Source organism: Acidobacteriota bacterium (assembly GCA_038040445.1).
Lineage (GTDB): Bacteria > Acidobacteriota > Blastocatellia > UBA7656 > UBA7656 > Onstottus_A > Onstottus_A frigus.
Genome location: JBBPIG010000030.1, coordinates 1 through 45,051, shown reverse-complemented (window position 1 = coordinate 45,051; position 45,051 = coordinate 1). Strand labels below are relative to the sequence as shown.

The window sequence follows — 45,051 nt, the reverse complement described above, 5'->3', positions numbered from 1 at the left end:
GATCGAGGATAGAAGATCGAGGATAGAAGATCGAGGATAGAAGATCGAGGATAGAAGATCGAGGATAGAGGATCGAGGATAGAAGATCGAGGATAGAGGATAGAAGATCGAGGATAGAAGATCGAGGATAGAAGTTCGAGGATAGAAGTTCGAGGATAGAAGATCGATCGTGATAAGCAAAAGCAGTTGCTTGAATCCGTCCGCCGCTACTGACAAGGAACTGATGAATCCACACCAGGCGTTTCGATCCTCGATTCTCAGTCGGCGATCCTCGATCCTGGATCCTTTGTCCTCGATCTTCGATCCTCGATCCTCAATCCTCGATCCTCGATCTTCGATCCTCGATCCTCGATCCTCGACCTTTTCCCGCGTTCGCCATTCCGAAGAAGCCGTTCCTCCCGTCTACGCACGCGAGGACCTGCTCGCCGCGCGCTATCGAGTTGCAAAGGTACTTCCCTACCAGCAATCAGCTCCTTTCATCAGCAACCTGTCGCTAGCAATCTTCTCGGGACTGCTCCTGGTATTGGCATTTCCGGATTGGAACCTGTGGTCGCTGGGCTGGGTGGGGACCGCACCGCTGATCATGGCAGTCGTGCGCGAGCGAAGGTTCTGGCGTTCGCTGCTTCTCGGCTCGGTGACCGGAACGATCTTCTACGCCGGCTCGTCGCACTGGGTGACCTACTCGATGCACAACTACGGGGAAATACCGCTGTGGCTGTGCTACCTGATTCTGATTCTCTTCTCGGCGACGGTGGGTTTGTTCACCGGCGTGTTTGCGGCAACGCTGGCGCTCACGATCAAGCGTTTCGGCGGCTGGTCGTTATTGGCCGCCCCCGTGTTGTGGGCGGCGAGTGAATGGCTGCGGCTTCAGGTGACAGGTATGGGTTGGAACCCGCTCGGTTACTCGCAGGCGTTCCAACCGGCAGTGATCCAGGTGGCTCGACTGGGCGGCGTCTACCTGGTGAGCGCGATCATGGCGGCTGCAAGCACCGCGTTGGTGTACGCGGTGGTTTACCTCGAGCGCAGGCGTGGGATCATCGTGCTCACCGCCGGGGGCGTGATCGCGATAGCGGCAGTGTTGTACGGCGAATCGTTGCGGCCGGCGGTCGAGGAAACGGGGTCGGTTTCAGTTGCGGTCGTACAGCCGAACGTTCCAGTCGATGGCCCATGGGACGATCCGAAGTTTGTGGAGCAGATGTTACTGCGCCACATCTCCCTCTCCGAACAAGCGATTCAGGCAAACACCAAAGACGCGGCTTCGAACGGCGCTCCCGGTTCTGCAACCGAGAAAGCCACCAGCATCGATCTGGTAATCTGGCCCGAGTCGACTATGAGCTTCGAGTACGACCGCGACCTGGCTCTTCAGCACAGGCTCGCGGAGTTCACCCGGCGCAACCGAGTCTATCTGCTGATGAACGCGTGGGGCTTCTCCGAAACCGCGGGGCCGAATGAAGCCCAATACAACAGCGCGCTGCTCATATCACCAACGGGAGAAAAGATCACCGAGTACCACAAGAACGCGCTGGTTCCGTTCGGCGAGTACATACCCGCGCGAAAGTGGATTCCGTTCATGCGTCACGTCAAGGCTCTGGTTGGCGATCTAACTCCGGGCAATAGCGTGACCCTGGCCGAAGCCGCGGGCGCGAAGCTGGGAACGTTGATTTGCTTCGAGACTACCAGGCCGGACCTGGCGCGGAGGATGCGAAGCGGCGGCGCGGCGGCGCTTGTGCAGATGTCCAACGAGGCGTGGTTTGGTCCTACGTCGGCTCCGAAGCAGATGCTGACGACAGCGATATTTCGCGCGGTCGAGAACAACGTCGAGTTGATTCGCGCAACGAACTCCGGGGTTTCGGCGCGAGTGGATCGCTACGGCATCGTGCACGGTGAGACCCCGATGTTCGAGACTGCGACTCGAACCTGGAAGATCAAAACCGAGAATGAAGCGCGCGGCGACGGTTCAACTTTCTACACTCGTCATGGTGACGTGTTCGTGATCGCTTGCGCTGTGCTGAGCGCGTTGCTGTTGGTCGCAGCGATTGGGGACGCGTGGCGGAAGAGAAAGAGCAAGCTCAGGATTGACTCCTAGCAGGCTGCTGAAAGACTAAACGCGCATGCTGTTGCGAGCGTATTGGAGCCTTCGAGTGGCCGGCCATTTCGATTCGCTTTTTCACTAGCCCAGCGCGTTTACGCCTGGGATGATCTCCGAAGCGCGTTTATTTGGGCTGCGCCGCCCTCAGTGCGTCGGCGGCGCTTTCTGTCGTCCGATCAAACAGCAAAAGCGGCGGCAAAGAAAAGACGCCGCCGCAGTCCAAATATGCGCCCGTCCTGAAAAGAGACTTTTTCAGCAGCCTGCTAGACAACGCCGCCGGTGCGGCATCGGGTTTCACTCACAGAGTCTCAAACGTGGCTGAGGCTTCGGTCGCATGATACAATTCGGCCCATCGAGTAATCATCTCTTGTAAAAGGACGAGTGGCAGGCGAGGCCCGCAACTGTTCCCCTGAGGCTTAAAACATGATTGAAGAACTGCGACAAAAGTTCGACGACCTCGCGGCTCGCGTGGCGGAGCTGCGGAGGTTTCTTTGACCCGCAACGGAAAGCGTCCGAGCTCCAAAAGTCAGAAGCAGAGATTGGTAAACCAGACTTCTGGAACGATCAGGACCGCGCCCAAAAGGTCCTCAAGCAACGTAGCCGCTTGCAGGCGGCAATCGACAAAGCAGATCAATTCCAACGCAACGTTGATGACGCCGTCGTCCTCTTAGAATTCGCGGCCCAGGATGAAGCCTCGCTTAACGAACTGCAAACCGTCATCGAACGGCTCGAGCGCGAAGTCGAAGAAGCCGAGACCGAGATGCTGCTGTCCGGATTCAACGACGCGCGCGACGCAATAGTAACCATCAACGCGGGGGCCGGCGGAACCGACGCTCAGGATTGGGCCGGGATGCTGCTGAGGATGTATCTGCGCTGGGCCGAGCGCCACGGATTCAAGACTGACCTAATCGACGAGCAGCCTGGCAAAGAGGCCGGCATAAAGGGCGCGACGTTCACCGTAGCCGGCGAGTACGCTTACGGGTTGCTTTCGGCGGAGGCCGGCGTCCATCGGCTTGTGAGGCTCAGCCCGTTCAACGCCGGATCGAGCCGCGAGACAAGCTTTGCATCGGTTTTCGTTTATCCGGAGATCGAAGAGGACGTCGAGATCGAAGTGAATGAGAAGGACCTGCGCGTGGACACCTATCGCTCATCAGGCGCGGGAGGCCAGCACGTCAACGTCACCGACTCGGCCGTTCGAATCACTCACCTTCCAACTGGGATCGTGGTGACGTGTCAGAATCAGCGTTCCCAACATCAGAACCGCGAAGTCGCGATGCACATTTTGAAGTCCCGGCTGTACGAGCTCGAGTTGGAGAAGAAGCGTGCGGAGACGGCGCAGCTCGAAGAGACAAAGCGCGACATCTCGTTCGGCTCGCAGATTCGAAACTACGTGCTCCACCCGTATCGACTGGCCAAAGACGTGCGCACCAAGCACGAGACTGCGGATGTTGACGCGGTGCTTGACGGCGACATTGACGAGTTCATCAAACAGTATCTAGTGTTAAAGTCTCAGGCGGCGCGAGAGGCGACTTCGCCGGACGCTGCCAATACACCGGCCCAGTAAGTCGTGAGAAAAGGAGAAAACATGTCAACAAACTTTGCAAGGTTTCGTTCTCTGCTTCTTGTTGTTGTGCTGGCCGCATGCGTGTCGGGCGCATCGCCAGCGTTCACAGTAGCAGCGCGCGGTGTCGCCGGTGTTCAACAAACCGCGTCGCCCGCGCTACCAAAAGGCGTGGAGCGGGTCACCTCCGTCGAAGGCATCACCGAGTACCGGTTGGCCAACGGACTGCGAGTGCTGCTGTTTCCAGACCAGTCGAAGCAGACCGCAACCGTGAACGTCACCTACCTGGTCGGCTCGCGGCATGAGAACTACGGCGAGACTGGCATGGCCCACCTGCTCGAGCACATGCTGTTCAAGGGTTCCCCCGGACACACCAACATTCCCCAGGAGCTTACCGAACACGGCTCGCGTCCGAACGGTTCGACGAGCTGGGACCGCACGAACTATTTCGAAACCTTCTCGGCAACCGACGTCAACCTGGAATGGGCGATCAAGCTTGAATCGGACCGCATGGTCAACTCGTTCGTCGCCAAGAAAGACCTCGACAGCGAGATGACCGTGGTGCGCAATGAGTTCGAATCGGGCGAAAACTCCCCGTTCGGCGCCGTCGTCAAACGCCTGATGGGCGCTGCGTACGATTGGCACAACTATGCCAAGCTACCCATTGGAAACCGCAGCGACATCGAGAACGTTCCCATCGATCGCCTGCAGGCGTTCTACCGCAAGTACTATCAGCCTGACAACGCGGTGCTGCTGGTCGCAGGCAAATTCGAACCGGCCAAGACGCTACAGCTTATCGCCGACAACTTCGGCCCGATACCACGGCCGACGCGAGTGCTTCAACCGATCTACACGCTCGAACCAACTCAGGACGGCGAGCGCACAGTCACCGTGAGGCGAACCGGCGACACACAGTTGGTGATGGCCGGCTATCATATTCCCAGCGGCTCCCATCCGGACTTCGCGGCCATTGACATACTCTCGCAGGTGCTCGGGGACACGCCTTCGGGGCGGTTGCACAAGTCGCTGGTCGAGGCGAAAAAAGCCGCGTCGATAGGCGCCTTCGATCTTCAACTGCACGACCCCGGCGAGGCGCTGTTTTTTGCCGAAGTGCGCAAAGAGAATTCACTGGACGTTGCGCGCGACACACTGGTCCAGACAATCGAAGAGCTGGCCAGCAAGGCGCCAACCGCGGAAGAGGTGGACCGCGCGCGCACTGCGCTGCTGAAGAACATCGACCTGACGCTGAATTCAACGGATCGTGTTGGCCTCGAGATGAGCGAATGGATCGCGATAGGAGATTGGCGGTTGCTCTTCATCAATCGGGATCGGCTCAAGAAAGTCACCCCGGCCGATGTTCAGCGAGTGGCCGCCGCCTATTTGAAAACAAGTAATCGCACGGTCGCATTGTTCGTGCCTACCGAAAAACCCGATCGGTCCGAGATTCCGCCGCCGCTCGATGTGGCTGCGATCGTCAAAGACTATAAGGGCGAGGCTGCGGTGTCCGAGGGCGAAGCGTTTGACCCGTCGCCGGCGAACGTCGAGTCGCGCACCACCCGCATCGACATAGGCGGTCTCAAGCTGGCTCTGGTGCCCAAGAAGACGCGTGGCAAAACCGTTGTCGCTACGATGACGCTTCGCTTCGGCGACGAGAAAAGCTTGATGAACAGGCAGACCGCCGGGTCGCTCGCCGGCGATATGTTAATGCGCGGAACATCGAAGCACACTCGTCAGCAGATTCAGGATGAGTTCGATAGACTGAAGGCGCGCGCTTCTGTTGGAGGCAGTCCCACGTCCGCATTCGTCTCTATCGAAACAATTCGCGAGAATCTTCCGGCCGTCTTGAAGCTGGCAGCGGAGATCTTGCGCGAGCCGTCGTTCCCGCCAACGGAGTTTGAGCAACTCAAACAAGAGGAGCTGGCCTCCATCGAATCACAGCGAAGCGAGCCGCAGGCCGCCGCCTTTGTAGTCTTTAGCCGGCATATGAATCCTTACCCCAAGGGAGATGTGCGATATGTCTCGACACCTGACGAAGACATAGCTGAAGTCAAAGCCGCGACGCTGGATGATGTGAAGAAGTTCTACTCGGACGTCTACGGCGCGTCTGCCGGGGAGCTTGCCGTCGTGGGGGACTTCGACGCGAAGGAGATAGAAAAACTCGTCGCTGATTCATTCGCCGGATGGAAGAACCCGCATCCCTACTCTCGATTGGTCTCGACTTATCGGGAGATTCCCCAAATCAACCAACAGGTCGAAACGCCCGACAAAGCCAACGCTTTCTTCATTGGTGGCGCGCGGCTGAACCTGCGCGATGACGATGCGGACTATCCGGCGTTAGTGTTGGGGAACTACATGCTCGGCGGCGGGTTCTTGAATTCAAGGCTGGCAGTGCGCATACGGCAAAAAGAGGGCCTCAGTTATGGAGTGGGCTCGTCGTTGAACGCGAGCTCGCTGGACAAGAACGGGCAGTTCACCGCATCGGCAATCTACGCGCCGCAGAATGTGACCAAGCTCGAAGCGGCGATCAAGGAGGAGATCGCCCGCGCGCTGAAGGACGGCTTCACTGCTGATGAAGTCGAAGCAGCGAAGAAGGGCTATCTGCAATCCCGGCAGCTAAGCCGCGCACAAGACGCGGAGCTGGCTCGGAGGCTCGCGTCGTTTCGCTTCTTGAACCGCACGCTGGCGTGGGACGCGGACTTCGAAAAGAGAGTCGCGGCTCTGACGCCGGACGAGATCGCAGCGGCGATGCGCCGCCACATCGATGTATCCAAGCTGACGATCGTCAAAGCGGGAGATTTTAAAGCAGGGGCGAAGGCAGCGTCTAAATAGATTTGGTTGCCACGCTCTACTTGAGCGTAAGCTATGGACTTCGAGACACTGAATATCAATGCAAACGGTCCAATCGGGCATCTCACTTTGAATCGTCCTGAACGATTGAATGCGATGAACTCCGCAATGCTCCGGGAACTTGCCGAAGCCGCCCGGTGGTTCGATACACAGCCCGAGGTGCGCGTCGTCATCGTGCGCGGCGCCGGCCGAGCCTTCTCCGCAGGCGCCGATCTGAAGGACCCTTCGAGAACGGACGCCGACGGTGCTTGGCTTACTCGACGCGCCGCTGCGCAAGCCGGATCGCGGATGATGGACGCCATCGAACAAATGAGCGCGACCACCATCGCGAGCATCCACGGCTATGCAGTAGGAGGCGCTGTATTGCTGGCGGCCGCTTGCGATTTGCGAGTGGCGGCGGAAAACGCCCGCTTCTCAATTCCGGAAGTCGAACTTGGGATTCCATTAGCCTGGGGCGGCATTCCCCGCCTCGTCCGCGAGATCGGCCCGGCAATGACCAAAGAACTCGTGATGACCTGTCGCCAGTTCACACCTCAAGAAGCGAAAGCGATGGGGTTTGTTAATCGAGTGGTGACGCCGGACGAACTCGAGCAGGAGACTGCCAAGCTGGCCCAAGAAATCGCCGCGATGCCCGCAGTCCCGGTTGCGATCACTAAGGAACACGTCAACGCCGTTACCCGCGCGATGGCTAGTCACACTTCCTACGCCGACGGCGAGGTGCTGCTTAGTGCGTTGTCGTCACCGGAATCCCTGCAGGCTCGGAAAGCTTATGTGAAGCGGCGTCTGGAGCAGAAGAAGAAGTAACGTCAAAGGATCTTCATCGGGCTACGGGGTTCGCTGCCTTGGGAGAACATTTGCGAGAAGTAAAACGTTAGAAAGCTGTCGAGGCACTCAGCATGGGACCCGAAAAGCTTCGTAAGACCTGCCTTCTGATCGGCGGAATTGCTTCTTGCGCGATGTCCGCCTTTCATTTTGTGCTTCCACACGTCTTTGGCTGGGCACGATTCGTTGACGATATCCCCCCACCAATTAGATGGGGATTATTTTCGATCAACGTTTTCTTCAGTTCTCTGCTCCTTTGGGGCGGACTTATCACCATCATCACAACGCTCAAGGATAAGGATAGCGGTTTGCTCAGCTACTTTATCTTTTCTGGCATGGGAATCTTCTGGATCATAAACGCGTCATATCAAGTCCTCTATCCATTCCCAGTAGCGACGATTAGATGGGTTTTGCTGGGGTTTGGTATCAGTGTCGCGCTTCTTTACATAGTCGGCGTTCTCTTGTCTTTTGGTCAAAGGTCACCAAAACGACGCGTCATGGTTTGAGCAAATTCGCCGGACGCTAAACTCTCTTTTGCGAGTCCGGAAATTTTCGCCGGCATGATTCCCCTACCCGGCACAAAGAAGCGCTGCAAGCTCGAAAGGTTGTGGAAACCGCATCGTTATTCTGGTAATGTTCTGCCGAGCAACCGGAATGAGCACCAAATCCCGGACAAAGCCTTCAGCTAAAAAGTCGCTGGCCAATGAAGTGCTGGCTGTCGTCCTAATAGTCGCCGCCATCCTCCTGGTTCTCAGCCTCTTCACTTACGATCCTCGAGACCCGAGCTTCAACTCGGTGGGTCCTCAGCGCGAACCGCAAAACCTCATCGGTGTTGTGGGGGCATTCATCAGTGATGTGTTCCTTCAGTGGTTCGGCCTTGCTTCGCTGCTGATACCCGTATTGCTGGTTCTGGTGGCTATGCGCGCTTTCTCAACCACTAATCCCGGGTTTCCTGCTCGTAAGGCCGGCGGAGCTGCCTTATTGCTGGTTGCATTCTCCGGGTTCCTGGCTTTGTTCCCCGACATCAAGATCGGTCTGCTCATCCGCTCGTACAACGGCGGCGCAATCGGACATATGATCGAAGACGGGCTCGCCGGTCTGATGAGCACCACCGGCGCGGCGATCGTGCTGGCAGCAGCATCGGTGTTGACGCTGATGCTGACGATGGAGATTTCGCTTGCCCGTGTCGCCGGGTGGGTGAAATCCATTCGCGAAGCGCGCGCTGAAATCAGCCAGACCAAGCCGACGGTGTTCAGCCGCTTCATGGCGTGGTGGGAGGCGCGGAACGAACAGCGCCGGTTGCTGGCCACTCAGCGACAAGCCGAGAAGGCAGAAGAGCAAAAGCGTAACGAAGCGGAGAGAGCCGAGCGCGAACGTGTCAAACAGCTCCAGCAGGAGCGAGAACGCGAAGAGCGCAAGCGGCGAATGGAAGAGGCTCGACAGTTCAGGGAGGATCAACGACCCACGGCCGCCGGTCGTGTTGTAGAAACAATAACCGCGTCAGCGCCGGCGCCTGAGATTGCCATCGCCGGCGCCAGCATGTCGAGCGGCGCTGCCGCCCGGCGCGCTCCCGAAACAGTCGAGGCTGTTCCAGCGGTGCCGCCGACCCGTCTAAAAATGCGCGGGATTGTGCAGGAGCACGCGGCGAGGGTTGAACAGATAAAGGCCGGGCTTTCGCCGCTCGCAGCAGAGATCACGATGGATCCCACGGTGGCTGAGATGATCTCCACTGCCTCGATCGTCCGCACACCAGAAACCGAAAAAGCGGAAACGGAAGCAAAGGGCTCGAAGCAGCAGACTCGGCGCAAATCCGCGATCGAAACACTCGCGGGTTACGTCTACAAGTTGCCAACCATCGATTTGATTGAACCGCCCGTCGGCCACTTCGAGCAGGCCGAAGAGGAGTTGCGCGAGCGCGCTACGATTCTCGCCGAGAAGTGCAAGGAGTTTACCGTCACCGGTCACATTCACCGCATCAACCCGGGGCCGGTCGTCACGACGTTTGAGTTCAAACCCGACCCCGGCATCAAGTACAGCCGCGTAGTCGGGCTTGCCGATGATCTTTGTCTCGCGCTCAAGGCCGAATCGATTCGCATCGATCGAATACCCGGCAAATCGACCGTCGGCATCGAGGCGCCAAACGCGCAACGCGAGAAGATATTTCTTCGCGATGTGATCGAGTCGGCGAAGTTCCAACAGTCCGCCTCGAAACTCACCATTGCGCTCGGCAAGACGATCAACGGCGAAGAGTACATCGCCGACTTGGCAAAGATGCCGCACCTGTTGATCGCCGGCGCGACTGGCGCGGGCAAATCGGTCACTCTCAACGCGATCATCTGCTCGATTCTGTACAAGGCGTCGCCCGAAGAAGTGAAGTTCATAATGGTGGATCCAAAACGGGTCGAGCTGGGACTCTACGAAGGGATCCCGCACTTGCTGACGCCGATTGTTACCGATCCCAAGCGGGCGGCGAACGCGCTCAAGTGGGCGGTAAATGAAATGGAAGCGCGTTACCGCAAGCTTGCCGCGCTTGGTGTGCGCAACATCGAGCAGTACAATCGCCAGGTTTGCGAGATGACTTCGCCGTCGCTGTTCGATGATCCCGCCGAGCCGCTCAGGCCGCTGCCCTATATCCTGATCGCGATCGACGAGCTTGCCGATCTGATGATGATAGCTCGCGCCGACGTCGAGACCTCGATCGCGCGGCTTGCGCAGATGGCTCGCGCGGTCGGCATCCACCTGGTGCTCGCCACTCAGCGGCCATCGGTCGACATCATCACCGGCGTGATCAAGGCGAACATTCCCTGCCGCATGGCTTTCCGGGTGTCATCGAAGGTTGACTCGCGAACGATCATCGATTCCAACGGCGCTGAAGCGCTGCTGGGCCAGGGCGACATGTTGTTCCTGCCGCCGGCCTCGTCTCGCCTGGTCCGGGTCCACGGCTCATACGCCAGCGAAGCTGAGATCAAGCGCATCACCGACTTCATCAAAAAACAGGCGGAGCCGGACTACAACGAGGAAGTCACGCTGAGCGATCAGGAGACAATGGAAACCGATGGATTCGAGGGTGAGCAGGACGAACTGTTCGACGAAGCCCTGGCAATTGTCACCGACATGGGCCGAGCCTCAACGTCGGTCTTGCAGCGAAGACTGTCGATCGGCTATGGCCGCGCGGCCAAGATTCTGGATTCGATGGAGCGCCAGGGATTCATCGGGCCGGCCGAGGGCTCGAAGCCTAGAAAAGTCTTGCAGGCGGCGCACGAGTTTCGCGAGCGAATCGCGCAAAGGCTCGAAGAAGCGTTTGATTGAAGCCAGGCGAGTTGGGCTGACAGTCCGCACTTGCCGGAAAATCCCGCTAAGTTTTGCACAGCTTTTCAGCAATTCTCCAGTGCAGATTGAAAACACATCAAGAAATCCCAACGAATTGAAGGCCTATCGCGGCAATTGAATAAATAAAAGGACTTCAAGGTGCGTAACAAGTTTGAACAAAATGTGTGCAATGTGCTAAAAGTCCGCGAATCTCAGAACTTTGCGTTCGCCAAGGTAGGGTTTTCAACAGGGTTTTCCACAGATTGTGTTGAAAACCCTCCGCGCGATTTGAGGCGCTAGGTTCTATCAATATCGATCAAGCCAAGAATGACCCAAGAATGACCCCAAGTAACCAATGACCAATGACAAGCCCTACATCGCAGCATCGAGTTACCTCAACGCTGCCCCTCTCTGTTATAGCTTTGTCTATGGAGGGCAACAGGACCGCTGTGAGTTTCTGTCCGACGCAGCGCCCGCCCGATGCGCGGAGTTGCTGGCGGAAGGGCGCGCCGATGCGGCCTTGATACCAGTCATCGAGTATCAGCGCATTCCGGGACTCAAGGTCGCTCCCGGGGCCTGTGTGGCCTCCAAGAGGAGCGTGAGAAGCGTGCTCTTGGCATCGCGAGTGCCAATAACTCAGATACGGTCCGTTGCGCTCGACACCTCGTCGCGCACTTCCGCTGCGCTGATCCAAATAATTCTCAAACACTTCTACAACGTCATTGCTTCTTATTCCGCGTCCCCGCCTAAGCTCGAGGACATGCTCGAGTCAAACGATGCTGCGCTAATGATCGGCGACCCGGCAATGTTGATTGATCGGTCGACTCTTCACGTTTACGACCTTGCCGAAGAATGGCAAAAGCACACCGGGCTGCCGTTCGTGTTCGCGTTCTGGGCAATCCGCGCCGATTCAACAGCGTGGTTTGGCGGCGATCTGCCGCCTGACAGAAGGGTCAACTTCGTGACTGCAAAGGTTGAAGGGATGGCGCACGCAAATGAGCTGGCGGATATCTACGCCGAGCGCCTCGGCTTGCCTCGCGGCGATCTGTTCAGCTACTTGACCGAAGCCATCAGCTACGATCTTGATGAGAAGAGCCTGCAAGGCTTGAGACTCTACTATGAGCTTGCTGGTAAGTGTGGCCTGATCCAGGAAGCACGCGACATTGCGTTCCTGCACTAAGTGGAGAGCTGTCGGCCGCGAGCGCCTCGCCAGATGGAATACGAATCATCGCGAGGCATCGGCGCGCGATCACGAGCTAGGCTGAGGCTCACCTGGCTGTGCGGATTGACCGGCAGCTTCGGCGTGAGCATGCTCGGCGCCTTCATCTATGGTATACGAGCCGAGGATGCGTCGTCCTTCCTCGCTGCGCGGATCAATCGTCCGCAGGTGTTTTCTCCCCTGCATTTCCCAAATCGCCGTAACCACGCCGTCCTTCTCGACCGCGTGATATTTAGTTTCATTCTCAGCCATCAAATCCTCCCAAGAATAGGTTCCATCAAAGGTGTGGTTGATTCTAACGGTCGCGATTTGGCTCTGTCAAAGTGAGTAGCCTGTCCCGCTTCTAGGAAACCACCAGCTTGCCGCACATTATTCCTGCAGCGTCCTCCTTTTGTTTTGGCGTCATGTATTTGTGGGCGCGGGGCGCTTTTGGTTCCCTCAGGGTTGCATATCGACCGTGTTTGGCGTAGCCTGCGGCACACAGGTAAAGCACCGCCGCCGGCCAACAGACTCTGGAGAGTCTGTTGGCGAGAACTCAGGTAGCAACGAGCGAAAGGAGAAATCATGTCCACAGCGAAACCACTTACTCCTCAGGAGCGACGGCTCCGATGGCTGCTGAGGATCCTTGCTTTGCTATTCGGACTCGCCGTCTTTGCTTACCTGCTGCCCGCGCTCGCCGGCCCGAACAAAGCTGCTTTCATTCAGCTTCCGTTCGTTACCAACTCGGTTGTCAAGGTCGGCGTTCTGGGCCTGCTCGCCTTCTTTGCTTCCGGCGACGTGCGCCGGTATCGCCTGCTGACTGTCCTTGTCATAGTGGGGCACGTCCTATCCGAGATCGCGGTGGCCGCCGTGCTTTTGTGGGGCGACACCCGTGGCTCGCTCATACTCTTTCTTACGTTCGAGTCGTCGGCGACCCGGATGCCCATCGAAACGTTGCTCTTCGGATCAATGGTTCTCGACGGGGTCATAATTATTCTTCTAGTTTGGTTTTACCTGGCGGCCGACCGTTCGTACTACGGCCTGGCTTATCTGTCACCGACGCAGTATCGCGCTCTGTCGGCACTCGCGGACGTCGTGGTCACGGGGAAGACCCGAGTCATCACCCCCGATGAAGTGGCGAGCAACGTCGATAACTACCTGTCTCGCTTCAAAGCCCAGTCGAAATGGATCACCAAGCTTGTGCTGCTTGGTATTGAAGCGTATCCCTTGCTTTCGCTGAAGCCACCGTTGTCGCACCTTGCACCTCAGGACCGGCTCGAGTTCCTTAGAAAGCGGTTCTATCAAGACGTCACCCGCAGGCTGGTGCCCGAGTTCTGGCGACAAATCGTTCAGGGCATGATCCGAATGGGCAAACAGCTTTCTTATCTCGGTTACTACAACGACCAACGCACCTTCGAATCGGTAGGCTACGTCCGATTCACAGAGCGCGAGGACACGCCCAAGAAGCTGGCTTACCAAGAACCCCCGAAGCGAATACCCCTCTACGTCCAAAGCCCATCCGAGATTACTACGGAAAGGTTGACGGCCGATGTAGCAATAATAGGCTCCGGCGCGGCTGCGTCGATTCTGGCTCACCAACTGACGCGCGCCGGCAGACAGGTCTTGATGTTGGAGCGAGGAGACCACGAAGTCCCGGAGACGTTTACCGAAGATGAAGCCGATATGTTGACCAGGCTCTACGGCGACGGGGCGTTGCAACTCAGCCGCGACTTTCGGTTTCAGGTGCTGCAAGGCAGTTGCGTTGGCGGCTCGACTGTCGTCAACAACGCGGTGTGTTTTTGTATGCCGAAGGAAGTTCTCGCCAGGTGGAACGATCCCGGCTCGCTCAATGCCGGCCTGGACGAAAAGCGAATATGGGATTCGTTCGAAGCCGTCAGAAAACTGATTGGAGTGGAATTTCAGAACAAGAACCTGAACGAGGGGGCGGAATTCTTTAACAGGGGAGTTGTCGCGCTTGGGCTCGACAAGCTGCCCAATAAGCACTCGGTTGTCGAAGCCAACATTCACGATTGCCTCGGGTGCGGATACTGCAATATCGGATGCAAATACGGCAAGAAACTCTCGATGCTGGACACGATTTTGCCGATGACCCAGAGAGATGTCGGCAAAGAGGCTCTTCGAATTCTAGCTGGTTGCGAAGCGCAGAAGTTCAGCGCGCGTGGGAAACAAATCACCGGCGTCACCTGCACCCTAAAGGATGGCAGACGAATTGAAGTGCGGGCGAATACTTTCGTCCTCTCGGCAGGCGCAGTTTCATCGAGCATAGTCCTGCTCCGTTCGGGCATCGGGGGGAGCCGAACCGGAAAACATCTCTCGTTTAACATGGGGTCACCGATGACCGCGGTGTTCAACAGGGAGATCAACGCGTATCGTGGGTTGCAGATTTCTCATTACCTGAAGCCTTCTCCAAGTCGTGGCTACGTAATCGAGACGTGGTTCAATCCACCGGTTTCTCAAGCGCTCACCATGCCGGGCTGGTTTGATGATCACTTCAACAACATGCTCCGATACAACCGCATGACCTGTACTGGGGTGCTGGTCGGCACTGAATCCAACGGCGAGGTTCGCCGGGCAGGACTGATAGGCCGCGAGATCAACTACGTTCCGACTGATGCCGACTTGAGGAAGCTTCTCGACGGGCTCGTGCTTTGCGGGCAGGCCTTTTTTAAAGACCATGCCGAATGCGTCATTCCGAACACATTCGCTTATCACGAGTTTCGAAGCGCCGATCAACTCCTGGAACTGTACGATAAGGTCAAAGACTCGAGCGATATCACAATCGGTACCGGGCACCCGCAGGGCGGGAACGTGCTTAGCGCAAATCCCGACCTGGGGGTTGTCGATTCGCAGTTCAAGGCCTACGGCTATGACAATCTGTTCGTCTGTGATGCGAGCGTGTTCCCCAGCAGCCTGGGCGTCAACCCTCAGCTTACGGTGATGGCGCTGGCGGATTACGCTGCGCCTTTCGTCGCCGAGTCGAAGTAGCCCCCGGCGATTCTTGCTGAGCGCGCGCGCGATCATCCTGAAAGGAGTTCACGTGGAGTCATTCACAAATGAATTATTAGGCCCGCGGAATAGCGTCGTGGATTATGTGGCTGTGCTTGCCGTATACGGCGCGATGTTCATCCTGATGCGGCACGCGAACGCAACGGTCGAGCTCAACTTCCGAAGGTCATTTTGGATACTCTTCTTCGGCTGGTCCGTCGGCGTGTTTGTTGGCAACTACGTCTTCTTTCGTGCCGGCATTATGAGCTTCCTGCCTTGGCTGAATAACTTTCTTCATACCTTCGTGTGGATAGGATTATGCTTGGGCTTTCTGTACGCAGGAACCTACCGAAAGCCTTTCTGGGAGCAGTTCGCGTTATTCGCGATCTTCAGCTTCCTGGTGAAGTGGGCCGAGCACGAAATACTGGGCACCTGGGAGATGGACCACTTCTTCTTCATTCAGGGCAATCTTGCTTATATCATTGGCTGGAGTCTGATGGATGGGCTCTATCCGTTGCTCTCGGCAATCGGGCTCGGGATCGTTTCAAAGTACGTCAAGGGAGTCGTATCACCCTGAGTGAAATCGTTAAGATCGATGACTGAACAACGCTGAGTAGTAACAGAGCGGCTTTTCGGGCAGTCTTCGCAGGTCAGGTTCCGATCTTTCCTTCAGAAAACAGAAACAAGAGGTCGAGTTCTTCCCGCTCCGGAGCATTGTTTACCCCCTGCGGGCCCATCTCCTTTTCCTGGTCCCTTTGTTGTTCTTTCATCCCGCGACGCATCTCGCGTTGAAGCTGATGGAAGCGCTGAACCTGATCGGGAGTGAGAACGCCGCGCACCTGGGCTCGAACACTTGCGTCCAGTCTGATCTTATCCGCCTGCGCCGACGCCAAGGCCTCTGTGGCCCCGCGCACTTCCGCTTCGCTAAACGGCTCGCTCATGATCGCGCGGTCGAGCGCCTGACGAGCCTGCCTTAGACGACGGCCGGCGCCGATGAGTTCGTCGTCATGGCTGCGACGGATCTCCTGCATTCGCAGTCGCTGTTCGGGCCTGAGACCAATCGCCTGCATTACCCGCTGTTGCAATTGCTGCTTCTTTAGCTGATTGGGATTGCCCGGGCGATTGCGGCCTAGCTGCGGAATACCGAAAGGCGGCCGATTGATTCCGCGCTGACCAGGAGGCAGGCGATTATTTCGGCGCACCTGGCCCTGCGCTGAAACTTCAAATGAGGTCATCACCAGTGCAAGCGCAAGCAAGAACGGGGCTGTTTGAAGCTTCTTCATATGTGCATCACTCACGGATACTCTTTGCCAAGGTTTTAGACCACCCAGAAAGCGCTAAAGTCTGGATTATTCTAGCATGAGCCGTCTTGTGCAAGCCGCAGATTCAAAGGCCTCCCCGTGCGGATCTTAGCGGTCACCTTACCTCTTATCCGAAAGCACTCTGTCAATTCCGTTCTTGGTCATAAACAGCAGCACGAAGTCAGTCGATTGCGCGACAATTCTGCAAAGCAAAGCCGTGCCCCCCTCAGCCGCGGGTTGATCGATCCGCTCGAACAGCTCTGCTGCAAGCTTGGCAGCGTTCAGCGCGTTCGGCTAAATCGAAGCTCGCGGCCGACTGTCGAACAACTCCAACCCTTACTTTAAGCCTACTTCTGCGGGACCATCACAATGCGTAAGCCGATGAAGCTGAGCTTCACATCGGGAGCGTAGCTGTTGCGGAAAGCAGAGCGGCAGTTATCGCCGCCGTCATACCACGAGCCGCCTCGAAACACCCGCAGGCTCTGATTGCCTCCGTCTTCCCAACTTATGCCGTCTGTCGGTGCTCCGATATAATTGTCGTGCCAGGGGTCGAGGCACCACTCGGCCATGTTCCCATGCATGTTGTTCAACCCGAATGCATTCGGCGCTCCGGTGTTGCCGGCTGGGACGGGTTGTTTCCGGGTCACTCCTTTGGGCCCGGCGCCAAACGGATAGTTGGCATCGTAGTTGACGATCTCCGCGGTTATCGTGTCGCCAAAATGGAAAGGCGTTGTGGTACCGGCCCGGCAGGCGTATTCCCATTCCGCCTCCGTAGGCAAACGGTATGTTCGCCCCGTCGCCTTCGATAACCGCTCGCAGAATTCAACTCCTTCCCACCACGACACGTTTTGCACGGGAAGCTTCGCATCGCCCTTGAACCCCGACGGATTTAGATCAATCTCTCGGCTCACCTTCGGAAGTTTACTCACCGCTAGCCACTGCGCTTGTGTTACTTCCGTCCGGCTCATATAAAACATCGGCAGGGTCACCGTATGCTGTGGGCGCTCATTTGGGTGGCGGTCCTTTTGCGTTTCTGCCGGCGCACCGATCAGGTAAGTGCCTTCTGGTATTTCAACCATCTCGATCGTCAACGGACTGCCGAGATCCTCATTAAAATATCGAGCCTCTCGCCTGTGCGGTTCTGCAAGCTGTCCAGTTGGGCTGACGTTCAGCACGGTGTAATTGAATGTCTCAATCACGGGCATAGGGCTGGGCCGAATCGAAGGCGCGGAGGTTGCTGTCTCTGACTTGACCGGCTCCGTTCCCGGAATGAAGACAAATCGCACAAGCCCCGCCACGACAAGCACAACAACAACAAGCGCGGCAATCGTGTTTCTCCGTGTCCAGAAGGTTTTGGGAACAGCTACTGCAGCCGCTGCCACCGGCTCGGCTTCGGTTGAGGGTGTAACTGCATCGCGAATCGTCGCACTTGGGGCAGTCGGGCTCCCAGTAGGAGCGAAAGGCAAGCCCTCGGTGAGAACCGTCGGGCCATAAGCCAGGGTCACTGCGTCCGGATTAGCGACTCTCGCACGATTGTAGGCCTTTTCCAACTCAGTCGCGAATTCGGTGACGGATGAGTGTCGATTCTCGCGGTCCTTCTCGAGCGATTTCAGCAATACGCGTTCAACTTCTTCAAACGAGGCGAGCTCCGGTCTCAATTGGCTAGGGGCCAGTGGCTCCTCGTGTATGTGTTTGTACATCACGCGCATCCACGAATCAGATTCGAAAGCCACCCGGCCTGTGAGCATCTGATAGACCACCATGCCGAGCGAATAAATGTCGGAACGGGCGTCAATCTTATCACCGGTGTTCCCCAACGCCTGCTCCGGAGACATATAGAAAGGAGTGCCCATGATGACGCCGGTCTTCGTTTGGGCACCGCCCTCTCCCGGTTCCAGGAGTCTCGCTATTCCGAAGTCCAGCACTTTCACGAACAACGCACCTTCTTCATCTCGGGCTAGCATGAGGTTGTCTGGCTTTATGTCGCGGTGAACGATTCCCAGTTTATGTGCGGTGCTCAGCCCTGCACAGACCTGCTTCGCAATCTCAACAATCTCTGCCAGGGGCAGCGCTCCACGTTCGGCGATCTCATGCCCCAGGCTGTTGCCTTCTACGTACTCCATCACCACATAGATCTGGCCGTCATCGGTCACGCGGCTCTCGTAAATCATCACGACGTTGCGGTGATGAATGCGCCCCGCAGAAGCCGCTTCATTCTCGAACCGCTTAATAATCTCGGGATCTTCCGAACAGGCGCGACTGAGCACCTTCAGAGCTACACGCCGGCGTCCGACGCGCAGTTGCTCTGCCAAATAGACCTCGCCCATTCCGCCTTTGCCGAGCAACTGAATGATCCTGTAGTCGCGGGTGATCTGATTGCTTAGTGGAAAACCGGAGCCAGCGTTACTTGTGCCCATACTCGATAACCTTTGAATAGATTGCGGTTCTGTCCTGAGGGCGTTTCACCTTTGATGACCGGATTATAACATCGCTGAGATTTGCTACAAGTCAGTTTTTTTCGAGTCTCAATACCCACGAAGTACCGATTCTTCCGGTGTTTCAGACCACCCATTGACTCAAGCTCGATCTGATCGGTAGAGATCTGATCGGCGCAGTTCTGATCGGCGCAGTTGACCGGGTTAGATGCGAAGGGCTAGAATCAGCGCGTTAATCGGCCAAGGTTCATGGATGCCGAACCCGACTGACGCCCAAAGTCGGAGGACTAGAAAGCGAGAATCACACACAACAATGAGAGAACGTGACCGCGAGATAAAACGCCGCCGCCAGCGCTATCAGAAGCGCAAGAGACTTCGTCAACAGCTTGCAGCAACCACCGCAGAGTCTGAGCGACAGAAGATCGAAGGCAAGATCCGAAAGACGTATCCGTCTTACACGCCAGTGATCTGAAGCTCGCGCGTCCGCGCGAGCCGCTTCAAAAAATCAGGCGAGCCTGCAAAGCAACCTTGCGGCTCGCCTTTCTCTAACTGAGAGAAGCACCCGTTCTAAATCAGCACTCGGAGTAACCACAAGCGTAGCAAGTCTGGCACCCTTCGACTCGCGCGAATGTAGAGTCGCCACAAGTCGGGCAGAGGTCCATAGAGCCAGAGGTCACGGCGGAAGCCTTGTGAACCGAGGATGCCGCAATGACCGAACCATCGACCCCCATTTCCGCGCCCTGACCGTCGCCCTCGGTTCCGTGGCTTATGTTCAGATAGTTCTCGGCAAGCGCCTGTCCTACTGCGTCAGGCAACGAAAGCACTCGCCGCTTGCCAAATCCGTAGGAGCGCGCGCCTCCGATGCCGGAAATCTGTTTCACAATTTCGCGAACGCGCTCGAGTGGCGAAACCGGCGATGCCATTCTCAGGATCAGCGACATCAATCTCCCCATAGCCTCAGCCATCGCCTTGATGTCCGAACCCGCTTTGCCGATTTCGAGAAAGACTTCGAACGGATGACCTTCCTCGTCCTCGTTCATAGTGATATGTGCGGTGCCCGACGGAGTGGCCTTGCTGACTGTGTAGCCGCGGCGCTTGTAAGGGCGCGGACGAACTTTTGGCTGCCAGCCCCCGTCGCTCTGAACGAGCTCGCTCGAGGAAGAAGCCTCAGATTCGCCTTCAACCGGTGTAGCCACCGATGCAGCTTGAGGCCGCTGCTCGCCGGCAAGCGCAACCATAGCGCCCTTCGACGTGTCCGGCGCCGGCTCGCTCACCCGCTTGTCTTCTTCTTTCAAATTGAGCACCTGCACATCGCGAGAGCCGTCGCGATATACCGTCCCGCCCTTGCACCCGGACCGGTAGAGCAGTTCGTATATCTCGCGCGTCTGCTGAGGAGTGTAGGAAGCCGGGAGGTTGCAGGTCTTCGAAATCGACGAGTCGACCCAACGCTGAATCGCGGCTTGCACCTTGACGTGCTCTTCGGGGGCGAGGTCCATCGCAGTCACGAAGTAACCGGGCAGTGGTTCTCCAGGGTGAGCTTGCTGCCATTCTTCCAGGACCTTCACTCGCTCCTCGTGCTTGCCAAGCCGCGACTTGCGGAAGTAGTTCCAGAAGTAGAACGGCTCGATGCCGGTCGAAGTACCGACCATGGTGCCTATTGTGCCGTTCGGCGCCTGAGTCAACAACGTCACATTGCGCACACCCTTCTCGCGTACTTCTTCGCGAACGTCGTCGGGCATCTTCTGCATATAGCCTGACTCCAGGAACTTCTCTGCGTCAAACATCGGGAAGGGTCCCTTCTCCGACGCTATCTCCGCCGAAGCATGATAAGCCTCCCCGGAGATAAAGCGATACAGCCGGTCTATGAACTGCACCGATTCTTCTGAGCCGTAACGAATGCCCAGCCGGATCAGCATCTCGGCCAGACCCATCGTGTTCAAGCCCACGCGCCGCTCCGCTTTTTGTTGAGCATAATTCTCGTCGAAGAAGTAGGGGGTTGCGTCGATTACATTGTCGAGAAAACGGACCGCATAGCGCACCGCCTTGCCCAAATCATCCCACGCGACGTCGCCTTCGCTTACAAACCTCGACAGGCTGATCGCGCCCAGATTGCATACGCCAAAGCCCGGCAGAGGCTGCTCGCCGCAAGGATTGGTGCAACCAAGATAACCCGCATCGTAGTACCACGAGTTAGACATTTTGTTCGAGCGTTCGATAAAGAACACGCCTGGTTCTGCCGAAGCCCATGCCGACTCGATGATCGAATCCCAGATGGCGCGCGCCTTAACCGTCTTGTGCACGATCACGCGCTTACCGGCGGCAAGCCACTTGTCGATGTTGCCATCCCACATCTGGCCATAGTCGGGATCGGATGTATCAGGAAACACCAGGTCCCAATCGGCGTTTGCGTGGACGGCATCCATGAACTTGTCGGTGATCCCTATCGAGATGTTTGCATTGGTGATCTTTCCCATCTCGCGTTTGGACGTGATGAACTCGACCACATCGGGATGCCAGCAGTTCAGTATCAGCATCAACGCGCCGCGCCGCGATCCGCCCTGCTCTATCAAGCCGGTTACAAACGAATACAGCGCGCCCCACGACACGGACCCCGACGAGCGCCCATTCACGCCTTTTACGTAGGAATGGCGAGGCCGCAAGCTGCTGACGTTGATTCCAACACCGCCTCCCCGGGACATGATCTCCATCATTTGCGAAAGCGTGTCGACGATGCCCCGTCGCGAGTCTTTCGGAGAGGGTACGACGTAGCAATTGTAAAAAGTCAGCTGTTGATCGGTGCCCGCGGCTGTGAGGATTCGCCCGGCGGGCACGAACTTCCATCCGTTCAGAAGCCATCGAAAATTCTGGTACCACTCGTCGGCCCGCTCGCCTTCCACGGCCGCAATCCCGCGGGCGACTCGTTCCATCATTTGCTCGGGATCAGTCTCGATCGGCTTCGATACGTGCTCAGATAAGCATTCAATCTTCGTCCCATCCTGGAGTTCGACCGTAACCCGCCCGCCGCCGCCGGCCGCCGTTTCATCCATTTCGGTAACGACGCCGATCTCGCGCTGGCCGGTCTTTGCGTCGACACAGACGATCACCATATCGTCTGGCGTGAGCGTTCTCTTGCTCATGTCTTTCATCGCATACCGATCGAGGAAAATCTTTTGTCCAAGTTGACTGAGCTGGTTGCTTTCGGCGACTGCCCCGGACTTGCGCACATCCGCGTGAGGGACAATAGGCGTAATCGAGTCGTCGACTGAGGTCTGCCCATTTGACTTCTGTATATCGCCGACAGATCGGGTGGACATTTCTAGTGTCTCCTTAGTGTGCCATCCATGGTTTCAACGTAACTGCCGATCTTGCTCGCTGAAGAGAGATCAACCGATACCCAGCAAGTCGCGGGGTCAAGTTGGGGACTTTCTGATTTGCTGCCTAACTGGTTTGTCTTTTACAACTCAGCCAGTCGACTTCCTGCCTGGCCGGGCTGCTCCGAGGCGTGAGTGCTCAAATCGTCACGTGATGCTCGCTGCCTGCTCCTATCCCGGCCCTAACTGAAGTCCCATGATAACGCCCAGGACCGGCTAACTACAACGTGTAGCCCTATCTTTTGATCTATTGTCTCTTCCGTAGCGGTTTCGGAGTGTACTCTATACCTAGGCACGTGTCAATCGAAAAGTACAATATATTGTGGTTCAAGAGGATAGCGACCCGAAGGCTTTGCCCAAAAAGCCAACCAAAAAGTATCCTGCCCAAAAAGTAGGCGACTTGCCCAAAAAGTCGGCGAGTCCTGCTCTATCCAGATAAGGACTTTGCACAAAAAGTCGGCGGTCTGCACAAAAAGGCGGTGTCTTAATTTCAGGGCTCAAGACAGCTTTACCTTAGAAACTGCGTCTGCCTCAAAAAGACGGCTCCTGCCTCATAAATCGGTTTTCTCTCGAAAAAGGAATCAGGACAGTCTACAATATCCGAAACGTAGGAAGAAAGAGCCGACGCCGCCTTGGGAAACCGACATGACTCTTTGCATTGCCGCTGCCTGTCGAGAAAAAGACACTAAGGAACCTCGGATAGTCGCTTGCACGGACGCCAGAGCCGAAACGGGTACGGCTGGCGGCGACGTTGCTCTCAAGTTTGACTGGTTAGTCCGGCCCGGCTGGCAAGCTTTGATGTCCGGTCAGCTATCCAAAGCCGAAGAAATGGTAGCGACGTTTCGGACACTTTTGCGGTCGTCCGATCTTAACGTGGACAGCATTTTTGACAAGCTAAACGAAGCCTCAAATGCTCATAAGACGCTTCTCTGTGATCAGACGGTCAACCGCCGCCTTGGTATTTCGTTCAAGAGGTTTTTAGAGAATGGCGAGCACGAGCTAACGCTGGAAGTCAGAAACCGAATGCTCTATGAGCTAGAGGAAATTGACTTCGGCTGCACGATTCTGACTTATGGCTTTCTAAAAGAGATGCACTTCCCCTACATCTTCACTATTGACGGTTCTGGCGAAGTAACTCACCGTCAGAATTTCGCCGCTATCGGCTCAGGCGGCACGGTAGCCGAATCGGTCCTTTATCAGCGCCATCAAGACAGCATTCTTGATGTGAACACGACCCTGTACCACGTCTATGAAGCGAGCAGGGTGGCCTATCTGAGCGGCGCTCCGGGTGTGGGGAAAATCAACAGGTTTCTGGTACTGGAACCGACTGCGGATCGCACCAATATCAGAGCCCGCGCCGTGAAATCAGAGTTTGTCGAGCAACTTGAATTGTTTTTCGGCCAGTACGGGCCAAAGCCTCTAACCAGGGTGCCCGTTTTGAGTGAGGATTTTTACTGGTATCTAGAGGACTCCGCAGAGACTAAGCCTTAGTTCTTCCCGGCCATCTTCTCTCTATAGCGTTTCCACCGAGCCACTACAGCCTGTCTCGCGCTCTCGCTGCGCTCTTTTGCCGTCATACTCGCTGCGCGAGCAAGGCCGCCTTTCCTAGCGCCTTTACGCCCCAAAGCGACCGCCGCTGCATTCTTTTTCTTTTGTCTTGGCATGGCTGAGAGTATACGTGCCCGGCCTCGTATAGTCAACCCTATTTGCTTGACTTCTACGTACCCGCGCACGTATAATTCACGCATAGCAACAAGGCCCTAACGGCGCGAACCGCTAGAGCCTCTTTTGAAAACCAAACGCGATTGCTCACGTTGATTCCAAGCAAAGTCATTGTGAGCCGGTCGCCAAAGAAAGGCAAGGTTCACAATGAGTGAAAGAGAACAGAGAGCATTAGTCATCGCAGCGAGAAGTAACCTCGCGAAGAAGGGCGACATTTGGCTCGTTCCTTCTCAGACCAATCGTGGCCACTACGGAGTTGATTCGGATTTGCAGCATTGCACCTGCCCCGATTACGTTAAGCGCCAGCTTCCCTGCAAGCATATTCTTGCAACTGTGATCGTTGTCGAGCGAGAAAGAAGTGTCACGGCAACGAATGACGGCCAAACGATTACTACAATCGTCACTGAGACAGTCAAGCTAAGATACAAACAGGTATGGCCGGCTTACAACAGCGCTCAGACGAACGAAAAGGCTAGACTCCTGTCGCTGCTCTATGAGCTTTGCTCTGGCATAGACGAACCGATTCAAACGATGGGCAGACCGCGATTGTCGATGGCCGACATGATCTTTGCTTCGACGTACAAGGTCTACTCTACGGTGTCCTCGCGGCGCTTCATAACCGATCTCAAGGACGCTTACGCGAGGCACTATCTCGCCAGGCTTCCTCACTACAACTCGATCATCGGCTATCTTGAGAAGCCGGAATTGACTTCATATCTAAAGCGGCTCATCGAAGAAAGCAGCCTTCCGCTAAAGACAATTGAAACCGACTTCGCCGTTGATGCGTCCGGCTTCTCAACAGCAACTTATTCACGCTGGTTTTCTGCGAAGTACGGAAAGGAAATGGATCAGCACGACTGGATCAAAGTTCATCTGATGTGCGGCGTGAAGACTAACATCGTAACTTCGGTTGAGATCACTGGCGCGAACGTTCACGACACGAATATGTTTGCGCCCCTCGTCAACACAACCGCTAAACATTTCGATGTTGAGGAAGTCTCAGCGGACAAAGCGTATTCAAGCAGGGCAAATCTCACGGTGGCGGAAAACAAAGGGATCAAGCCTTACATCGACTTTAAGAAAAACACGAAGCCAACGGGCAAAGTTGATATATGGCATAGAATGTTTCACTACTATCAAATGAATCAGGGCGAGTTCTATCAGCACTATCACAAACGCTCAAACGTGGAATCTACGTTCAGCATGATCAAGGCGAAGTTTGGCGGGTATCTCAGAAGCAAGACGTTCACGGCGCAGGCGAACGAAGCGCTTTGCAAAATCCTCTGTCACAATCTCTGCTGCCTCATACAGTCAGCCTATGAGCTAGGAACTGAAGCGACATTTTGGAACGAGTTGGACTGAGCAGGAGCAGTCTGGGGTGAAACACAGCCAAATGGAGCCTGGCTCTACCAAAACTCCACTGTCACTTCCGTCCGACAAACTTTGCACACGGCAGCGCCTTAGCGCCGCGTTTGACTAGAGATTCAATGTCCAATTCGTCAGCCTTAGTATCTATCACCCATTTGCCATTGTTCATTTCCAACCATTCAACAATAAGGAGAATGCGCGCAATGCTCTTATCTGCCGTAGCAATGGTCATAGGATCGGTAAGGTGATCTCCTACCATTGGGTCGATAATTTTGATCACTCCGTCCTTGTCGACCAAAACTGCGATAATGCTTGCGCGGCTTGCATTTTTGGGCACTATCCTCTTGATGACATACTTTACGATCTTAGGTGTTCGTTGATCGCGCTGCACATCCATTTTGATAGGCATCCCTTGAGGGATTAGGACCTCAACGCTCGGACTAAATTCCAGTGCAACTGTCGCCTGCGCCCAAGGTTGTACAAGCGGAAATAAACAGAGGACCAAAACTCTTGCGATCATGGTATGTCTCGTCACCATCCGCCCCTCACGAGGTTTCCCGCACCGTGCAGATAGACCACCAAATCATCAACGCCGGTCGCCACAAAAGCAACCCGCCAGAACACTCCCCAGTTGGGGATGACGCCCTTCAAGGGGATCTAAGATAAGGCGTGATTGCCGCGCCGCTCCATTAAACACTCAATCTTCTCGCATGTCAACTGTAGTCTTCCTAACGTGCTGACAAACTCACGTCTCTTATACAGCACAGAACGCCGTCCAATAAAGCACGGGGACAAACTATTATTTCTCTTTAGCCCGCTCGCCTGCCACGGCGTTCAAAAATAGGCCAACAACAATTATGCCGGCTACTGCTTCTGCGGTAATGAGTCCGCGGGCTGTATTGGTTAAGGGTGCAATGTCACCGTAACCAAGTGTCGTGATTGTTACAGCGCTCAAATACACCATTCTCGGCCAATGGCCGCTGAGTTCTGACGGATCACCCTTGATGCCTTTTGCCAAGCTAAGAATATGTCTATGTAGCGACGGTGAGATGCGCAAATAAGTCCCCGAAGCGGCCGCATCATCTGCCGGAAATAACTCTCTTACAAAACTAATACTCCATTGCTCATTCGAGCGAAGTGGGAAATCTGGGATGCTAACCGTCACCGGTTTGAAGAGTGGCATCTCCGGTTCACCTATTGACCTACTTCCAGCCACCCCTTTAACGGGCATTGTAACTGTGAGAGCGATAGAATGTTTTAGTGGCTGATGCGGGTTTGTGAGTTTCAGATCTAGAAGAAAACTCACCTCCTCACCGGTCGTCGTCAGTGAGCGTACTGAAAAGGAGTTGGAGTTTATGCTCCAATCGCCCACGGTGACTGTACTATTATCATGACGAGCGTTGAGGGCCTGTACAATCTCCTGCTCTAACTGCTTGCCGATGCGCCGTTGATCTTCAAGCACCGAGGGCTCGCGAGCGACGTTCGCGTGATAGAACTCACCCGGGAGCAGCCAATAGAAGAAGGCGAAGAGGGGGATGAGTACAAAATAAGCTATCGCATACCACTTGATAGGCAGCCTGAACAATGGGCTAAGCACGCTGGCGATAGAGCGGTTGATTCCAAGCTTCATTGTCGTATCCTTTCTGTGTAGCTCATTACTCTCGAAGTTCAATGTGACGTACCTGGGCTATGGCATCCTGACAAGAGATGGACGTTGACCGCGGCTTGGGAACCGCGCAGAAAGAACAGCCCTGTTGATAGTGGGGTATTATACCCCACTACTCCTTCAAAACTCCTTTGACATTAGTCCCTTCTGTTATACAATGTGCCCTCTGTTACGGAATTAGATCCTAGAAGCATCGCTTGCGGAGCCGTAAGGCTCGCCATTGCAATGTTTAGTTCTTGTCGGCCCAAAGCCAGTTCAATGCTGCAAAAAAAGTTTGTCAATCAGCATTATAGCGATAAGCGAATCCGTCATCTATATCGAGGGAGTAAAGCCCAACCGACTCCCTGCCTTGCAGTAGAAGCACCGCTGTAGAGTAATGTTTTTCATAAGGAAGTACTTCGCCATTTTCTGAAGTCGCGACACTTAGATTACCGCAGAAGGAGCGTCTTTCAAAGCAGAAGTGAGTTCCTGCTTGGCTCTTGAAAGCCCTCAGATCTCCCTTTGCGGATTGCAAACCTTGGCCGAACAGGAGGAATCCGATGGAACAACGTTACGTGCGGGCAATTGTAGTTTTTATCGTTGCGCTATGTTTGCCTCTAACGATTATCGCGAAGAGCGATCCCAAACCGCAATGTGTTGGATGCGGCGTGCAGGACGACTGTAAGGCCTGCGTGGGAGGTGACTCATCCTATTGCCGGACCTTCAATTGTGGTGCGTGCGCGGAGAGCGGAACCTGTGATCTCCTTTTAAGCGTAAGCTCGTTGGCCCCACGCAATAGGCGACCTCTAAAACTCCCTAATGAATTAATCAGGGAGATAAGTCTCAAGCATCCCCGATTCGCTATAACTCTGGCTGAAATGAACGTCTACGGGATCTCTCCTGGCGAACATCGGATCTTTTGGACGCCGGTTGCGCTAGCGTCGCCCGACGTAGAGGCCTTCTTGAACAAAGGAGATCACAGTCGCTTCTTTAAGCGTTACGATAACGAAGCCCGAAGGCTGAATCGACTTGTTAAGACGGGCGAGCTCTCCGATATTGTTTACGCTGTTTCAGTCAACCGTACCGACGAGGATGCCTGGTTAATAAAAATGCAGGTTCGAGGCCAAACGATTACCTCTTTATCTGGCGATTCGGCATACTCCTTGTTGGAAATACAAGTCGGACCGCAAGCGACTACCTCTGCACAGAAGCAGTCACGAAAGACCATAACTTGGCAAATACAATAAGGAGCACTGACGGCGCACTGTTGCCCAAACACACGTGATCTCGCGCATGATGTTGTCTTGATAATACCTGTCTCGCCGGTTCGCTTCCCGCGTGGAGGTGGCCGCTGCCCGGCCCTTTAGTGTGTGTTCTAGTACAATAGCGCCCTACCTGTTTTGAGTCGCTAATCAAAAGGAGAAAGACCCCATGAAAAAAAGAATGAGCATAGGGGCGCTGTTGGTATTGTTAGCGCTCGTCTCTCTGCCGATCTCGCCGACCACCTACGCCCAGAAAAAACCTCCGTGCAAGCCTAATCTTGCAGCTTGTCCAGACGAAGGATGCGGTACCAGCTTCGACGGGAATCTGAACCGGCGCAAGAATATCCGTTCCGATAGTCAAACCGCTACCGTGCGCAGTCTAGCTTCTATAAAGAAGCTTGATGACCCGGAGAGTTTTTCTCTAGGCGACACCCGCGAGGAGTTGACCGCCCTAGGAGAAGGGCAAAAGGTCACCGTTACCGCTTTCTTGCTTGTAGCAAAGGCGGAAGGTGCCGAGTCCTGCAATTGTGGGCTTACGAGTAAAGCGGACACGGATAACCACTTAGTCTTGGTCTCGAAAGCCACAGTTGACAAATTCCCAGTGTCTAACAACGCGACCACGAACAAAACGGTTTTCCACTCTCGCGAATTGGAATCAATAACGGCAGAATTTACGCCGCGCGTAAGACTTGATCATCCCAACTTCACGCGGGAGCAATTACAGCCATTGATAGAGAAAAGGCCGAAAAAGGCGCTTCGAGTTCGGGTCACCGGCCTTCTTATGTTTGACTCAGAGCATTTCATCAGGCACCACCTTGTTCGCGTGAATAACTGGGAGATTCACCCGGTTCTCAAACTAGAGTTTTGTGAGACTGGCGATAAGTGCAGCGTCAACAGTGATGCTGGATGGAAATCACTGGACGCTCTGCCTTGAAGATAAGGAGGATGATCTCAGATGAACAGAAAGCACGTTCTAGCATCGCTCATCATTGCTGCTTGTGCTCGGCCTTGCCTCGATCACGGTGCCCGTAAGCGCGGCTGGCGTGACGGTCAAGAACCCGGTCGTCAATAGTGACAAGAGCAAGGCAAAGAAGCCGCCTGCGGAATCAAAGACGGGCCAAGCGCCGGCGGGCGCAACCGCCGAATGCAGTGATGGGTCGTACGGCTATAGCCAAAACCGACGAGGAAACATGTTCACATCACGACGGGGTCCGCTGGCTCAGATAGCGGGTGCTTTAGGGGAAAGTTTACGTTACTTCGACCACTCGCACGCCAACGATGTTTCCACATCTGTCGCGGCCAAAAATACATACGTCCCACTCTGGCTCTTCGCCGAAGTAGGCAACCTGAAGGTTCGCAAGGTTCGCTCGCATGTAGTCGAGCAGAGACTTGAGGCGCCTCGCTTGGGGTCTGTTATCAGGGTCCGTAGAGGCGTCGATCATGTACGCGGCCTTTTGCTCGAACGTTATTGAAGGCTGACACTCTCGGTCATCAAGAGCCCGAACGCGCCGCATGAATCTCTCCGCTGCTTTGCCGCGCAGCATAAATGGGCGCACGTGCTTTTCAAGCATCGTCGCGAACGTGAGGCCGCGCGTAAGTCGATTAAGCGCTGCGTCCGTGCAAAGCGGCTTCGCGCTGGTCGGTAAGGTGAAGAGCAAAAACAGGCTCACGGTCAGAAGTCGTTTCATTCCACCCTCCTATTTTCAGGGAGTCCCATTCAAAGCCTAGCAGCGCGAAAGAATTTCAACTGACTTCTCGGGCAAAAACGCGACTGACTGCTACCGAAGAGAATTCCTGTACAACCGTCTCACCATAGACGGTGCATATCCGCGCGACTTCTTCATCCGTGATTCTTTCTTGCAGTTACGGTCTTGACGACAACTTCAAGGAGTCTCCGTCTGGTTGAGGGCGACTTCACCCCGCTCTACTAGCTTGAGCATTGGCCTACGCGTAAACTGAATATTCCCCAGGTGGGCCGTACTATATTCAATCGTCAGGCAGCGTGTCAAGGCTGCCTGGATTCGTAGGAGCCCATTTCGAGCCAGGGGGAAATAGCTCGCCCGACCGACAAGGAATTATCCATTTCAAGCACAGTCCGAAAGAGAAAGCTACCAAGTGAGCAGGGGTTAGGGTTTCGAGGCTCAATCGGGACATAACCTACCTATTAGCCAAATCGCATACATGCCTTCCGCTTGAGTCTTCTGTGTCCTGTGATACACTGCCCCGGGCAGACAAATAGTTAGCCGCCACAAGAGCGGCCCGATGTAACGGATTGTTTATTTGCTCAAGCCTTGTATCTGAGTGCCAGAAGCAGCACCGCAAATACCAAGAGAACCTCTGGGCCTAGATCGCGAGGCTCGGACTCTTTCGGTGCAGTGGCCCGGTTCTCATCGGGTTCGCAAATACAACCCGGTGTGCTGCATTCGCACCAGCCGCCGATTACATTGTGTCCTGCGAAGACTGGTAAGCACAGACACGACATGAGCAAACAGACAGAGAGCAGTCTTTTCATCGTCTCTCCTTTTGAGCGAACCAAATTCTATCAGCAGCTACTCAGTGGAATTACTACCTACCAAGAACTAGGAAACCGGATTCACGAAAAGATAAGGACGGCTCACGCTTTCAACCAAACGGAGCGCGTCAGAGAACTAGCGCGAATGCTAGTCAATATTCCCGTCAGAGAATACCAACTAATCGGGCAATATTATCTCGTTTGGTGTAAGTGCAGAGAGCGGGAGTATCAATCTGAACTTTTAGAGCGGATTGCTGAACAATCCCAGACGTATAAGGCTAAGGCGCTCATATCAAGGGGAGCGTTCGAGGTTTATCAAGGCAGCCCTGAGCGTGCCCTGTACTTCTACACTGAAGCCTTAAAGCCTAATCCTACAGTCTCAGACTTCATCAAAGCGTCAACGGGCATTGCCACCGTGAAAGCGATAGAAGGCTATCATGCGTCAGCCTTGAGTGATATTGAAAACTTGCTTCCTCTGGCGCGTTACGCTGAGCCATTAACTTATTTCCAGACGATGAATTCCTATGCAACGGAACTGATCGAGGCTAATAGACTGTCGGAAGCTGAAAACGCGGTGCTCGTAGCGGTATCGTCTCCGCTTGGCCCGTTCGATCCTGAATGGCGAAATACGCTGGCGGATGTCAGATCGAGGCAAAAGCGACGCTCCGCTGTTACGATCACTCGGCCCCGGACTGTACAAGAATATGAGATTGAATCAGAGGTGCCAGATAACCCGCTTCACGAGGCGAGAGCCCAAGCTGCGATTGACTTCATGAGAACAAATCTTCATCGGAGCATTACGTTGCTTGAGTTATCGGAGTTGGTCAACTTGTCACCTTCACATTTTTCGAGCGTGTTCAAAACGCAAATCGGCGTCTCGCCAATTGAATATTTGATAAGACTCAGAATAGAAAAAGCCAGTCACCTTTTAGCAACGACTTTTCTAAGCATCAAGCAAGTTATGGCAACAGTGGGGTACTCGGACAGGCAAACCTTTCTACAGCACTTCAAGAGGCGCTTTGACCTCACACCCTCGGCATATAGAAAACGTGCTCTCGGCAGGTCGCGCCGCTACTGACTTTTTGGGCAGAATGGGCGTTTGCCCAAAATGTCGATTTGAAGTGACACCAAATGAAACTTGTGGCATACTTTTTGGGCAACGCCCGACCCGAAGGCGTAGCCGCGACGGACCGGGGGTTTTCACGCGCGGAGAACCCTAGATTTAAGAAGAAGATAAATTGAAGAGGCCATCCATGGGCGGTCCGGGCCGCTTGAAAAAAGCCGAGAACGGCGGCTACGCGACCGCCTTACTATCGGGCGCATCGCGACGCCGGTTCTTCTTGATCACGAAATCGATGGTGACGTTGCTCGCAGCCGGCATCTTGGAATACTCGAGAGTCAGGACTGACCCGCCCGACACCCTCCACCCCGCTTGCTGAAACCGCTCCTGCGAGCGGTTTAGCTCGACCGGGTCCCCAAAAGCCGCGGTAACTTTTCGAACTATTGTTTCAAAGGATTCGCTTCGGGTTGATAGCCCCGCGCTACAACTGAACTCGATAAGCACCTCCGGCCGGCGGGCGGGTGTGTCAAGAGTATCGAACTTGAAAGTAGCGCTCCACGTGGCCTGCCCCCGTATGTCGACGCCCAACAAGAACGCCTCCTCGCTGGGCACGTAGGCGAGTGCGTCCTGCTCGGCGGACTTGGGCAGCAGCGCTTGAACCTCAACGTAGCTCATGCCTATTCGAAAACACTTGATGAATGCGACCGGATCAAAAGGCTCGGTCTGCCTGACATCTTTGTTCTGCCCGAAACCATTTGAACACGGGATCACCAAAACAAGCATCAACGTCACGATGCTTGCCGCCACCTTATTCGCTTGTAACATTGCTCCCACCTCTAGCAAGGCGCACAGCGGCTTGGGTAATGGACCAACTGGGCGCGCAACAATGAACCTATCAAGCTTGTCGGTTAGTTTCTTTAGGGGCCGACTGTTCTGCTGATGGCGTCCAATATAGCAGCAAACCAACCGAAGTCAAGATTGTGAATTTGTTGCGAACTAGCGGCCAGTTCTCCGGCGGCATCGCGTTGCTCCGTAGGGTCCTGAAGCGTGTTAACCGAACTCCTGGCTTCCTTCTGTCGCTCTCACGCGATCCGCCGGCCCGATCGAGCTCGAATGAGGTCGTTAAGCTCACATGGACGGTAAATGCCCGGCTTGAGACCTTCTTCGAACATGCCACTGACGATCTTTAACAACGTCGAGTTGTAAGGGGTAGGAATGGCGAGCTTCTCGCCTAGGGCCACGATCTCGCCATTCAGGAATTCGGCTTCGCCTGTCTTCCGGCCCACGTAGAGATCCTGCCACATCGACGAATAGGTGCGACGTTCTTCTGGAAGGTTGGCCGAATCGTTGGAATGGCGAGGAGGGTGTCTCAGTTTCTCAGTCATCTCGCGTATTCTTATCGGCGAGGGCACGTCGGCGGGCGGCTCTACAGCAATCCCTGCTGCGTCCAGCACCCCCAAGCCTTCCTCGCGTACTTCAAGCATCAGCTTACGCATGTCCGCGTCCAACATCGCTTGTTCCAGCCAATAGCCGGTTATGGCGGTGGTCGCATTGTTAAGGTTCGCGACGAGCTTGCCCCACTTCATTGCCATTACGTAAGCCGACGCGCTTGCTTCAAGCCCTGCGCGGCATAGGTCAACACACAGTTCTCGACACACATCATCGAGCCCTAAGGGATAACAGCCGATTGAAACCGTGCCGCCTTGCGGTAGCGCTATCACCGAGGGCTCAAGCTGGACTGCGCTTAGAAAAACCAACCCGGCATAAACCTTGTCGAAGCGGCGCGCGGCGATATTTTCGTTGCGAATGCCGTTCTGCAGACAAACGATCGGCAGAGCTGCGCCATATTGCTCGAAGAGTTCTTTGACCGCTGATTCGGTACCTTGAGACTTGGTTGTGAGGATCGCGATGTCGCCGTCTTCGGGCGAAAGATCGGTTGCCGCAGTCACGGCATCGGCTCTCACCATCAGGTCTTCGCCGTCTTCTTTCTTGATGACGATTCCTCGCCTCAGCGCCTCAGCATGGGCAGGTCTCGCTACGCAGACGACGCGAGATCCTGCACGGGTCAGCAACCCTCCGATTGCGCTACCGATCGCCCCGGCGCCGTAGACCACATATCTCCTCGACTTTTCAATGCTCATAGGCTCAGATAATATCGCATTGCTTACGCGGCCAAAGCAAAGGAGACGAGGGCGCCCAGGATGATCATAGAAAAAGCAACCGAGCAACGTATTAATCTTCACTATGACCTGTACGTGCCGGACGCCGGCGCGGCCACACCCAGGCCGATGCTCATCGCGTTTCACGGCTACGAAGGTAACAAGGAGTCGATGATGGCCCTGGCCCGGAAGATCAACTCCAGCGATTTGATCATCGCCTCCGTGCAGAGTCCCAATGCGTTCTTTGTGCGATCGGAAAGTGAACCGGCCAGGCCGAAGATCGGGTTCGGATGGATGATGCAGTACAAAGCCGAGGAAACCATCAAGCTTCATCATCAGACGCTACTGTCGGTCATCGAAGACGCTGCCGCCGAGCACGCAATCGACCGTCGGGCCGTCTTCTTGCTCGGATTTTCGCAGTCAGTCTCGCTGATCTACCGCTTCGCGTTCACTCATCCGGGGTTCATTCGAGGTGTGATTGCCGTATGCGGCGGCATTCCCGGCGACTGGGACCAGGATAAGTATCGCAAGAGCGGCACCGACGTGTTGATAATCGCGGGCGAGACCGATGAGTTCTATCCCCTTGAACGCACGCGTACGTTCAAGGATGCGATGGCGAGGCGGGCTCATTCAGTAGAGTATCGAAGTTTTCAGGTAGGACACGTCTTCCCTCGCGAGTCACTGCCAGTTATCGACGAGTGGATCAACGAAAGACTGAACAGCACGACCAATTCTTAGATTTGAAATCTGAGATCTTAAACTCGGTTCTCCCACGCCTAGATTCCCAATCAGGTTCGAGGGCTCCGGGCAGGCAGCGATCTTTTTCCTAGCTCCGTCCTTCCACGTCCTCATCCTTTTCCCCATCGTCGTTGAGTTCCAACACCCGAAACGGGCGCGAAGCATCAGGCCCGGCGCTTCCTTGATCGCGATAATTCTTCTCGATGAACTCAACCAGCTCAGCGTGAGGTAGCGCCTTGAAGCCGCCTTCAACATCGAGTATCAAACGCGGCCTGTTGCGGCGAAGGTCCTCGAGCAGATTAGCTGCCGCCTCGCGTCTAAACTCCTGGCCCGATGCCGGCACTGTGGCTTCGGCGTCAGCGAAGCGGCCGTCTATGTAGTACGGCGTCAGGTAGCGCGATGCAGGCCGGCAGCCCGTGCGCCAGAAAACGTCGTGTGCGTAACCCCAGATGTACAGCGGTTCGCCAGCCGGGATTCCGGCGCGCACAAAATCGGAGACGACCTCGGCTTCTTGCTCACGCTTGGTCATTCCCCAGTTTCCGCTCCAGCGTGTGCGTGTTCCCGTAACGGTTTCGTAAGCCAGCACGGCGGTGCGGTGATGACACCGGAACAAGCCGGGTAAGAAGAGCAGAGCCAACGCAGCGACTCCCGCCTGCGTCTTTCGTCTATGGGCTGGCCTGATCAGCGCTTCAGCGAGGAGATTCGATCCACGCGCTGCGAGCAACGAAAGCGCAGGCAGCGCCGGTATGAAGTAGTGACCGTAAAACCGCCCGCTCATTACAACCCCGACCAGCGACACCAAAGCCCAGACAGCTACCGTAACATCGCACCGCTCAAGCCCCGCTTCATAGCCCGCATCTTTTCCACGCCTGGTTAGTTGCCTGGCTGAGCGCCACACCGCCCAGGCTGCAAGCAGCCAAAGCGTCGCGTTGAAGAACACGTAGCCCAAGCCGCGGCCGAGCATGAACTTCATCCACAAACCAAACGGTTCGGAGTCTATGTAAAACATGTTCAGAACGATGCCGTTCCGCCAGAAATCGCCGAGGGCTCCACTTGACTTGAGCCACACGACCAACGCCGCCAGCACCAGCGCGAATCCAACACCGACTAACGAAAGACGAAGAAACACACGCCCGAAGAAAGCTCCCAACGAGGTAGTACCCTCGTTAGTTCGCACCGTTCTCCAAGCAGCGACACCCTGATAAAGCGCGAAGAACCCAAGATTGAGTACTCCAATCTGCTTGAACATTGCCGCGAGCCCACTCAACAATCCCGCGGCGACCAAAGCAGCAGCAGTAGAAGGCGCCAGGCTCGCGCTTTCTCCCTTCTCGACGTACCTGGCATTGCCGAGAATGAAAAAGTAGAACGCGGCTGCATATGGGAGCGCCATCAGAAGCTCGGTATTCGCGGCCATCATGTCCTGCGTGAAATAGTTCGTGCTGAAGTAGACAAAAAACAGCATTGCCCAAAGGCCTATTCGCTTATTGTAGAAACGCGCGGCTATCAGGTAGACAACGAAGGAAGTCGCGAAGTTCCAAACGATCGCTGCCGCGTGCACGGCCTTCATGCTGCGGCCAAACACCGCGAAGACCGCCGCGTAGAACAAGGATGCGCCGGGTGGCTTATCGGTCACCACGTCGGCGTACAGCCGCGCGCCTTCGAGCATTCGAGTCGCCGTCAATGCGCGCACTCCTTCGTCGCCATTCACGAAGTCGTACCGGATGTAGAACACCCGCAGCAGGAGGTTCAATACGAAGAGCGCGCCAAACGCCAGCATCAACTGACTCGCGGTGATCGTCATGCCGGCCTTGGGCACTGGATGCGTCTTTGTTACCACACGTCTCCTCGTTGAACTGTGAATCGTAACATTAACCCGCTCGCGCTCACAGACACTCAGCATAGCTTGTCGGGTGCGTTCTCTTGACGCTAACCTTGCGTGTTTGCTCTAATCGAAACGGAACAAGGACAATGGATAAGAGCGAGTTGATTTACGATTGGAACCACGTTGGCTGCGCGGAAACCGCTCCGCGAGCGCTTGAGTTAAACGACGAAACGCTCCGAGACGGGCTGCAGTCGCCTTCGGTCATCGACCCGCCAATTGACAAGAAAATCGAGATCCTTCACCTGATGGACTCGCTGGGCATCGACGCCGCCGACATTGGGCTGCCAGGCGCGGGGCCGCGAGCTGCTGCCGACGTCACCCGGCTGGCGAAAGAGATCGCCGATTGCAAGCTCGATATCCGCCCGAACTGCGCTGCGCGAACCGTTCGCGCCGACATCGAGCCAATCATAGACATCTCGGAGAGGGTCGGCATACCGATCGAAGTGTGCACTTTCATCGGGTCGAGTCCGATTCGTCAATACGCCGAAGGCTGGTCGTTGGAGATGATGCTCACGGCGACTGAGGACGCAGTAAAGTTCGCCGCATCGCACGGACTCCCGGTCATGTACGTGACCGAAGATACGACCCGCGCGCGGCCGGCCACCATACGCGCGCTCTACCGCGCTGCGATCGAAGCCGGAGCAAAGCGCATCTGCGTATGCGACACCGTTGGCCACGCGACGCCCGACGGAGTGCGGGCCCTGATCAGCTACATTCGGGAAGTCATTCAGGAAATGGGATTGACCGAAGACATCAAGATTGATTGGCATGGCCATCAGGATCGCGGACTAGGTGTTATTAACTCGATTGCCGCCTACGAAGCGGGCGCCGACCGATTACACGCGACCGGTCTCGGCATCGGCGAGCGGGTCGGCAACACGCCAATGGACCAACTCATGGTGAACCTTCAACTGATGGGGTACATCGACCGGGATCTGTCAAACCTGACCAGCTACTGCGAGACGGTCAGCCAGTCTACGGGCGTGCCCATACCGGTATCGTATCCTATCGTGGGCCGCGACGCTTTTCGGACGGCGACAGGCGTCCACGCGGCGGCGGTGATAAAAGCTTTTCGCAAGGGCGATGATTGGCTTGCAGATATGGTCTACTCCGGCGTGCCGGCACAAATGCTCAACCGCAAACAGACGATCGAGATCGGACCTATGAGCGGCAAATCCAACGTCATATTCTGGCTCGAGCGTAAGGGCATCGAAGCTACAAACGAGCGCGTCGAGCGAATATTCAATAGCGCGAAGCAACGCGACTCGATTCTCACCGACGAAGAGGTAATGCTGCTGGTCTAGCTGAAAAGCGCCGGAGTCCCGGGTCTGGATTCGAGAACCAACTTCCCATGCAAAACTACGCGCCGCGCACAGACGAACGCCTCTCGATCGCAAGCTTGCTCAGCTCGTCCCGGATTCAGCGGGCGTTTCAATTCATAAACGAGATGCGCGGCGAGCTTGACGAAGACCTGGTGCGCATCTGCGAAATACCCGCGCCTCCGTTCAAGGAAGAAGCTCGCGCCCGCGAGATTGCGCGGCGGTTCGAAGAGGTCGGTCTGCAGCGCGTCCGATCCGACGAGGTAGGGAATGTCATCGCGGAACGTCCGGGCCTTTCGCCTGAGCCGCGCGTAATCGTCTCCGCCCATCTCGACACAGTTTTTCCCGAAGGCACGAACGTACGCGTGAGGCGCGACGGAGCAAGGTTCCATGCGCCCGGGATCAGCGATAACACATGTGGCATCGTGAGCCTTATTGCTCTGGCCCGGGCGCTCGACGCGGGGGGCCTCAAGAGCGAGGGCACAGTCCATTTCGTCGCGACGGTCGGCGAGGAAGGGGAAGGAAACCTTCGGGGCGTGCGGCAGCTTTTCGCTGGAGGCGAATTTCGATCGGGCGTTGACGCGTTCATTTCACTCGACGGTCCGGGGCTCGAGCGCATTACTCAGCGAGCGCTCGGGTCGCGTCGATATCGCGTGACGGTGATCGGTCCAGGCGGTCACTCGTGGGGCGACTTTGGAATCGTCAACCCGGTGCACGCGCTGGGGCGGGCCATAGCGCGCTTCGCATCTTATCCGGCTCCGCTTGCGCCTCGAACGTCTTACAGCGTCGGGATAATCGAAGGCGGCAGTTCGGTCAACGCGATTCCGGAACGCGCAAGCATGGCCGTCGACATACGTTCGGTCTCGAGCGATGAGATCGAAAAACTCGAAGCATATCTCAGACGCGTAGTTGAAATCGCCGCGCGCGAAGAGAATTCGCAGCGAGCGATGAGTGGTACGCATCTTACCTACGAATTTGAACAGGTTGGAGATCGCCCGTCGGGCGAGACGCCGGTGGATTCGAGAATCGTAAGAGCCGCTATCGAGTGCTCGCGCGCGTTAGGGATCGAACCGCGGCTTGATTGCTCCTCGACTGATTCAAACATACCGATCTCCCTTGGCATTCCCGCAATAACGCTGGGAGTGGGCGGCATATCGAGCAACTGTCACAGCCTTACAGAATGGTACGAACCCGCCGGCCGGGAACTCGGATTGAAGCGATTGCTTCTCCTGATCGCTGCGCTTGCGGGAGTCGTTGATTGATACTCCCTCGCGATCATCTGCCCTCATCCACCCATCTCGTTAGAGTGACCTCTTCATGTCACCGTTCTGCGTCGGGCGAACAATGAAGTAGCAGGTGGGCTGAAACCCCTATCGCGGCTGGGGCTCGGGTGGCTTCACCGGTTGCGGGGGCTTTTGCGGCGGTGTGCCCTCGGGCTTTGGGGTATGCGAAGCGCTGACGCAAGCCTGGATCTCGCGCCGGACCTCCTCGTAGGGTTTATCAACCGGCTTGTTCGCCTTGTCTCGCCATCCTTTGACGATCTCACCGACGATAGGAAACTGCCCATACTGATAGTTCACCGTATGGAACAAGCTATCCTCGGGCTCGAGGAAAACCAGCATCTCTTCGTCGCGTGTGTAGTTGTCCTCGGCGCATCGGACGCTCGATCGTGCCAGTACATTGATTTCCTTCAGCGTGAAATCGCCGTCGATTACGTCGATTGGATGCAGCACCGCCAATTGACTGAACTCGCCCCGATATCTCGCCTTATCCACCCGGTGAACTTTCACACGCGCGATCAGAATCGCCTGCCTCGTCAACTCTGCAATCGGATTGACTCGTAGACAGTTGCGCGACTGCGCGAGACCCGGCAGAACCAGCAGGGGCAGCGCGATTATCAAGGCAAGCTTACCCATGTAACGCAGATTTGTTCCTCCGAAACATGCTAAATGCTACCACACGCCCGCTGAGGTGGAAAAGTTCCATTTCCCGCAGGCTCTGCCCGACATCGGTGCGTAGTCGGATCATCCTGCTTATGGCGCGATAGCCAGATCCCGGTCGCTTCCTCCCGTTCCTTGCGACCGCTAGAACCTCCATCAACATTCACCTCGGGCCCGCCGGCTTGTGCTCGTGTGACATCGAATCGACGGACAACTCACGAGAGCGGCGTACGCGCGCGCGGAAAAACCGTAATGCGAGCCCGGCTGTCGCCGCCACGGCAACCGCGATTAAGACCTTCCATCCATGCTGTCTTATGATGCGGAGGGCGTCCTCACCAAATCGGATTGCCAGCCATCCTTCGATCAGGAATCGCAGCGCGCGGCCGATGAAGATCGCGGCGATGAACCGCCACGTCTTCAGTTTGAACACACCGGCGCAAAGCACGAAGGGCTTGAACGGAAATGGAGGCGGCAACACGGCCGGCACCATCACGGCGATCAAGTCATAGCGTCCCAGCAGATTCTCAATGCGATTGCGCCTTTCGGGTGTCAGGCGCTTGAGCGCGACTACACCAGCGCGGCGCCCGATGAGATACAACAGCGTACACCCGATCACCGAACCTGCTGTCGCCGCCAGCGCGTACACCGGCATCAGCGCCGGAGTGTTCGCGCTCAGCCAAATCATAACGGCGTCTGGCCCTCCGGGCAGTGGGACGCCCAACGAGTCGACCAGTGATATTCCAAACAATCCCAGGCTGCCAAAAGCTTTGAGCCATTCGAGCAAACTCTGAAGGCCGCTCTTTATTCCGAAGAGTATGAAAGTCGCCTCATTCATGCGCAGGCCGCTCACTAATGTCAGCACCCGGATAATAGAAGCTCAGAATCTCGTGGTAGCTGCGCCCGGCGGCCGCCTGAGCTACCGCGCCTGCTTCGCATAGTCCGACCTGACTGCCGAAGCCTCGGCCCCGAAAGATGAACCTCGACGCTCGACGCTCAACGGTGAACGTCGGACTCAACACTGTATTCCATCCGAGCCTGAGTCCGATTGCGCGGCGAAACGCGTCGGTGCTCAACACAGTCCGCTTGCTTCCATCACGCACTGTGATCGATCGGACGAATCCGCTCGGTTGATCACAGTCGGCGATCAATTCTGCTGCCGAGGACACCCTGGACGCGAGGAACGATGAAAGCGCGTTAAGGACGGCCGCCGCGGTTGCCGAACGCTCCCATCTCTCGAATCGCGAGGCACGGCACCAGCGGCATACGATTCGGCCGTACGGGTAGCTGCTGCTGCCGCCCCAGACCATCGCCGGCGTCGCCGACAAGCCTCCGCAAGCCGCGGTGTAGTAGCCCTCGACCGGGCGGCCTTCGAAGGTCATCACTTGCCCCGCCGTCAGAGCGATCGCATTTGTCACCGCCGGCGAAGCAGCTCGATCGGAGAGATCCTGTTCGCCCCGGTAGAGCTGGCAGTGCGTCGTATCGCAGAAGTCAAAACCCTGGCTCGAGTGGCGGCCGGAGTGCGAGAGCATATAGGTTCGCACAACTACTCCAAGCGCCTTGAGCGCTTCTGTCTCGCGACGGCTAGTCTCCGCGGCAACCACAGAGGCAACCGCGGACTCGCGGTCAGTCACCAGCACTATTCGAAGAGGCCCGCGCCCGCCCTCTCCGGCGTCAACCGATACCTGGCCGCGTACTTCTCGCTTGATCCTCCCGGGCAGGACCAGTTCGAGCGTTGCGCCAGCCGCTGGCACGATTCGCGCTTCGGTTGCGGCCGCCGGTCGCTTAACTCCCGTGCGCGGACCGGTCACAACAATGTGAAGGCGATCGCCGGAGAGTCGAATTCGAATCAGCTCGCCGCGGGCTATAGATCCGCTACTCGCAATTCCGGTGGCGTCGAGACTGGCGGCCTCGCCCGCGGCAAGCCGCACGTGGAGCGTTTCCGGCTTGAACAGAGTGAACAGGCCTATGCGAACGGTATCCGGCGCGGCGTGCGGCAAGGCGGTAAGAGAAAGCAGCGCTAAGGTTGCGAGGACGTTCATCGCTTCGATAGACAAGCAAGCCCGGCGGAGATTATCTCGCCGGGCTTGCTGGTTGCGAAATAGTATCTGAACTCGTGTTACTTCTCAATCGCTTTGAGCGGAGCAGTAGTCATTCCGCCTTCGCTGGCTTCGGCCGCCACCGCTCGCTCTTCGTGGTCGTCATCGAACATCTCTCCGTATTCTTCGCGATACGGATCGATCAGCGCGCCGCCTTCCGACTTGGTGAACGTGAGTTTTTTGGTCTGCGAATCATAGTCAATGATTACGAGGTCGCCCGTAGCCACCTGCTGGGTCGCTACGAGGTTCGAGATCGCGTACACAAGGAAGCGTTCGATCGCCCGCTTCAGGTGTCGCGCCCCGTACTTGAAGTCGATGCCCTCTTCCAGGAGGAACTGTTTGGCTTCCTCAGTGCACTTGAAGACAAACTTCTCCCCGGTGCCTCTCATGATGCGGTTCTGAACCTGGCCGAGCTCGAGCTCGAGTATCTGCTTGAGGTGATACTCCTTGAGGCTGCGGAACACGACCACCTTGTCGATTCGATTCATGAATTCAGGCGAGAACTTCCGCTTCGCCGCTTCGGAAGCCGTGCGATAGATCTTCTGATCGACGTCGTCCTCCAGCATTCGCTTCCCGCGCGCTGGCGCAAAGCCGATTGAGCCGGTGATCAGCTCGCTCATTTCCTTCGCGCCGAGATTGGAGGTCAGGAATATCATGCATCGCGAGAAATCGACCTTGCGGTTGTCTCCAAGCGTCAGCGTAGCCTTGTCGAGGATGCCCAGCAGCAACTGCCACAGCGCATCGGACGCCTTCTCGATCTCATCGAACAGAACAAAGGTCAGCTTGTCCGGCTCGGTATGATATTTGTCGAGATTCTCCTGGGTCAGCATCGGTGCTGTTTCGCGATGACCAAGATACCCCGGCGGCGAGCCAATAAGTTTGGCGATCTCGTGCGAGTGCTGAAACTCGGCGCAGTCTATTTTGACTACGGCGTTGGTTTCAGCGAACAGTACCTCGGCCGCAGCCTCCACCACCCGAGTCTTGCCCGAACCGGTAGGCCCCAGAAACAGCATCGTCCCGATGGGCCGCCCCGGGTTCTGCATGCCCGCCAGGTATATTTGATAGAGCCCCGATATTCGGCGGACCGCACGCTCTTGCCCGACGATCAGCGAACCAAGCCTGCTCTCGAACTCCTGAGCACGCGGGCTCTTCATATCCGGGTTTAGCGGCACTCGATTGTGCGATTGTTCTCGAATCTCGTCCACTTTGCTTTACTCCAAACTAACAACAGGATGGACGAAGCCACACGGACGCAAGGCAAGCAGCGCCTTCGGCTTTAGCGGCCGACCTTCCTGTCTTACAAACAACCTTTCCTTGGCTGCGGATGAAGCTTCGGAATGGAGAAATCTCTCGGTTAAATTATAACCCTGACGCAGCGCGACCTGCCACGCCGCTACCCTTTCTCGCAAAACGGGGCCAACTCTTACTGCCCCTTTTATTCCAATGCTATTTGTTTGTCAAGCAGAGATTTGTTTGGGAGAACTGATTCGCGGAAATGAGTCGTTGGGATCCTTGACAGTCTTAGTGGCCGAGTTGCTCGGATGCGAGCCAAAACTCACCGAGTAAGCCAGGCCCGTCTTCACAGCTTGAACTCCGAATCGAACGCAACAAACCTGCCGCGCAAGGATCAGGAGTCTATCCTCAAGCCTTCCGATACAAGTATCGGAGAAATCAGTGGCGCTTAGCAGGAGTCTCGTTGCCGCATTAAAGGTCGCGACCTGGGTCATACGCCCGAGAACATCGTAGGGCGTCACGGTCGTCAGATCGCGTTTAGCATAGACGTTTCCCGATGACGATGTGGTTGCTGGATTATAGTAGCTGTTTGTGGCCGTGCGAAGTAGCGTCGCGCGTTATCGTACGCCCCGATATTCTCCTCGCGCTTGCGGCGGAAACTACACCGCCGCCGCGCGCTCCGGTCTCCCACCCCCCTTGCGCGCCACTCCGGTCGCCCCCCTCGAAGGGGGGCTCGCGCGGAAGGTTGTCGCAGCCCGGCGCTCTTCGCTCCAGACTACGCTTCACTGTTCAAGCGGAGGGAATGGCTTCTAGCAGTTGTTGCAATCCCTCTTGGTACTGTTCGACGGTCTTTGCGTCGCCATAGGACTGATCAACAATGCCCGATCGGATCGCTCCAGACAGGATGCCTGTCGCCACTTGCCTGATTGCGTTCGTGACCCTGACCGCAAGCTCGAGCCCCAGCAAATCGATACTGAGGCCGCTCTGGGTTTTTGACAGGGCGAATTCGTCGGCCATCTCCGAATCTTCCGGATACTGGGAAATTACGTCGTCCAGCACTTGCCGGAAGGCCCACCCTGCAACACACCAAATTTCCTCGGGCCTGTCTGAAAACCCTATTACCGCCATGATGTTTCCTATTCGCTGACGTATATGATTTTTTCCTGCTGCTTCTTCGTCAGGCCGCTTACGAATCCCTTGACGGCCTTAATCTGGGCCCCCGAGGCTCCCTTCAAATCGATGGCGACGTGATCAACCGACTTGTTCACGTGCTTCGTAATGGCGTTAAAGAATTTGGCGCCGGAGCCAAAGTTCTCGTATGCCTTTACCCCGCCCATAGCATCAATTGTCTTCCCAGCGGCGCTGACGAACTCCGCGCCGACATGGGCACTCTCGGTAAGCGCCGTTCCCGTTTGTTTTGCCAGCCGAGCACCAGTGCTGATTTCAGTCGCGGTAAGACGCGTCCCTGTTGAGATCGTGAGCGTCCCCGCCGGACCGGGTGCAGGACTGCCAGTAGAAAGTTGCACGAGGTCTTGGACGACCTGCTGTGCTGTATCCGGATTCCGAGTTGCCCATAGTATGAGCGCTTGTACAATCTGCGGGGTTCGCGCAGCCAGTGCGCCTCCTCCACCGACGACTAGGCCGGCTAGCCCCCCGTAACCTGCTGCCCTCAGGCTCGCCCAATACTCCCCTTCGCTGATCTCTCCCTTCAACTGCTGCCGTATCAGCTGATTGATTTTATTGTCGAACGAGTCTTGCGGTGCTTGGCCGTCTGGGTCCACGTACCGGAGGGGATTGTTAAAAGTATAGGGGTACTTGTTCCAAGCCTGAGGATTGCTTATGTCTTTCGGTATGATCTCAGGATCAGTGCCGGTGAACCTGCCCTGGGCTGACGAGTAGTATCTCGCGAGGAAGTAATCCAAACCCGACTCACTATCTCTTTCTTTTTGGGTGAACTTCTGTCGAGGCTTATCGCTCGATCCGTATCCCGTCACCAACGAACGACTCCCGTGATCTGAACCGATCTCCTCGCCAAAGGGCAAGTAGTCGTACCGAGCCTTCACGCCGCCGGTCGAATCCGTTACCACTCGCGTGCTTCCGAGATGATCGCTTGTCAAATAGCTTGTTCCGCCGCCTGACGGAGTGCCAGATGTGTACTCGGCTATCAACTGGCCTC

At 56.1% G+C, this 45,051-nt stretch carries 33 protein-coding genes and 1 pseudogene; 18 read left to right on the top strand and 16 right to left on the bottom strand.

Annotation, left to right across the window (positions count from 1 at the left end; all coding sequences use genetic code 11):
- Positions 1–169: 169 nt before the first annotated feature.
- The 7 genes from lnt to AABO57_24600 all read left to right on the top strand — a co-directional run bounded on the left by lnt (position 170) and on the right by AABO57_24600 (position 11,808).
- Positions 170–2,086 (top strand): apolipoprotein N-acyltransferase, encoded by a 1,917-nt coding sequence (lnt, locus tag AABO57_24630; GenBank protein ID MEK6288917.1) that lies wholly within the window; start codon positions 170–172, stop codon positions 2,084–2,086.
- Between the two features lie 426 nt (positions 2,087–2,512).
- A protein-coding gene (gene prfB / locus AABO57_24625) for a peptide chain release factor 2 (protein ID MEK6288916.1) occupies positions 2,513–3,653 on the top strand; the annotation gives its coding sequence in 2 pieces (ribosomal slippage) (positions 2,513–2,569 and positions 2,571–3,653; 1,140 coding nt in all).
- Between the two features lie 21 nt (positions 3,654–3,674).
- On the top strand, positions 3,675–6,479 hold the full coding sequence (locus AABO57_24620; protein ID MEK6288915.1) for a pitrilysin family protein: 2,805 nt from the start codon (positions 3,675–3,677) through the stop codon (positions 6,477–6,479).
- A gap of 33 nt (positions 6,480–6,512) precedes the next feature.
- Positions 6,513–7,301 carry an enoyl-CoA hydratase/isomerase family protein gene (locus AABO57_24615; protein MEK6288914.1) on the top strand — a complete coding sequence of 263 codons (789 nt, stop codon included), beginning with the start codon at positions 6,513–6,515 and terminating at the stop codon, positions 7,299–7,301.
- A gap of 92 nt (positions 7,302–7,393) precedes the next feature.
- Positions 7,394–7,825 carry a hypothetical protein gene (locus AABO57_24610; protein MEK6288913.1) on the top strand — a complete coding sequence of 144 codons (432 nt, stop codon included), beginning with the start codon at positions 7,394–7,396 and terminating at the stop codon, positions 7,823–7,825.
- Positions 7,826–7,973: 148 nt separating this feature from the next.
- Positions 7,974–10,628, top strand: coding sequence for a DNA translocase FtsK (locus AABO57_24605; protein ID MEK6288912.1), 2,655 nt, complete (start codon positions 7,974–7,976; stop codon positions 10,626–10,628).
- A gap of 355 nt (positions 10,629–10,983) precedes the next feature.
- The gene (locus AABO57_24600; GenBank protein MEK6288911.1) at positions 10,984–11,808 is read left to right on the top strand and encodes a menaquinone biosynthesis protein; all 825 of its coding nucleotides are present in this window, start codon (positions 10,984–10,986) and stop codon (positions 11,806–11,808) included.
- A gap of 69 nt (positions 11,809–11,877) precedes the next feature.
- Here AABO57_24600 and AABO57_24595 read toward each other — a convergent pair whose 3' ends face one another.
- Positions 11,878–12,099: a hypothetical protein gene (locus tag AABO57_24595; protein MEK6288910.1), complete on the bottom strand. Its 222-nt coding sequence runs from the start codon at positions 12,097–12,099 to the stop codon at positions 11,878–11,880.
- Between the two features lie 312 nt (positions 12,100–12,411).
- Between AABO57_24595 and AABO57_24590 the strand changes: the two genes are divergently transcribed.
- Positions 12,412–14,832, top strand: a complete 2,421-nt coding sequence (locus AABO57_24590; GenBank protein MEK6288909.1) for a GMC family oxidoreductase — start codon at positions 12,412–12,414, stop codon at positions 14,830–14,832.
- 52 nt (positions 14,833–14,884) lie between these two features.
- The gene (locus tag AABO57_24585; GenBank protein ID MEK6288908.1) at positions 14,885–15,409 is read left to right on the top strand and encodes a hypothetical protein; all 525 of its coding nucleotides are present in this window, start codon (positions 14,885–14,887) and stop codon (positions 15,407–15,409) included.
- Between the two features lie 73 nt (positions 15,410–15,482).
- On the opposite strand, the gene AABO57_24580 is transcribed toward AABO57_24585, so the two are convergent.
- Positions 15,483–16,115 carry a Spy/CpxP family protein refolding chaperone gene (locus tag AABO57_24580; protein MEK6288907.1) on the bottom strand — a complete coding sequence of 211 codons (633 nt, stop codon included), beginning with the start codon at positions 16,113–16,115 and terminating at the stop codon, positions 15,483–15,485.
- A gap of 365 nt (positions 16,116–16,480) precedes the next feature.
- Complete coding sequence (locus tag AABO57_24575) at positions 16,481–18,550, bottom strand: bifunctional serine/threonine-protein kinase/formylglycine-generating enzyme family protein (protein ID MEK6288906.1); 2,070 nt, start codon at positions 18,548–18,550, stop codon at positions 16,481–16,483.
- 331 nt (positions 18,551–18,881) lie between these two features.
- On the opposite strand from AABO57_24575, the gene AABO57_24570 reads away from it, so the two are divergent.
- The gene (locus AABO57_24570) at positions 18,882–19,040 is read left to right on the top strand and encodes a DUF6800 family protein (GenBank protein MEK6288905.1); all 159 of its coding nucleotides are present in this window, start codon (positions 18,882–18,884) and stop codon (positions 19,038–19,040) included.
- Positions 19,041–19,140: 100 nt separating this feature from the next.
- Here AABO57_24570 and AABO57_24565 read toward each other — a convergent pair whose 3' ends face one another.
- On the bottom strand, positions 19,141–21,882 hold the full coding sequence (locus AABO57_24565; protein ID MEK6288904.1) for an adenosylcobalamin-dependent ribonucleoside-diphosphate reductase: 2,742 nt from the start codon (positions 21,880–21,882) through the stop codon (positions 19,141–19,143).
- A gap of 855 nt (positions 21,883–22,737) precedes the next feature.
- On the opposite strand from AABO57_24565, the gene AABO57_24560 reads away from it, so the two are divergent.
- On the top strand, positions 22,738–23,430 hold the full coding sequence (locus AABO57_24560) for a hypothetical protein (GenBank protein ID MEK6288903.1): 693 nt from the start codon (positions 22,738–22,740) through the stop codon (positions 23,428–23,430).
- A 378-nt stretch (positions 23,431–23,808) separates the two neighbouring features.
- The gene (locus AABO57_24555) at positions 23,809–25,023 is read left to right on the top strand and encodes a transposase (GenBank protein MEK6288902.1); all 1,215 of its coding nucleotides are present in this window, start codon (positions 23,809–23,811) and stop codon (positions 25,021–25,023) included.
- A 61-nt stretch (positions 25,024–25,084) separates the two neighbouring features.
- Here AABO57_24555 and AABO57_24550 read toward each other — a convergent pair whose 3' ends face one another.
- Positions 25,085–25,549, bottom strand: coding sequence for a hypothetical protein (locus AABO57_24550; GenBank protein ID MEK6288901.1), 465 nt, complete (start codon positions 25,547–25,549; stop codon positions 25,085–25,087).
- 279 nt (positions 25,550–25,828) lie between these two features.
- Complete coding sequence (locus AABO57_24545; GenBank protein MEK6288900.1) at positions 25,829–26,659, bottom strand: potassium channel family protein; 831 nt, start codon at positions 26,657–26,659, stop codon at positions 25,829–25,831.
- A gap of 1,446 nt (positions 26,660–28,105) precedes the next feature.
- Here AABO57_24545 and AABO57_24540 point away from each other — a divergent pair.
- On the top strand, positions 28,106–28,870 hold the full coding sequence (locus AABO57_24540; GenBank protein ID MEK6288899.1) for a hypothetical protein: 765 nt from the start codon (positions 28,106–28,108) through the stop codon (positions 28,868–28,870).
- A gap of 109 nt (positions 28,871–28,979) precedes the next feature.
- A pseudogene (locus tag AABO57_24535) lies at positions 28,980–29,163 on the top strand (DUF3761 domain-containing protein).
- A gap of 20 nt (positions 29,164–29,183) precedes the next feature.
- Here the strand turns inward: AABO57_24535 and AABO57_24530 are convergent.
- Complete coding sequence (locus AABO57_24530) at positions 29,184–29,624, bottom strand: nuclease A inhibitor family protein (GenBank protein MEK6288898.1); 441 nt, start codon at positions 29,622–29,624, stop codon at positions 29,184–29,186.
- 792 nt (positions 29,625–30,416) lie between these two features.
- On the opposite strand from AABO57_24530, the gene AABO57_24525 reads away from it, so the two are divergent.
- Positions 30,417–31,526, top strand: coding sequence for a helix-turn-helix domain-containing protein (locus AABO57_24525; protein ID MEK6288897.1), 1,110 nt, complete (start codon positions 30,417–30,419; stop codon positions 31,524–31,526).
- 216 nt (positions 31,527–31,742) lie between these two features.
- Here AABO57_24525 and AABO57_24520 read toward each other — a convergent pair whose 3' ends face one another.
- Together AABO57_24520 and AABO57_24515 are read right to left on the bottom strand one after the other, a co-directional pair.
- Positions 31,743–32,333 carry a hypothetical protein gene (locus tag AABO57_24520; protein ID MEK6288896.1) on the bottom strand — a complete coding sequence of 197 codons (591 nt, stop codon included), beginning with the start codon at positions 32,331–32,333 and terminating at the stop codon, positions 31,743–31,745.
- A 257-nt stretch (positions 32,334–32,590) separates the two neighbouring features.
- Positions 32,591–33,649 (bottom strand): 2-dehydropantoate 2-reductase, encoded by a 1,059-nt coding sequence (locus AABO57_24515; protein MEK6288895.1) that lies wholly within the window; start codon positions 33,647–33,649, stop codon positions 32,591–32,593.
- Positions 33,650–33,709: 60 nt separating this feature from the next.
- On the opposite strand from AABO57_24515, the gene AABO57_24510 reads away from it, so the two are divergent.
- Complete coding sequence (locus AABO57_24510) at positions 33,710–34,405, top strand: dienelactone hydrolase family protein (GenBank protein MEK6288894.1); 696 nt, start codon at positions 33,710–33,712, stop codon at positions 34,403–34,405.
- Positions 34,406–34,493: 88 nt separating this feature from the next.
- On the opposite strand, the gene AABO57_24505 is transcribed toward AABO57_24510, so the two are convergent.
- Positions 34,494–36,242, bottom strand: a complete 1,749-nt coding sequence (locus AABO57_24505) for a glycosyltransferase family 39 protein (protein ID MEK6288893.1) — start codon at positions 36,240–36,242, stop codon at positions 34,494–34,496.
- A 131-nt stretch (positions 36,243–36,373) separates the two neighbouring features.
- Here AABO57_24505 and AABO57_24500 point away from each other — a divergent pair, with 131 nt between their 5' ends.
- Together AABO57_24500 and AABO57_24495 are read left to right on the top strand one after the other, a co-directional pair.
- A complete protein-coding gene (locus tag AABO57_24500) occupies positions 36,374–37,591 on the top strand; it encodes a LeuA family protein (protein MEK6288892.1) in 1,218 nt (405 codons plus the stop codon).
- 47 nt (positions 37,592–37,638) lie between these two features.
- The gene (locus AABO57_24495; protein ID MEK6288891.1) at positions 37,639–38,868 is read left to right on the top strand and encodes a M20/M25/M40 family metallo-hydrolase; all 1,230 of its coding nucleotides are present in this window, start codon (positions 37,639–37,641) and stop codon (positions 38,866–38,868) included.
- Between the two features lie 108 nt (positions 38,869–38,976).
- Here the strand turns inward: AABO57_24495 and AABO57_24490 are convergent, their stop codons facing one another.
- From AABO57_24490 to AABO57_24465, 6 genes are all read right to left on the bottom strand, one after another.
- Positions 38,977–39,522 carry a hypothetical protein gene (locus AABO57_24490; GenBank protein MEK6288890.1) on the bottom strand — a complete coding sequence of 182 codons (546 nt, stop codon included), beginning with the start codon at positions 39,520–39,522 and terminating at the stop codon, positions 38,977–38,979.
- A gap of 187 nt (positions 39,523–39,709) precedes the next feature.
- The gene (locus tag AABO57_24485) at positions 39,710–40,381 is read right to left on the bottom strand and encodes a VTT domain-containing protein (protein MEK6288889.1); all 672 of its coding nucleotides are present in this window, start codon (positions 40,379–40,381) and stop codon (positions 39,710–39,712) included.
- Positions 40,374–41,585, bottom strand: a complete 1,212-nt coding sequence (locus tag AABO57_24480) for a SpoIID/LytB domain-containing protein (GenBank protein MEK6288888.1) — start codon at positions 41,583–41,585, stop codon at positions 40,374–40,376. Before AABO57_24480 ends, AABO57_24485 begins: the two co-directional genes overlap by 8 nt.
- Before the next feature lie 77 nt (positions 41,586–41,662).
- Positions 41,663–42,847 (bottom strand): AAA family ATPase, encoded by a 1,185-nt coding sequence (locus tag AABO57_24475; protein ID MEK6288887.1) that lies wholly within the window; start codon positions 42,845–42,847, stop codon positions 41,663–41,665.
- 817 nt (positions 42,848–43,664) lie between these two features.
- The gene (locus tag AABO57_24470; GenBank protein MEK6288886.1) at positions 43,665–44,003 is read right to left on the bottom strand and encodes a hypothetical protein; all 339 of its coding nucleotides are present in this window, start codon (positions 44,001–44,003) and stop codon (positions 43,665–43,667) included.
- Positions 44,004–44,011: 8 nt separating this feature from the next.
- Positions 44,012–45,051, bottom strand: a 1,040-nt coding sequence (locus AABO57_24465) for an RHS repeat-associated core domain-containing protein (protein MEK6288885.1), incomplete at its 5' end; no start/stop codon positions are given.

Coding starts and splice junctions, on each gene's coding strand:
- AABO57_24620 (MEK6288915.1), top strand. CDS start 3,675: ATGTCAACAAACTTTGCAAGGTTTCGTTCTCTGCTTCTTGTTGTTGTG.
- AABO57_24615 (MEK6288914.1), top strand. CDS start 6,513: ATGGACTTCGAGACACTGAATATCAATGCAAACGGTCCAATCGGGCAT.
- AABO57_24610 (MEK6288913.1), top strand. CDS start 7,394: ATGGGACCCGAAAAGCTTCGTAAGACCTGCCTTCTGATCGGCGGAATT.
- AABO57_24605 (MEK6288912.1), top strand. CDS start 7,974: ATGAGCACCAAATCCCGGACAAAGCCTTCAGCTAAAAAGTCGCTGGCC.
- AABO57_24600 (MEK6288911.1), top strand. CDS start 10,984: ATGACCAATGACAAGCCCTACATCGCAGCATCGAGTTACCTCAACGCT.
- AABO57_24595 (MEK6288910.1), bottom strand. CDS start 12,099: ATGGCTGAGAATGAAACTAAATATCACGCGGTCGAGAAGGACGGCGTG.
- AABO57_24590 (MEK6288909.1), top strand. CDS start 12,412: ATGTCCACAGCGAAACCACTTACTCCTCAGGAGCGACGGCTCCGATGG.
- AABO57_24580 (MEK6288907.1), bottom strand. CDS start 16,115: ATGAAGAAGCTTCAAACAGCCCCGTTCTTGCTTGCGCTTGCACTGGTG.
- AABO57_24575 (MEK6288906.1), bottom strand. CDS start 18,550: ATGGGCACAAGTAACGCTGGCTCCGGTTTTCCACTAAGCAATCAGATC.
- AABO57_24570 (MEK6288905.1), top strand. CDS start 18,882: ATGAGAGAACGTGACCGCGAGATAAAACGCCGCCGCCAGCGCTATCAG.
- AABO57_24565 (MEK6288904.1), bottom strand. CDS start 21,882: ATGTCCACCCGATCTGTCGGCGATATACAGAAGTCAAATGGGCAGACC.
- AABO57_24560 (MEK6288903.1), top strand. CDS start 22,738: ATGTCCGGTCAGCTATCCAAAGCCGAAGAAATGGTAGCGACGTTTCGG.
- AABO57_24555 (MEK6288902.1), top strand. CDS start 23,809: ATGAGTGAAAGAGAACAGAGAGCATTAGTCATCGCAGCGAGAAGTAAC.
- AABO57_24550 (MEK6288901.1), bottom strand. CDS start 25,549: ATGATCGCAAGAGTTTTGGTCCTCTGTTTATTTCCGCTTGTACAACCT.
- AABO57_24545 (MEK6288900.1), bottom strand. CDS start 26,659: ATGAAGCTTGGAATCAACCGCTCTATCGCCAGCGTGCTTAGCCCATTG.
- AABO57_24540 (MEK6288899.1), top strand. CDS start 28,106: ATGAAAAAAAGAATGAGCATAGGGGCGCTGTTGGTATTGTTAGCGCTC.
- AABO57_24530 (MEK6288898.1), bottom strand. CDS start 29,624: ATGAAACGACTTCTGACCGTGAGCCTGTTTTTGCTCTTCACCTTACCG.
- AABO57_24525 (MEK6288897.1), top strand. CDS start 30,417: ATGAGCAAACAGACAGAGAGCAGTCTTTTCATCGTCTCTCCTTTTGAG.
- AABO57_24520 (MEK6288896.1), bottom strand. CDS start 32,333: ATGTTACAAGCGAATAAGGTGGCGGCAAGCATCGTGACGTTGATGCTT.
- AABO57_24515 (MEK6288895.1), bottom strand. CDS start 33,649: ATGAGCATTGAAAAGTCGAGGAGATATGTGGTCTACGGCGCCGGGGCG.
- AABO57_24510 (MEK6288894.1), top strand. CDS start 33,710: ATGATCATAGAAAAAGCAACCGAGCAACGTATTAATCTTCACTATGAC.
- AABO57_24500 (MEK6288892.1), top strand. CDS start 36,374: ATGGATAAGAGCGAGTTGATTTACGATTGGAACCACGTTGGCTGCGCG.
- AABO57_24495 (MEK6288891.1), top strand. CDS start 37,639: ATGCAAAACTACGCGCCGCGCACAGACGAACGCCTCTCGATCGCAAGC.
- AABO57_24490 (MEK6288890.1), bottom strand. CDS start 39,522: ATGGGTAAGCTTGCCTTGATAATCGCGCTGCCCCTGCTGGTTCTGCCG.
- AABO57_24485 (MEK6288889.1), bottom strand. CDS start 40,381: ATGAATGAGGCGACTTTCATACTCTTCGGAATAAAGAGCGGCCTTCAG.
- AABO57_24480 (MEK6288888.1), bottom strand. CDS start 41,585: ATGAACGTCCTCGCAACCTTAGCGCTGCTTTCTCTTACCGCCTTGCCG.
- AABO57_24470 (MEK6288886.1), bottom strand. CDS start 44,003: ATGGCGGTAATAGGGTTTTCAGACAGGCCCGAGGAAATTTGGTGTGTT.